Here is a 57,097-nt window from a genome sequence, read left to right as displayed (position 1 = left end):
GCGCGGCGACGCATTCGTCGACAACGGCGCCGAGACTGTCGCGATGCTGCAGCGCACCACGCCGATGAAGTTCTTCTGGGCCGAGGGCTACTCGGACTACCATCCGGAGCGTCCCGGTGGTGCTGCGGTCGGCCGCACCTGCGAGTGCAAGCCCTTCGATCTCTCCCAGCTGGGTGCGGAACGGGGCCGTTTGCGTCCCGGCCTGATGGAGGCGGGCCTGCCGATGCCCACTACGGGCGCCGATTACAAGTGGATGAACCTGATGACGAGGATGCCCGTCAAGGGCTTCTCGCGGATCTTCCGGCGCCTCGCGCAGGGTGTTGCCGGACTCGCCCTCAAACGTGAATACGTGGCCGGCGGGCAGGCCATCGCGGCGGGGCTGTTCGCGGGTGTGCTGAACGCGAACATTCCGGTGTGGACCGAGACGTCGCTGGTGCGGCTCGTCAAGGACGGCGAACGCGTCACCGGTGCGGTTCTCGAGCAGAACGGCCGTGAGGTGACGGTGACCGCACGCCGCGGTGTCGTCCTCGCGGCAGGCGGCTTCGATCACGACATGGAGTGGCGTCACAAGTTCCAGTCGGAGTCGCTCGTCGCGGGCGAGAGCCTCGGCGCCGAAGGCAACACCGGCGACGCCATCAAGGTCGCGCAGGGGATCGGCGCCGATGTCGACCTCATGGACCAGGCGTGGTGGTTCCCGGCTGTCGCCCCGGCCAAGCCGGGCAGGCCGCCGCTGGTGATGCTCGCGGAGCGTTCGCTTCCGGGGTCGTTCATCGTCGATCAGACCGGTCGCCGCTTCACCAACGAGTCGTCGGACTACATGTCCTTCGGCCAGTTGGTTCTCGAGCGGGAGCGCGCGGGAGATCCGATCGAGTCGATGTGGATCGTGTTCGACCAGAAGTACCGCAACAGCTACGTATTCGCGGCGGGACTGATGCCGCGCCAGCCGATTCCGGGTTCGTGGTTCAAGGCCGGTATCGCGCACAGTGGTGCGTCGGCGGCCGAGCTTGCAGAATCGATGGGCGTACCCGTCGACGCGTTCACCGAGCAGTTCCGCCGGTTCAACGATGACGCGGCAGCAGGCACGGACGCAGAGTTCTCCCGCGGCGGGAGCGCTTACGATCGCTACTACGGTGATCCGACGATCGAGCCCAACCCGAACCTGCGACCGCTCGACCAGGGCCCGTACTTCGCTGTGAAGATGACACTCAGCGACCTCGGCACCTGCGGTGGTCTGCGCGCCGACGAGCGCGGCCGTGTGCTGCGCGAGGACGGCGACGCGATCGACGGCCTGTATGCGATCGGCAACACCGCCGCCAACGCGTTCGGAAACCGTTACCCGGGTGCAGGTGCCACCATCGGCCAAGGACTCGTGTACGGCTACATCGCGGCACACGACGCCGCCGACTCGAAGGTCGCTCGCTGACAGTGCTGGGCATGGACCGGGTCGCCATCGCGGACAGTCTGTTCGCGTTGGCGACCTGTCTCGATGAGAAGGACTGGGTGACGTTCGCTGCGTCGCTCACAGACGACACGAAGTCGTACGGTGTTGTCGGTGTTGCGGAAACTGTTGCACGCGTCCGGTATTGCCTCGACGCGTGCGGTCTCACCCAGCACTTGATCGGCAACGTCCGGATCGAGCAGGACGGAAGCGACGTCGCGGTACGCAGTAGTTTCCGGGCGTTCCACACCGGGATCGGCGACCTCACCGGTGCCACCTACGAATGCATGGGTGACTACGACGACCGGTGGCGTCGCACTGCTGACGGGTGGCGGCTCGCTGCGCGCACCGTCCGAATCCGCGGCGAACTCGGCGATCGTAGCGTGATCGGCCTGTAGCCGATCACGCCGCGACCGAAAGATCAGTACGGGTCGAAGCGGATGTTCTCGATGGGAGTACCCGACTCGGTGAGCCGCTGCACCGTCGTCTGCACCATGGCGCCGGGTCCGCAGACGAGCACCTGGTGATCGCCGAATGCCCCGTATGACGTGACAATCTCGTCGAGGCTGCCCTCGAGCAGCTCGTCGGGATCGGCGCCGATATCGCCGATGCGGGAGAGGATCCGCTGGTGCCACGGGTCGGGTACCGACGGGTCTTCGACGGACTCGACGACGGGGACCACGGTCAGCCACGGCAGCGCCTCACTGATGAGTGAGAGCATGTCGGCGGCGTACAGATCGCGGGGCGATCGCGCGCCGACGAACAGGAACGTGCGAGGAGGATTCTCGCGGCGGGCTGCGTCGAGGATCAATGCACGCATCGGCGCCAGGCCGGTTCCTGCGGCGATCATGATGGCGATGCGTCCGGTGTCGTCGAGGTGGAGATCCCCGCCGCGAGGTGAGGTGATGCTCCATACGTCGCCCGGTTGGGTGTCGGAGACGATGGCGCCGCTGACCCAGCCGCCGGGGACGGTACGGACGTGGAATTCGAGCTTGCCGTCCATCGATGGTGGCAGCGCGGGGGACAGGCGTCGCGGCAGATTCGGGCGTTGGGGAACCGTCACGTCGACGTACTGGCCCGCACGGAACGGCACCATGCTGTCGGTGCATTCGAGTCGGATGACGGCGAGGTCGTGTCGGAGGCGGTGGTGCTCGACGACGGTCGCCGACACGGCGATCTCGGTTTCGGGCGCTGGCGACGTGGCCGACTGCATGTGGGAATCCTCTTGGGTGGTGGGCGCGCGGTGGTGCGGAGGGCTCGGTGCTGCCATGAACTCTAGGCGAGAATTCGGACCGGTGACAGAATGGAACATGTTTCAGTTTTTGGCCTCGAGCGGTTATCGTGACGGGCAGCATGTGATGGTCGCCATAACGACCTCTCGGCCATCGCACCGACGCCGCCACCATGATCGGAAGGATGCCGATGGCTGAGAAGTCCGTAGAGTCCGGGGAATACGCCGACCTGCATCGACCCGTCTACAACCCGGATCTGCTCATCACCGCGCTCGACCGCAGCGCCGACCGCCCCGCATTGCACCTGGGCGACGTAGTCCTGACGGGCGCGGAGATGCGCGCGGCCATCAGTCGCTACCAGCAGGCCCTCGCGTCGGTCGGAGTCGGGAAGGGCTCGTCGGTCGCAGTGTTGTCGAAGAACCGTCCCGAAGTTCTCATCAACATGGGCGCGACCATGATCGCCGGGTGCCGTAACAGCGCCCTCAATCCCATGGGATCACTCGACGACCACCTCTACATCACCGCCGATGCCGAGATCGAGACCCTCGTCTTCGATCCCGTGCACTTCGAGGAGCGCGCTGCGGAACTGAAAGCGCAGGTGCCGACGCTGAAAAATCTGTTCTCGCTCGGCCCCTCGAAGATCGCCACCGACATCCTCGCCCTCGCCGACACCTTCACCGAGCAGCGACTCGTCGCGGCGCATGTCGACGCCGAGGACACCTCGTCGATGGTCTACACCGGTGGTACCACCGGAAAGCCCAAGGGTGTGATGGGCTCGTTCCGATCCGGTGTCGCGCTTCCGCAGATCCAGATGTCGGAGTGGCAGTGGCCGGACCAACCTCGCTTCCTGATCTGCACGCCTCTCTCCCACGCGGGAGCCGCGTTCTTCATCCCCACGCTGCTGCGTGGCGGTTGCCTCTACGTATTGCCGTACTTCGAACCGGGCCTCGTCCTCGAGACGATCGAGAAGCACCGCATCGACGCCACCATGCTCGTCCCGACGATGATCTACATGCTGCTCGACCACCCGGACTTCGACACACGCGATCTGTCCAGCTTGCAGACCCTCTTCTACGGGGCCTCCGCGATGTCGCCTGCACGGCTGCGTGAAGGCATCGAGCGTCTCGGGCAGGTGTTCTTCCAGTTCTACGGTCAGTCGGAATGCGGCATGACCATCGCGGTGCTACGGAAAGAAGAGCACCTCGCCGACGATCCCGGCCGGCTCGCGTCGTGTGGCCGGCCGGTCCCGTGGCTCGATGTCCGCCTGCTCGACGACGACCTCCGGGAGGTGCCGCAGGGCGAACTCGGAGAGATCTGTGTGCGCGGCCCTCTCGTGATGAAGGGCTACTGGAACAAGCCCGACGAGACGGCCGAGGCGCTGCGCGGAGGATGGCTGCACACCGGCGACGTCGCGCGCGCCGACAAGCACGGATTCCTCACCATCGTCGACCGCAAGAAAGACATGATCGTCACGGGCGGCTTCAATGTGTTTCCCCGCGAGATCGAGGACGTCATCTCGGCACACCCTGCTGTCGCGTCGGTCGCGGTTGTCGGTGTCCCCGATCAGAAGTGGGGCGAAGCCGTGAAGGCGTGTGTCGTGCTGCGCGACGGGCAGGATGTTCCGGCCGACGAACTGATCGAGAAGGTGCGCGCAGCGAAGGGATCGGTGCATGCTCCGAAGTCGGTGGATTTTCTCGACGCCCTGCCTCTGACACCGCTCGGCAAGCTCGACAAGAAGACGCTGCGCGCGTCGTATCGGTAGTTTGCGCACGAAAGGTTGTGCGAGGAAATGACTTTCCCGGTGCGACGAGGTGAGATCGGTCACGTGGCAAGCGGAGTTCGTCGACTCGAGTGACCATTGTTTCCGGTGGCCGGGGATCTCGAATCGCCGAATCACCGTTGTGCATCGACCAGCGATGCACGGCATCAACCATCGGAGGGGGAATTGAAATGGGTTCGATCGCATCGCTGCTCACCGACGTGCTCGTGGGCGTCATCCTGGAACTGATCTCGTCGGGATCCGCCCAGTAGGTTCTGCACGGGAGTGTTCGATCCGGCCTTGTGATGGAAGTTTCCCCATCTCGCACGGGTTTCCTCGGGTCGTGAACCAACGGAAAGTCGCACGACGGGGGGAAGGTTGCGGACGGCCCGGGGTTTCGCCCGATATGCCCGATCTATCGAGGGCGGCTGTCGCCTGACATACTGCCTCGCATGGCGAACGGGGACCCCCAGCGGGTGGAAGTGCGAGTGCCGGTGGAGAGCGCGGACGAGGCTCTCTTCGGATCGGCGTTCAGTGGAGAAGGCGCACTGCGGCCGGTGGAGCCGGTGCCGCCGATCTGCTCGCGACACGGAGACCCGGAATCCGACCGCGTGCGGGTGACGATCAAGTCGGATCGGTCGCAGCCGGACAGTAGTGACAGCCGCCTGGGATCCGCACTTGCCGCGGCCTACACGGTGCAGGTGGCGGCAGTGGATTGGCCTGTCTGTGCACGATGTGTCACCGCACGTCTGCGCTGGCAGATCGCTGCCGCCGCACTCTTCACCGCGCTTGCGGTGCTGTTCTTGGGATTGGTCTTCGCGCTGCTGCAGGGCGCGCCTCGTCCCTACGGGTTCGCGCTACTCGGGGTGTTCGGGGTGTCTTTCATCCCCCTCTACGTCGCGCTGCGGATGATCGAGCACCGGCGAGCCGGCGTAGGAGTGACTCTTGCAGAAGATGGTTCGGCGCTCGTGGTGCGCGACGCGCACCCGGACTTCGCGCGCGCTGTCAGCCCGCGGGCGTGACCTAGAGCGGGTCGAAGCTGATGTTCTGCCGGGGCGTGCCCCCGGCAGACAAGGCGTACAGCGTCGTGCGGATCATCGACGGCGACCCTGCGATCTGGATCTGGTGATCGGACCACGATCCGAAACTTGCGACGACCTTGCCCAGCTTCCCCTGAATCGGCTCCTGCAGACCCCGCGGTGTCTCGCGTACGGGGACCGGATGCCAGTACGGGTTCTCCAGTTCCTCGGTGACGGGGGTGATCGTGAGCCACGGGTTGGTCATGGCGATGTGCCACAACGTTTCCAGATCGTAGAGATCACACGGGTAGTTCCCGCCGTAGAACAAGTGGGTGCGCGGATTCGTGCCGCGCATCGCCATCTCCATGATCTGGGCGCGGAGCGGCGCGAGGCCGGTGCCCGACGCGATCATGAGCACGTCCTGGCCGCTGTCACGGTCGACCTGCAGGCCTCCGAGCGGTGGGCCGATCGTCCAACGATCACCCACCGAGACCTCGCTGACGAGACCCCCGCTGACCCATCCCGTCGAGACGCGTCGGACGTGGAATTCGATCTGCCCCTGGGGATTCGGAGGGATCGCTGCGGACAGGTACCGCCACATCTGGGGGCGTTGCGGAATCTGGACACTCATGTACTGGCCCGCGTGGTACGGGATGGGGGTGTCGGTTTCGAGCCGGATGATCGCGAGGTCGGCGAGAACTCGTTCGTGGCCGACGACAGTGGCGCCCCATGCTGCGGGCAGATCGTCCTCGGCAGCGGCGACAGCCATCGTCTCGGTGAAGTGCGCGATGACTTCGGCCCACGTGCGTTCGAGAGCTGCGGTCCACAGGATCAGCGGCGTGCATTCGCGCACCGCGGTGAGCAGTGCGTGGCCGGCGGCGCGGAAGTGTTCGGGTCGGACTCCGTACTTGCGGTGATCACGGGCCAGTTGGCCGAGGAAAGCGTCCAGGCCGTACACATCGGTGAGTTTGTTGACCGCCCATCCGACTGCGGTCGTGAACCGCTGCCGCATGTTCTCCATGCCGGCGGGGAACAGTTCGCGCGTCCCTGACGTCTCGCTCCAGAGTGCGGTGTAGAATGCCGTGGCGAACCGCTCGGGCCCCGTCGGGGTTGCGGTGATCGATGCGAAGCTGAGTTGCACTCGGGCGATGGCGAACGCCTCCACGCCATCCTCCCACGTACTGCGCCAATTCGGACGCCGCCACTGTAGTCGTTTCCTCGTGGGTCGGCCACATGCGCATTCCGGGCATGTGGCCGGACGCCATAATTGTGATGTGAATCACTCTCTTGGTGAAAGTTGAGTGGAACAAACTCAACTTTGGGGTCGTTGAATCGATCGAGTGCCCGCGGACCCGAGTCTGCGGGTACAGAATTGATACAGACTCACTCGAGAACGGAAGGAGCCCGTAGTGGACTCGTTCAACCCCACGACGAAAACCCAGGCGGCGTTGACGGCGGCACTGCAGTCGGCATCCGCTGCGGGCAACCCGGACATCCGGCCCGCTCACCTGCTCGTCGCGCTGCTCGACCAGACCGACGGAATCGCAGGCCCGCTACTCAAAGCGGTCGGCGTCGACCCAGCCCAGATCAGGGGCGAGGCCCACGACCTCGTCGACAAACTGCCCACCGCGACCGGCGCGACCACCACACCGCAACTCGGCCGCGAAGCGATCGCTGCGCTGTCCGTCGCGCAGAAACTCGCCACCGAACTCACCGACGAATTCGTCTCCACCGAGCACGTTCTCGTCGGCCTCGCGAGCGGCGACTCCGACATCGCCCGGCTCCTCACAGGCAAGGGCGCGACCCCGGAGGCATTGCGCGACGCGTTCACGACGGTGCGCGGCACCGGACGCGTCACCAGCGCCGACCCGGAAGGAACCTTCCAGGCTCTCGAGAAGTACTCGACCGACCTGACCGCGCGTGCCCGCGAAGGCAAGCTCGATCCGGTCATCGGTCGCGACAACGAGATCCGTCGTGTCGTTCAGGTCCTGTCGCGTCGTACCAAGAACAACCCCGTGCTCATCGGTGAACCAGGCGTAGGCAAGACCGCCATCGTCGAAGGCCTCGCCCAGCGTGTCGTCGCGGGCGATGTTCCCGAGTCGCTCCGCGGCAAGACCGTCATCTCGCTCGATCTCGGTTCGATGGTCGCGGGCGCAAAGTACCGCGGGGAGTTCGAGGAACGACTCAAGGCAGTACTCGACGAAATCAAGGAATCCGCCGGGCAGATCATCACGTTCATCGACGAACTGCACACCATCGTCGGCGCAGGCGCGACCGGCGAGTCCGCAATGGACGCAGGCAACATGATCAAGCCCATGCTCGCGCGCGGTGAACTCCGACTGGTCGGAGCCACCACTCTCGACGAGTACCGCAAGTACATCGAGAAGGATGCCGCCCTCGAACGCCGCTTCCAGCAGGTCCTCGTCGGTGAGCCGAGCGTCGAGGACACTGTCGGTATCCTGCGCGGACTCAAGGAGCGCTACGAGGTGCACCACGGTGTGCGCATCACCGACTCCGCGCTGGTGTCCGCCGCGACCCTGTCCGACCGCTACATCACGTCGCGGTTCCTCCCCGACAAGGCCATCGACCTCGTCGACGAGGCGGCGTCGCGGCTGCGGATGGAGATCGACTCGCGTCCCGAGGAAATCGACACCGTCGAACGTATCGTCCGTCGCCTCGAGATCGAGGAGATGGCGTTGCAGAAGGAAACCGACGCTGCGTCGAAGGAACGACTCGACAAGCTGCGCGGTGAACTCGCCGACGAACGCGAGAAGCTCAATCAGCTCACCGCGCGCTGGCAGAACGAGAAGACCGCCATCGACTCCGTCCGTGAGGTCAAGGAACAACTCGAAGCGCTACGCGGTGAAGAGGAACGCGCCGAACGCGACGGCGACCTCGGCAAGGCCGCCGAGCTGCGCTACGGCCGCATCCCCGAACTGGAGAAGAAGCTCGAGTCCGCAGCGCAGGCATCGGGGGCGGCGTCCGACGGCGATGTGATGCTCAAGGAGGAAGTCGGCCCGGACGACGTCGCAGAGGTCGTCGCTGCATGGACCGGCATCCCCGCCGGCCGCATGCTCGAAGGCGAGACCGAGAAGCTTCTGCGGATGGAAGACGAGATCGGCCACCGCGTGGTCGGTCAGGCCGAGGCCGTGCAGGCCGTCTCGGATGCGGTCCGCCGCGCAAGGGCCGGTGTCGCCGACCCGAACCGTCCCACCGGATCGTTCCTGTTCCTCGGACCCACCGGCGTCGGCAAGACCGAGCTGGCCAAGGCCCTCGCAGACTTCTTGTTCGACGACGAACGCGCCATGGTGCGGATCGACATGTCGGAGTACAGCGAGAAGCACAGCGTTGCGCGTCTGGTAGGCGCACCTCCCGGCTATGTCGGCTACGACGCGGGCGGTCAGCTCACCGAAGCTGTGCGTCGTCGTCCGTACACGGTGGTGCTGTTCGACGAGGTCGAGAAGGCACACCCCGACGTATTCGACACGCTGTTGCAGGTGCTCGACGACGGGCGCCTGACCGACGGTCAGGGCCGCACGGTCGACTTCCGTAACACCATCCTGATCCTCACCTCGAACCTCGGTGCGGGTGGGGACAAGGACCAGGTGATGGCGGCGGTGCGGATGGCGTTCAAGCCGGAGTTCATCAACCGGCTCGACGACGTCGTGATCTTCGATCCGCTGTCGGAAGAGCAGCTCGAGAAGATCGTCGACATCCAGATCGACCAGTTGGCGAAGCGCCTCGAGGCACGCCGGCTCACGCTCGACGTCGACGGAGCGGCACGGATGTGGCTCGCGGTCCGCGGCTACGATCCGCAGTACGGTGCGCGTCCGCTGCGCCGGCTCATCCAGCAGGCGATCGGCGACCAGCTCGCCAAGAAGCTGCTGGCGGGGGAGGTCCGCGACGGCGACACCGTGAAGGTCGGCGTCACCGACAACGCCGACGGTCTGGTTCTCGGCGTCTGACACCAGTGCGGGGACGGTCCCGGTGGCAACAGCCACCGGGACCGTCCCCGTATCGGTACCTTGGGAAATGCCATGACGAATCCGAACGATCCGCGCACACCGCAGGAACGTGCCTATCCGCACGACGAGCCGGGTGACGACGAGACGCGCGTACTGCACACCGACGACCCGACCGAGGCGTATGGGCAACCGGTGACACACCCGACCCTGGTGTATCCGCAGTACGACCCGCGCTTCGATTCGGCGGCGCCCCCACCGAACCCCACTCAGCAGCTCGGTGCACCGCTGGGGCAGTACGCGCAGGGCGGGCCACCGACCGCGCAGTATCCGACGGCCCAGTACCCGACAGCCGACTTCTCACAGACGCAGTATGTGCAGGGGCAACACCCACAGGCCGGTCACCCCGGCGGTGGATATCAACCGCCCGGCGCACCCCCGCCCGGATACGGGCCGCAGGCCGAGCCCGAGAAGTCCCCTCGCGGTCCGCGCTGGGGGCTGGTGGCTCTCGCCGCAGTTGTCCTCATCGTGCTCGGGGGGATCGTCGGCTTCCTCCTGAGCGGAGGCGACGACGAGCCCGACACCGTCGCCACCGGCCCGACCACGACCCGAACGATGCCACCCGCACCGACGACGACACCGCCACCGGCCACCGAGCCGGACGGAGCGCCGGCGCTACCGCTGGATCAGCTTCCCGGCGGACTCGGTGAAGCCCTCGGGACCACCGGCGCCGTCGTGGGCTCGATCACGGCCAACGACGGCACGAGCATCACTCTCAGCGGTATCGGCGGGTCGCTCACCACGGTGTTGTTCACGCCGGAAACCCAGATCATCACGTTGAGGGGGTCATCTCCGGAGGCGCTCGAGATCGGCGCGACGGTGGTCGCGACAGGCAGTCCCGTAGAGAACGGACAGATGACGGCCGAGACCGTCATCAGCGCGTCGCTCCCGTCGTTCGGCAGCCCGGGCAACTGAAGACGCTAGGCTGATCGCGATGACATTCATGTGGTTCGGTCTGGCGGCGATCGCGCTTCTCGGCGCGCTCGCGCTCCTGTACGTCGACCGCACGCGGAGGGAACAGTCCGGGCGTGTGCGGGAGATCTGGGCGCGTGCCCAGGGGTACAAGTACACCGACTCCGACGAGCGGCTGCCTTCCAACTGGCATCGCGCGGCGTTGGCCAAGCAGGAGTACCTGGGCGCGATAGACGTCGTGCGCGGGGTGCGCCGGGGTGAAGATTTCATCCTGTTCGACATCGAGGAAACCGCCACCATCGTCGCGGTACGCCGCAAGGTCGGTTCCGACGTCGACATCGATCTGCGGCTCAAGTCGACGCCACCGCCCAAGGATTCCGACATGAATCTGCTCGGGTCGATCGGCCCGCGTATCGTGTTCTCCACCGACCTCGAGATCGCCCGTCGCGTGTGCGACCAGCGAATGGTTTCGTTCACCCAGGCGATCCCGGAGCACGTCCAGATGTTGTGGAGTGAGGGTCCGTGGACCCTCGGCTCGATCCCGGTCGGAAGCAACGGGCGCGAATGGGATGCGGCGATCGAGACCGTGGCGCGCCTGTCGGGCATCTTGCATGTTCTCCCGCCCGTGGTCGACCCCGATGATGTCGATCGCACCTTCCATGACCCGGGGCGCCCCTCCGCGCAACGCTAGTCCCCGCTCGTCAGGTCACGGTACGGACACGCCCCGGATGACACGCCGGATCCTTCGTCGTGCGAACTGATCGGGGTCTGTACATTTCACGCCGTGACACCTGTGGCTCTGGTGATAGTTGTGGCAGTGGTGGCCGTTGTGCTGCTCTGGATACGGCTGGGGATGCGCCGGTTGCGGACGCTTCGCACCCGACGCCGAGACGGCCTGAATCTGCTCCTGAACGAACTCGACGATCGCTACGACCTGATTCCCGCGCTTATCGCGGCATCAGCGGGCGCCGGCGTCGAACGCAGCCGCATCAGCCCGGTGGTGGGAGCACGCTCCCTCGCCATCGCGATGCGCGATCAACGCCTCGATCTTCCCGAACGTGCGGCCACCGAGAACGCGCTCTCGGCCGCGTTGCACGAACTCATCGGAGTCCTCGACGGTGTCAACCACTGGCCGTTCATCCGGGTCGCCCGCGAACTGCACACTCGCGAGCAGCGCATTGCAGGGGCAGTCCGTGTCCACAACGATCTCGCGAACAAGCTCAACTCCCAGGTGTCGAGCTTCCCGACATCGCTTTACGCGACGCTGGCCGGCGTGCGACCGGTCGCAGTCTTCGAGGTACCGGCCGGTCTGGTAACCGATACTTCGACCGAGGTTCCGGTGCCCGAGGAGCGGCCCGACATGCGGCAGTCCACCACTGTCGAAAGCGACGACAAGGACTCGGGGACCGTCGCCGCCTGAGGACGCACCGACAGCGACTAGGCTCGTTCGCGCCGGTTCCGCCACCGGCGGTGGACGAGACGACGGTGAGGAAGTGCAAATGAGCGACCGCGACGAACTGAGTGCACTGGTACGTGAGCTGGCAGTGGTGCACGGCAAGGTGACGTTGTCGTCGGGCAAGGAAGCCGACTACTACGTCGATCTGCGTCGGGCGACCCTGCATCATCGTGCAGCTCCGCTCATCGGCTCACTTCTGCGCGACCTCGTCTCCGACTGGGATTTCGACGCGGTCGGAGGGCTCACCATGGGCGCCGACCCGGTCGCGATGGCCGTCATGCACGCGCCCGGACGTCCCATCGACGCGTTCGTCGTCCGTAAAGCAGCCAAGGCGCACGGCATGCAGCGTCAGATCGAAGGTCCCGACGTCGTGGGCAAGCGAGTGCTCGTCGTCGAGGACACGACCACCACCGGGAACTCGCCGCTCACCGCAGTCAAGGCACTGCGCGACGCGGGCGCGATCGTCGTGGGTGTGGCAACGGTCGTCGACCGCGCCACCGGAGCCGACGAGGTCATCGCGGCGGAAGGCGTCGAATACCGGTCGTTGCTCGGCCTCTCCGACCTGGGCCTCGACAACTCCTGACACCGTGAACCAACGGATGCGGCAGACCGTCACGCACCTTGCGGACGGTCGCGAACTGATCTTCTTCGACGACACCGAACCGTATGTCGGGGGATCGGTCACCCGTGCCGCGCACGACCGTCGCGAACTCCCGACGGTCGTGGCGGCGTCGGAGGTCCGCATCGACCCACTCACCGGAGACCCGGTGACCTTCGCCGCGCACCGCATGGAACGCACATTCCTGCCCTCCGTCGCGGATTGCCCACTCTGCCCGACCCGCCCGGGCGCCTCCACCGAAATTCCTGCGGACAACTACGACGTCGCAGTCTTCGAGAACCGTTTCCCCGCGTTCTCCTCGGGCGATGGCCCGGCGGGCGGCCGCTGCGAAGTGGTCGCCTTCACCGCAGACCACGATGCCCGCTTCGCGGACCTGACCGCGACACGGGCCCGCACCGTCATCGACGTCCTCGCGTCGCGCACGGCGACGTTGTCGTCGCTGCCGGGGGTGGCCCAGGTGTTCTGCTTCGAGAACCGCGGCGTCGAAATCGGTGTGACACTGGAACATCCGCACGGTCAGATCTACGCCTACCCGTTTCTCCCGCCGCGCACGCGGACGCTGCTCGCCCGCGCCCGCGACCACCACGAACGAACCGGCAGGTTGCTCCAGCGCGACATCCTCGACACCGAACGACGCGCCGCGACCCGCATCGTGTGGTCGGGCGAATGGTGGACCGCGTACGTTCCCGAGGCGGCGCGATGGCCGATCGAGGTACACCTCGCGCCGCATCGCGACGTCCCCGATCTCACCGCACTCGTCGACGCCGAACGCGACGAACTCGCACTGGCCTACCGCGATCTGCTCGGGCGCATCGACCGGTTCTTCGACGGTCTCGACCGCGTTCCGTACATCGCGGCATGGCATCAGGCGCCTGCCGGGGACGGACGCGAGTACGGGCGGTTGTTCTGCCAGATCTTCTCGCTGCGTCGTGCACGCGACAAGCTCAAGTACCTGGCAGCTTCGGAATCGGCCATGGGCGCGTGGATCAGCGACACGACCCCCGAACTCATCGCCGAACGACTGCGTGCGCTCGCACCGTGATGTCGCCCCATGGAGCGGTGTGCGACGAGGCGGCGCGTACGTTCGCGACGGAGTTCGTCGGCGACCCGGACGGCATCTGGTGTGCGCCCGGTCGCGTGAACCTGATCGGTGAGCACGTCGACTACGCCGGCGGATTGTGCCTCCCGATGGCTATTCCCCAGGTCACGGCCGCTGCGGTGCGCCGTCGCGCCGATGGACGGCTGCGCCTGTACAGTCCCGGGTTCGCCGTCGTGGACGTGGAGCACGGCGACCGCGTCGACGGATGGGGTGCGTACGTCGCCGGTGTGATCCGGTCACTCGATCCACCCGGTTTCCACGGGGCGGACATCGCGATCGCGTCGGAAGTCCCAGTGGGGGCGGGCCTGTCGTCGTCCGCTGCGCTCGAGGGGGCTGTGGCGCTGGCGCTTGCCGACCTGTGCGGACTTCCCGTAGACGACGACGGACGCGATGCCCTCGCGCGTGCGTGTGTACGTGCGGAGAACGACTATGTGGGGGCGCCGACCGGCGGCATGGATCAGCAGATCGCGCTGAGAGGCAGGGCGGGCCACGCGTTGCTCCTCGACTGCACCGACGGGCACGTCGAACACATCCCCGTCGACACCGCTGCTGCAGGCCTCACGGTGCTGGTCGTCGATACCGGGACGGGGCACCGCCTGGTCGACGGTCAGTACGGTTCACGGCGAGCCGCCGTCGAGGAAGCGGCCGGATTGCTGGGTAGGCCACTGCGCGAAGTGGAATCCGTATCTGCACTCGATGACGCGATGTTGCAGCGCCGCGCGCGACACGTGGTCACCGAGATCGCACGTGTCCGTACCGCCGCGGATGCACTGCGCTCCGGTCGCGTACGCGATCTCGGCCCTCTGTTCGACGCGTCGCATCGGTCTCTGCGCGACGATTTCGAGGTCAGCTGCGCCGAACTCGACAGCGCCGTCGACGCTGCGACTGCGGCAGGTGCGCTCGGCGCGCGTATGGTAGGGGGAGGCTTCGGGGGATCGGCAATTGCGTTGTGCGAGAACGACGACGTGCAGAGGATCCAAATGTCGGTGACCGCGGCGGCCGCGGCCCGGGGTTTTCCGTCGCCGGTGTTCCTGCGCGCCACACCGTCCGATGGTGCGCGCCGCTGTTGATGCGCAACCCGGGTACTGTGCGCGCATGGGCTGGTTCACTCGGAACAGATGGGGCATCGAGCACGCCGTGTTCGTGGCCGCGAGCGCGGCGACGGTGGTCGGCGGAGTGCTGGGCAATGAAGCGGTGCAGAAAGCTGCAAAGCCGCTGATTGCGCCGTCGCTGGCCGTCCGGGTGCTGCGGCGCTCTCGCGATCTTGACCGCGCCGACACCGCGTTGCTCCTCGCAGGTCTCACTGCCGCGACCGTGGGCGACGTGTTCATGATCGACCCCGACGACGACAGCCGGATCCTGCGCGGTGCAGGCTCTTTCGCGGTGATGCAGACGTCGTACTCGACGGTGCTCGCCCGGCACGGTGCTCGCCCGACCCGCACCGCGGTGCTACAGCGTGTGCCCGCGGTGCTGGGAGCCGCCGGCCTGCTCGGATGGCGGAGTCGCTCGGTGGCAGTGCCGCTCACCGCGTACGGCACCGTGCTTGCGACCACCGCGACACTTGCTGCCGACCCATCCCTCGCGCCCGGTGCGAAGACCTCCGGCGGGCTCGTGTTTCCGAGCGCCGACCGGCGCAGTTGGCTCGGGCTCGGCGGGCTGGTCTTCACCTTGTCCGACGGCACCATCGTCGAGCGGCGGACCCTGCTGAGAGGGAAGTCCGCGCGGGCGGCGGCGGAAGGTTTCGTACTCGCCACCTACGCGGGTGCGCAGTTGCTCCTGATCGAGGGGATGCTCGCGCTCGCCCGACGCAGGTGACCAGTCAGGGGAAGATCAGGATCCTGGTGCGGTCGTCGGGGTCGACGAGCACCGAGACCACCCGGCCGGCCGTCAGCCGCGGCAGGTCGCGGTGTTCGGCCTCGAACACCACCTTGCCGCTGTACGGCTCGGATCCGGGCACCATCAGATCCAAATCCAGCTCGGTTCGCTGCACATGGCCGATCACAGAGCCGAGTGGGGTGGCTGAGCGGATCGTCGCCCAGCCTTCGAGGCCGTCGCGTTCGATCTTCCGGTCTTCGCGGGTGGTGCGATCGGCGATCAACATGCCCGCGCCGAGCACCGCGCCGTACAAGCAGACCAGGAACATCACCTGGAATCCTTCGGTGCCCTCGGCGGAGTTCGGGTAGAAGAGGTTCAGCCAGAGCGAGAGCAGAATCAGGTATCCGGTCGTGATGAATGCGACCGTGCGCAGGATGCGCGTGTGCTTCATGGCTCCTCCGTCTCCCAGACTAGCGCGTGTCTGCGCTCCGACCGCCGATCGATAGAGTGGCACTTTCTGTGTTCGTCGGAGGGAACGGTGTGAAGGTGCGTGTGTCGTCCGCTGCGGTTGTGTTGGGTGCTGTACTTGTGCTGAGCGGGTGCGGGGGATCCGGAGACGAACCGGATGCCGCAGCTCGGGAAACCGCCACCACACCCGCAACCTCGAGCGTGACTGCTGCACCGACCACGACCGAAGCGACCACGACGGAGGCCGTCACGGAAGCGCCGGCCACCGAGCTCCCGCCTGCGGAGACAACGACCGAGCCGGCTCCCGAAGTGCCGCCGACGCTGGAGGCCGTTGCGTTCGAGCAGGGCGAGTCCTACTACTTCACGACCCCCGACGGCGCATTCGCATGCGGCATCGTGCAGCTCCCCGGACGTACCGAAGCCGGTTGTGAAGGCGTCACGGACCCGGTGCCGCCGCAGCCCGAGAGCTGCGTCGTCAACTGGGGCCACGGGATGCGCGTCGTCGACAGCGGTCCCGGTGAATTCCTGTGCTCGGGCGGGCCTGTCTACCTGCCCGTCGAAGGATCTGCGGAGGTCCTGCCCGTGGGATCGCCGCTCTCGCAGCTCGGTTACACGTGCGAGACCACCGAGGCCGACGTGACCTGCACCAACGACAGCACCGGGCACGGATTCACCATGGCATCCGGTTCGAACGAGACGTTCTGACGGTGGCAGTTCACGAAAGACCGGATCAGGAGCAGGACCCGCTCACTGTTGCCGGACCCACCGAGTGGGGGGAACACCCGCACGGTATGGGGCCGTGGACCGACGAGTTCGACACGCTCCCACCCACCGACCCGAAGTACGACCCGGAACTGCTCGAACACGGAGACCGGCGCAACGTCGTCGACGCCTACCGGTACTGGACGCGCGACGCAATCGTCGCTGACATCGACACCCGTAGGCATCCGTTGCATGTGGCGATCGAGAACTTCGCGCACGACGCCAACATCGGCACCGTGGTGCGGACCGCCAACGCGTTCGCGGCCGCCGCTGTCCATATCGTGGGGCGCAGGCGGTGGAACCGCCGCGGGGCGATGGTCACCGATCGCTATCAGCATCTGCACCATCACCCCGACGTCGATGCGCTCATCGACTGGGCCGCCGAGCACGATCTGACCATCGTCGCAGTCGACAACACCCCCGGTTCCGTGCCGCTGGAGACGGCTGTGTTGCCCCGCAACTGCCTGCTGTTGTTCGGGCAGGAAGGCCCGGGCGTGACCGAGCGCGCGCGCGAGGTGGCGACCATGACGGTGTCGATCGCACAGTTCGGTTCGACCCGCTCCATCAATGCCGGTGTCGCGGCAGGAATCGCCATGCACGCCTGGATCGCCCAACACGCCGACCTCGACCGCGCCTGGTAGTCATCCGGCCCGGTAGTAACACCAACTCGGACTGCACGGATGTATGAGCGCGGGCCGTGTGGCCACGCCGCTGTCGTGGGACGAGGATGATTACTGCATGCCAGAAATGTGGACGGGCCGGGCGGACGCAGCCGAAGCTGCCGTGGTGGCCAGGCACGTGCGTCGATTGTGGGGTCTACCCGGCACCGAACTCGGTGTCGTCGGCTGGCCGGCGACGCGGCGCGAGCGCATCTTCGGATCGTGGCATTACTGGTGGCAGGCACACCTGATCGACCTCGCCGTCGATGCAGCAGAGCGGCACGCGAAGGCCGGCGACGGTACCCAGCGCGGCCGGCGCCGAGTCGTGCAGCTGAGCCGCAGCCACCGCATTCGCAACATCACAGGCTGGACCAACAACTATTTCGACGACATGGCCTGGCTCGGTCTGGCTCTCGACCGCGCCGGGCGGCACCTGCGCGTCGACCACGGCGCTGCGATCACTGCCCTCGTCGGTGAACTGTACGACGCGTGGCAACCCGAGCGCGGGGGTGGTATCCCGTGGCGCCGCGGAGACGACTTCTTCAACGCCCCCGCGAACGGTCCGGCAGCGCTGTTACTCGCGCGCTCGGGCAAGCTGGAACGCGCGCAAGAGATGGCCGATTGGATCCACGAGCGTCTCGTCGATCCGGACAGCGGACTCGTCCTCGACGGAATCCGCCACGGTGTGCTCGAACGCGCCGTCTACTCGTACTGCCAAGGCGTGGTGCTCGGAGTCGAAACCGAACTCGCGACCCGATGCGACGATCCGCGTCATCGCGCACGGGTCCATGCCCTCGTTGGTGCTGTCGACGACGAACTCACCGAACGCAGCATCGTCACAGGTGGTGGGGGCGGCGACGGAGGTCTGTTCAACGGCATCCTCGTGCGTTATCTCGCAATGGTCGCGACCACCTTGCCGGTGCAGGACTCCGACGACGTGCGCGCGCGAGCTACAGCGCGTCGCATCGTGCTGGCCTCGGCAGATGCTGCGTGGGAGAACCGCCTGCAGATCGAAGGCCTGCCGCTGTTCGGAAGTGACTGGTCCCGGCCCGCGAAACTGCCGGGTGCGTCGGGCACAGTCGCGCAGTTCGCTGGAGGCACCGTGCGCTCATCATCGATCGCAGAACGCGACCTGTCGGTGCAACTCGGTGGCTGGATGTTGATGGAAGCCGCGAACGCGGTTGTCGCGTCTCCCTGAGCTACGGCTCTCCCTGAACTACGGCGTCATCGCCGAGTGTCGGGGTCCGAACCGAGCGACGGGATCGGCGTGGTCGGTGCCGAGGTCTGTGCCGCAGACCGGGTCGGGATCGGGGTGGTCGGCGTGTGATCGGTGCTGGACAGCGCAGCGGCAGAGTTGTCCTGCCCCGACGCGGTTTCTTCCGCAGAGGCGGTTTCTTCTGCAGTGGTGCCCTCGCCGGCGTTCTTGCGCGACGCGAGGAAACGCTTGCCGACCTCGTTGATGATCGGGAGCACCGACACGAACACGATGAGCAGGAAGATGATGTCGACGTTGTCGGCGATGAACGAGATCTGTCCGAGAAGGTAGCCCAGCAGTGTCACGCCCGCACCCCACACGATGCCGCCGATGACGTTGTAGGTGATGAACACGCGATACGGCATCTTCGCCGCACCCGCGACGAGCGGCGCGTAGGTGCGGACGATAGGAACGAACCGGGCGAGGAAGATCATTGCGGGACCGTGGCGCAGGAAGAACCGGTGGGATTCGTCGAGGTACTTCTTCTTGAACAGCTTCGCGTCGTCGTCCTTGAACAGCTTTGCGCCGCCCTTGGTACCGATGAAGTAGCCCACCTGATCACCGAGGATCGCCGCGATCGGGATCGTCACCATCAGCACCCACAATGGTGCGAAAGGCTCGACCTCCGTCGATTTCGATGCGGCGATCAGGCCCGCGGTGAACAGCAGAGAATCGCCGGGAAGCAGCGGAAACAGCAGACCGGACTCGATGAACACCACCAGCAGGAGCCCGAGGAGCATCCAGGTGCCGAACGAGTTCAGCAGATTCACCGGGTCGAGGAAGCCCGGCAGCAGGGCCAAATTGGTCGCGGATTCCGAGGCTTCAAGCAAATTCACGATGCCCAGAGTACCGGCGCATCAGAGGGTGCTCGAATCGCCGCGGCCTCGGGAGAGCGGCCCGAGTATCTAAACGCCGTGGCTATTGACATACTGCAGGGACGTTAAGAGCACCTGCTTCACCCGAGCGGGTAGCCGAGCCACTCTCACCTGGAGGACAGCCGCTGTGCCTATCGCGACTCCCGAGGTCTACGCCGAGATGATTGCCCGCGCCAAGGAACACTCCTTCGCGTTCCCGGCCATCAACTGCACCTCGTCCGAAACCATCAATGCCGCTATCAAGGGCTTCGCGGACGCCGGTAGCGATGGCATCATCCAGTTCTCGACCGGTGGCGCAGAGTTCGGCTCGGGCCTCGGTGTCAAGGACATGGTGACCGGCGCGGTCGCGCTTGCCGAGTTCGCGCATGTCGTCGCTGAGAAGTACGACGTCACGATCGCTCTGCACACCGACCACTGCCCCAAGGACAAGCTCGACGGCTTCGTCCGCCCGCTCATCGCGATCTCCAAGGAACGCGTCGACGCAGGCAAGAACCCCCTGTTCCAGTCGCACATGTGGGACGGCTCCGCCATCCCGATCGACGAGAACCTCGAGATCGCTCAGCAGCTGCTTGCTGACGCTGTGGCCGCCAAGATCATCCTCGAGATCGAGATCGGCGTGGTCGGCGGCGAAGAGGACGGCGTCGAGAACGCCATCAACGACAAGCTCTACACCACCGTCGAGGACTTCGAGAAGACCGTCGACGCGCTGGGCGCAGGGGAGAAGGGTCAGTACCTCCTCGCCGCGACCTTCGGCAACGTGCACGGCGTATACAAGCCGGGCAACGTCAAGCTCAAGCCGGGCGTTCTCGCCGAAGGACAGCAGGCCGCATCGAAGAAGCTGGGACTCAAGGACGGCTCGAAGCCGTTCGACCTCGTCTTCCACGGCGGTTCGGGCTCGCTGAAGTCGGAGATCGACGAGGCCCTGAGCTACGGCGTCGTGAAGATGAACGTCGACACCGACACCCAGTACGCGTTCACCCGCCCGATCGCGGCACACATGTTCAGCAACTACGACGGTGTGCTCAAGGTCGATGGCGAGGTCGGAAACAAGAAGGTCTACGACCCGCGCAGCTACCTGAAGAAGGCCGAGGCGTCGATGACCGCTCGCGTGGTCGAGGCGTGCAACGACCTCAAGTCCGCGGGACGCTCGGTGTCCGCCAAGTAGGTATCAGGATCGACGAAGGGCGCCGGCTCGAGCCGGCGCCCTTCGTCCTTGCGAGAGTCTGCGCAGCTATTCGCTGCACACCTTCCATTCTTCCCCCTGGAGCGCGAGGTCGAAGGTGCGTGCCGTGACGTCGGACGGATCGCCCATCGGGTGAGCTGTGACCTCCACGATCGCGGTGTCGTCGGTGATCTGCACCTTGTCGATACTCGACACGACCGGCACAGAGCCCTGTTCCACAGCCAGCGTGTGAATGCTGTCGAACTCCTCGGGAGCGACCGTCGCGTAGAACTCAGCGAGCCCGCCGCACGTCGATGACTGCAATGTTGCAAGGTCGCCTGCACTCAGTGCCTGCACGAACTCGTCGACGCTGGCGCGAATGTGCGACTCGGGGGAATTGCTCTCCCGGTACTGCAGGAACGCGATGACGGCGACGACGGCGATCACCACGGCAGCGGCTACACCGGCGAGGACCAGCCAACCCGCGCGTTTCTTTCGAGGTGACGGGGGGATCCGGGTAGGGGCAGGCGTGGGCTGGAACGGCGCAGGCTCCGCACGCGGTGCCTCGGGCACACGCGGCACGATGCGCTGCGGCTCCGCTTTCGGGGCGTGGCTCCTGACCGGGATCTGAGTCGTCGGTGCTTCGGACGGATCTGCTGCGGGTGGCTCGGGCTGCTTACCGTCGTCGGGCTGTTCGCCGTCGCCGGGCTGCTCGGCTTTCTCGACGATCGGCATGGCGACGGTCTTTGCGTCGGCAGGGTCGGGGGTCTTCTCGACGATCGGCATGGCGACCGTCTCGGACTCGGCCGGATCCGGGTCGGAGGGTTCGTCGGCTCTTGCGCCGGGGTCCTGCTCGTTGTCGTCGGGCCGGGAATCTTCCGGAGCTGCGGCTGCGTCGTCATCCGGTGAGGATTCGGTCTCCTCCGACGGGGTGCCTGAGGGAGCGGTGTCCGCGTCGTCCTCGATCTGGTCGTCGGGCGCTGCAGCGCCGTCCGTCTCGTCATCGGAGGCCTTCTCGTCTTCCGCCTCGGTGTCCTTCCCTTGCGGGTCGACGGCTTTCTCCGAGGCGACGACGTCGTCGGGCGTGTCGGCCGGCCCGTTGTCCGCGACCTCGCCTGCTGACGATTCCGTCGAGTCTTCGGTCGGGTCTTCGTTCTTCGGGTCCGGCACTCGCTGCACCTCGTTCGGATGATGGGTGATTATGTGGGGAGCTTATCCAGGCTCGACGGTGGAGGGGCAGAATGGGCGCCATGACCTCATTCGGTGATCTGCTCGGACCCCAGCCCACTCTCCTCCCCGGTGACGACGAAGCGGAATCTGATCTGCTCGATCACAAGGAGCCGGCGAAGGTCGCGGCCGAGCATCCGACCGCCTCGATCGCGTGGGCGTACCTCGCGGAGGCAGCACTCGACTCCGGCGAGACGATCACCGCCTACGCCTATGCCCGCACCGGCTACCACCGGGGTCTCGACCAGCTGCGGCGCAACGGGTGGAAGGGCTTCGGCCCCGTGCCTTACAGCCATGAACCCAACCGCGGGTTCCTGCGCTGCGTCGCCGTGCTCGCCAAGGCAGCGAAGGCGATCGGCGAAACGGACGAGCATGCTCGGTGCCTCGATCTGCTCGAGGACTGTGACCCCCGCGCGGCGGAGGAACTTGGCGTCGAATAGGTCGTTACCCACCCGCGACGACTTCCGCACGAAATTGCGGAAGTCGTCGCTGCGACTGCGCTCATCCGCGCTGCCGATCGTGCAGTGCGCGCTCGCTGCCGGCATCGCCTGGTGGGTTGCGACCACACTGATCGGTCACCCGCAGCCGTTCTTCGCGCCGATCGCCGCTGTGGTATCCCTGGGGTTGTCCTTGGGTGCTCGGCTGCGCCGCTCCGTCGAGCTCGTGTGCGGTGTGACCGTCGGAATCGGTGTCGGGGACCTCCTCGTCTCGTTGATCGGCAGTGGTCCCTGGCAGATCGCTCTGGTCGTGGCGATCGCCATGGCCTCTGCGGTGGCGCTCAACAGCGGGCCGATCTTCTCGATGCAGGCAGGCAATTCGGCTGTCCTGGTGGCGACGCTGATACCCCCCGGCGGCACGGGCGGCATCGACCGGATGACCGACGCTCTCGTCGGCGGCCTGGTCGGCATCGCAGTGGTAGCGCTGATCCCCACTCATCCGGTGCGGCGAGCAAGGAAGAACGCCGCAGACATTCTCGAGACCGCCGCCGAGGTTCTGCGGAAGGTCGAGACCGGCCTCGTCGAGAACAATCCGAAGCCCATCGAAGCTGCCCTGCGGCAAGCCCGCGACACGCAATCCGCGATCGACTCCATGCGCAGCAACCTCCAGGGCGGTCACGAGATCAGTCGGATTTCCCCGCTCTATTGGAACAGTCGGCCGCGGCTTGCACGGTTGACCGCTGCCGCCGACCCGATCGACAATGCGATGCGCAATATCCGTGTCCTCGCGCGTCGGTCGCTGACCCTGGTCCGTGACGACGAGATTCTCGATTCCCGGCTCGTCGTCATCGTCGAAGAACTCGCCGACGCGGTCGAAGTGCTGCGCGAGATGGTGCTTGCCGAACCCGGCGATCAACCTGACGCCGCCGAGGCAGCGCGTGTGCTGCGCAGTGTGGCACGGAAGATGAGGCCGGAACTGATCGAGGGGGCCGGTGTGTCGGCGACGGTGGTGTTCGCGCAGATCCGCTCTCTGCTCGTCGACCTGTTGCGGGCATCAGGGCTCAAGCGCATCTCGGCACTCGCAACGTTGCCGCCCACGGTCGAGAAGCCCGCTTACCCGCCGGAGGACTGAGATCGGCCCCGGTGCGGCCGGTTCTTCCCGCGACCATCGCTGTTTCGGACACCCGTTGCAACCGGTGTGCGAAGCAGGAACGGTCGCGGGAACTGTGGGTGATCCTGACGTAGGGACGTAGCGGTTGTACACATGCGCATTTATGCATACGATGGCCCGGACCTGAAAGGGAGGGCCATGAGTTCGGGGCATGGACATTCACACGGCATCGGCCAGGGCCATGGGCAGGGCGCAGGACCGTCGGGTCGCACCATCCGCAGGATGGGTATCTCTCTCGCCGTTCTCGGTGTGTTCCTGCTGCTCGAAGCGGGCGTCGGACTGTGGATCGGATCGCTTGCGCTCCTCGCGGATGCCGGGCACATGCTCACCGACGTCGTCGGCGTATCGATGGGCATGGTGGCCCTGGTACTCGCCCGTCGCGGCAGCGCGGCGGCGGCCCGCACGTTCGGCTGGCACCGGGCCGAAGTCCTCACCGCGATGGCCAACGCGATCCTGTTGCTCGGCGTCGCGGCATGGGTGATGTACGAGGCGATCAACCGCATCGGCGACACCCCCGAAATCCCCGGCGCCCCGCTCATTCTCACCGCGCTGGCCGGGCTCGCCGCGAACATCGTCGTGATGCTGCTGTTGCGCGCCGACGCCAAGGGCAGTCTCGCTGTACGCGGGGCGTACATGGAGGTGCTCGCCGACGCACTCGGTTCCGTCGGGGTCCTGGTCGCGGGTGTGCTCGTCCTGGCGTTCGGGTGGAGTTTCGCCGACGTCGTCGTCGGTGTGCTGATCTCCCTGTGGGTAGTGCCGCGTGCGGTGCGACTGGCGGCAGAATCGCTTCGCATCCTGACGCAGGCGTCGCCGAGTCATCTCGACGTCGACGCGGTGCGCGCCGATCTCGCTGCGCTGCCCGGAGTGTCCGGCGTTCACGATCTGCACGTGTGGACACTGACCACGGGTATGGACGTGGCGACCGTGCACCTGGTGAGCGACCACGACGCGAACTGGGTGCTCGACTCGGCGCGCACCACGTTGTCGTCGCACGGACTCGATCACGCGACCGTGCAGGTGGAGCGGACGATCGACGGACGCAAGTGCGAGGAGGACGTGACGTGGTGAGGTTCAGCCCATCCGCACGGTCCAGCGCTCGCCACGGCCGTTGAGCCGCGTCACACTCAGCGGACGGATATCGACCCTCCAGAACGCCGAGGCCGGCGCTCCGAGTGCGTGCACCACCGCTGCCTTGATGGTCGCTGGATGCGTGACGGCCCCGATTCGCTCGGGTGACTCGTCGAAGGTGTCCAGCCACGCACCGACGCGCGCGATCAGGTCGACGACCGACTCGCCGCCGTGCGGAGCGGACATGGGATCGGTCAGCCACGCTGCCAGTTCGCCTTCCGCGACGCTGCCCATCTGCACGGCCGACCACTTCGCGTAGTCGAGGTCGCGCAGTGCGGGTTCGACGGTCGCCGACCAGCCCAGAGCTGCTGCGGTGTCCACGGCGCGGACCTCCGGGGCCGTGATCGTGCGATCGACGACCGGCGGCGTGGCACGGTCGAGTTCACGTCGTCCGCGCTCGGAGAGCGGATCGTCGGCCGGGAATCGCACATGCTGTTGCGCAGGGGTGGAGGCGTGGGAGATCAGGAACAGGCGGGGCACGGGCCCAGTGTCCCTCGAGGTGCAGTGTCCCTCGCAGTGCAGTGTTTTCCGCTTGACACCGACTGACCTGCGGTGCCAAAGTTCGTCGGTACGCATGTGCCGAGGTGCAGGGAATCCGGTGAGAATCCGGGACGGTCGCGCCACTGTAGACCTGGGATCACAGATCTCGGGAAGTCAGAAAACTCCCACGGCACGTGACCTTTCGGATGGGACGCGCAATCCCAGGAGGTTGTCATGGCGGTAGTTCATACACCCGACGACTCACTCGGCTCGGCTGATTCACTCGGCTCGGCCGGGCTCGCTGTAATAGTGGCCGCAACGGTGATCCTCGCTTTCGTCGTGCTGTATCTGGTCGGATTCGATCAGGGAGCGATATCCCGTACCGGCATGTTCATGCACGAACTCATGCACGACGGCCGGCATCTACTGGGCCTCCCGTGTCACTGAGCGACACTCGGCCGACGTCGCCGGGCGGGCAGGCGACCCTGTCCGGAAGTTTCGTCCAGTTGTTGCTGCGTGGCCTCCTCGCCGGCCTGCTCGCGGGTCTGCTCGCCGGTGCGGTGGCATTCGTCGTCGGCGAACCCCACATCGATTCCGCCATTGCGATCGAAGAAGCCGCAGGTGAAGCGGCCGACCATGACCACGGTGGCACCGCAGTCGTCGAGGAGGGAGCGCACAGCCACGGCGACGACGCGGAAGTGAGCCGCGCAGGCCAGAAGGCCGGACTGTTCCTTGCGACCAGCCTTGCCGGCCTCGCGCTCGGTGCGCTGTACGCGTCGGTGCTGCACTTCGCTCGCCGCCACACCGATTTGCCTGGCTGGAAGCTGGCGCTGACCGGTGCGGGTGCCGCGTGGCTGGCGATCGAAGCCGTTCCGTTCTTCAAGTACCCGGCGAACCCACCGGCGGTGGGCGATCCCGACACCATCGACGAGCGCACGCTGTGGTGGCTCGCCGCAGTCGTGCTCGGCCTGGTCGCCATCGCGGTGGCGGTTGCGGTCGCGAAGGCCCTCTCGAACCAGGATCTGCACACCGTCCGCATCGTCGGACCGCTGATCGCGTTCCTCGTAGTGGTGGGCCTGGGTTACCTCGTCATGCCGACCATCGACGAAGTGAGTGACGACTTCCCGGCGAGCCTGCTGTGGCAGTTCCGTGTCGCCTCGTTCACCGTGCAGGTCACCCTGTGGGCGGCGCTCGGGCTCATCTTCGCGTTTCTCAGCGAACGTGCGGCACGCGTTCGGGCTGTGGCCTGACGACGTGGGCGAAGGCATTCTCGTTGCCGGAACGACCTCGGACGCAGGAAAGTCCGTGGTCGTCACCGGAATCTGCCGGGCGCTGTCGCGGCGGGGCCTGACGGTCGCTCCGTTCAAGGCGCAGAACATGTCGAACAACTCGATGGTCGCGGTCGATGCCGCGACCGGCGACGGGGTGGAGATCGGGCGCGCCCAGTGGATTCAATCCGTCGCCGCGCGCGCCGTTCCGGAATCCGCCATGAATCCGGTGCTCCTCAAGCCGGGCAGCGATCGGCGCAGCCACGTCGTCGTGCGCGGTCGTCCCGCCGGAACTCTCGAGGCCGGTGAGTTCGCGGGCGGGCGGAAGCACCTCGCGGAGGCGGCGTTCACCGCATTCGACGACCTGCGCGGACGTTTCGACGTCGTGGTGTGCGAAGGTGCGGGTAGCGCTGCCGAAATCAACCTGCGCGCACATGATTACGTCAACATGGGCCTCGCGCAACACGGGGGGTTGCCGACGATCGTCGTCGGGGACATCGACCGCGGCGGCGTCTTCGCGTCGATGTACGGCACGCTGGCCTTGCTCGATGCCGCTGATCAGCAGTTGATTCGTGGGTTCGTGATCAACAAGTTCCGCGGCGACGTGGGTCTGCTGAAACCGGGCCTCGATTCGCTACACGAGCTCACCGGGCGTCCCGTTCTCGGTGTCCTGCCGTGGCAACGCGACCTGTGGCTCGATTCCGAGGACTCGCTCGCCCTCACCTCGCGACCCTCACATGGCGACGAGGGTGCCCTCACGATCGCGGTGGTGATGGTGCCCCGCGTCAGCAACTTCACCGACGTCGACGCGCTCTGCCTCGAACCCGATGTGCGGGTCCGTTTCGTCGACGATCCGCGGGCTCTCGCGGATGCGGACATCGTGATCTTGCCGGGCACCCGGGCCACTCTCGCCGACCTCGAGTGGCTGCGGTCGCGGGGCCTCGACGTCGCCATCGTCGATCACGCCCGTGCGGGTGGTGCCGTGTTGGGGATCTGCGGCGGATTCCAGATGCTCGGACGCGAGATCACCGACCCGCACGGAGTCGAGGGACGCCCCGGCGCGGTGGCGCAAGGGCTCGGCCTGCTCGACGTCCGAACAGAGTTCGGGCCGGACAAAGTGCTGCGGCTGCCTTCGGGCACCGCGCTGGGTGCGTCTGCGTCCGGCTACGAGATCCACCACGGACGCGTGGAAGTCGACGGCGCCGACGAGTTCCTCGGTGGTGCGCGCAGTGGCAACGTCTTCGGAACGATGTGGCACGGCAGTCTCGAAGGCGACGAACTGCGCAGTGCGTGGCTGCGCGAGGTAGCCGTGGGCTCGGGGCGTGAGGTCAGCACGGGCACGGTGAGTTTCGCCTCGGCACGTGAGGCGAGAATCGAGCTTCTCGCCGACATGATCGACGAGCATCTGGACGTCGATGCACTGCTCTCGATGTTGACGGACGCACCGGTGCTGCCCACCCTGTCGGGAACGCTGCGATGACCGTGCTCGTTCTCGGCGGCACCGGGGAAGCGCGAGCGCTCGCGGTTGCGTTGCAGGACAGGGGAGTCGATGTCGTCTCATCACTCGCTGGGCGCGTCCGGAATCCGCGGCTGCCGGTGGGGCCGGTCCGTAGCGGTGGTTTCGGAGGCGTCGACGGACTCGCGAACTATCTGCGCGACAACAGTATCGACGCGGTCGTGGACGCGACGCACCCGTTTGCCGCGGGGATCAGCGCCAACGCGGCAGCAGCCTGCGCACACGCAAACGTCCCACTCCTGCGCCTTCAACGCCCCGGGTGGGCGGACGACGGCACGTGGATCTGGGTCGACGGCCACGACGCCGCTGCTACGGTAGCCGCGACCGGCGAGGGCATCTTTCTCAGTACGGGACGTCAGACGCTGGACCGTTTCGTCGGCCCGCTCGGTGGGCATCGGGTGACGGTGCGCGTGGTCGATCCTCTGGACCGCGAGGTCCCGCCGTCCTGGACGGTGGTGCAGGCCCGCGGGCCCTACACCGTCGAAGGTGAGCGAACGCTGATGCAGGACAACGGGATAGATACCCTCGTCACGAAGGATTCGGGCGGTGAACTCACCCGCGCGAAGCTCGCTGCCGCCGGTGAACTCGGGGTGCGGGTCATCGTGGTGCGCCGCCCCGCGGCTCCGGCCGGCGTCGCGACGGTGGCATCGGTCGACGATGCCGTCGAGTGGGTTCTCAGATCTGTGGACCCTCCGATCTGAGGTCGTCGACCTTCTTCATCGCCTCTCGTAGTTCGGTGAGCCACTCGTCGGTGTGCTGGCCGGCGAGTCGCACCGTCCATTTGAGCGCGTCGGAGCGTGATCGGGCTACCCCGGCGTCGACGAGAGTGTCGAGGACCTTGCGTTCGGGTTGACGCAGTCGCGTCATGACCGGCACCGCGAGATGGGTGAACAAAACGTCGTGGCCGCCGAGCGTGACCCCCCACGCGACCTTGCGACCGTAGCGGGCCTCGGCCTCGTCGGCTATGCGCATCCGTTCGGGGCGGGTGCTTTCCCGGAACCGGGAGATGCGTCCTTCGACGACTGCGTCGGACGCGTCGTCGGGTGCCGGGAGTTCGCCGGTCACGATGATTTCTTCGCGGTCGACCTCCACGGTGGCGGGCCCGGTGAACCAGTTGTCGGGTAGGCGGCCGGAGAACCATTCCTCGGCATCGCCGGCGTCGGGCACACCTGCCTGCTGCCAGCCTCCGGGGCGGCCGAAGCCGCGTGAGTGCATGTGTGGATTTCGCATGATCGTCCTCCTCGGACGGATCGACGTGCAGTTTTGCACTGATTACAGTGTTGCACTTATACGTGATCGGCGCCACATTGTGGTTGAGTGTGCAGTTCTCAACCGCAGGACCTGGAGCTTTCTCGGAGATCGGGTGCAGAACTGCACTCTCGGGTTTTCGCGCGGACGTTCACAGCAAACTGACAGGTTCATCGCACGTTTCCTCGAGCGCCGCTTGTTGTACTCGACTCGTTCATCGAGACGAGACGGCGAAGGGTGTTCCATGAGTGTGTTCGACCGGTTCCGGAGAGGTTCGCCCGGTGGTGCGGCGCATGCCGAAGACGTTCCCACTCGCCCCACCGGCTATCAGCAGACCGCGAGCAGATTGCACTCCTTCAATCGATACGAGATCAAATACCTCGTCGACGAGATGCGTGTTCCACAACTGCGTGCGGAACTGGCCGCGCGTATGGAGAACGACCCGTTCTCCCCGCGCGGGGGCTATCCGGTGACGTCGGTCTACTACGACACCCCGAGCCTGCGCTTCTACTGGGAGAAGATCGAGGGGCTGAAGTTCCGCCGCAAGGTGCGGATGCGACTCTACGGCGCGCCGCACGAATGCACCGAGGACTCGTCCGTGCAGATCGAGATCAAGCAGCGCGTCAACCGAGTGACCCAGAAGCGACGCATTGCCTTGCCCTACGGCACAGCGCGAAGCTGGCTCGACGACCGTCAGGCCATCCGGTGCGAACCGTCGCAGCGACCCTTCGTCAAAGAAGTGACCACCCTGATCGGCAACCTCGATCTGCGGCCGATCGTGACGACCGGATATCTGCGGGAGGCTTTCGTCGGCGTCGACGCCGATCTGGGTTTGCGCGTGACCATCGACCACAAGGTCCACGGCCGCGACCGAGATTTCCATTTCGCTGCGCCCGCAGAGAATCGCTTCACGATTCCTCCCAAGCTTGCGATCGTCGAGATCAAGGCGAACGAACGTGTCCCGTATTGGGTGACGGATATGACCGCGCGTCTCGACATGTCGGTGAATCGGATTTCCAAGTATTGCCAGTCCGTCGAAGCATTCGGACTCGCACCGCGGTCCCGAGTGGGCGCACCCGAACTCGTTGTGCCCGATGACGTAGACACCTCTCTGCCCACCGACGTCTTCCGCGCCGTTCCGGCCCACTGATCCACAGATACAGGACAACTTCATGAACTTCGATTTCCAGGACCTCAGTGGAACTTTCACGACACTCGACATCATCATGTCGCTGTCGTTGTCGTTCGTTCTCTCGGCCATCATCGGCTGGGTCTATCGCTACACCCACAAGAATGTCTCCTACAGCCAGTCGTATGTGCAGACCCTCGTCATGGTGGGCATGGTCGTGGCACTGATCATGCTTGTCGTCGGATCGAACATCGCCCGTGCATTCGCGCTCGTCGGTGCATTGTCGGTGGTCCGATTCCGCAACGCCATCAAGGAAACCCGTGACGTGGGGTTCATCTTCCTGGTGATGGCGATCGGCATGACCACCGGCACTCGCTTCTATGTGCTCGCGATCGCCGCGACCATCGCGATCTGCCTGGTGCTGGTGCTGATGAACAAGTTCAACTGGTTCAAGCTCGACGTTCAGCGACAGGTCGTGAAGGTCCAGGTGCCACCGGAGACCGGATACACCGACCTCGTCTCCGATGTGCTGATCCAGTACTGCACCGAGTTCGAACTGGTATCCACCGAATCCGTCCGCGGTGGTGCCCTCACCGAGCTGTACTACACGGCACAGCTGAAGAAGGGCAAGCAGTCCAGCGATCTGATTGCCGCGTTGAACGAGGTCAACGCCGGCCAACGCGTCACTGTTCTCACCGGATACGACCAGACGGACATCTGATGGACGAGCCCACGACCGGGCCGCGAAAACGGTTGCGGCACAAGATTCCGACGTCGCTGCGTCAGCATTGGACGATCGCCGTAGCGCTGGTCGCCTTCGTCGCGCTCGTGGGGACGGTGTTCGGCGCCGCCCGCATCCGCCCTTACATCACCGGCGACGCCACCGTGATCACGTCCGATATCACCGAGAACATCGAGGGCACCGTCGACCTGTTCGACACGTCGGTCGAGCACGAGGTGTCGCTCGAGATCAGCGATGTCGAATACAACGACATGGTCGACTCGTACGTCGACGACGGCGAGAAGGAGTGGGTCACCGCCGACATCACCATCGACGGCACATTGATCACCGACGTCGGCGTCCGACTCAAGGGCAACTCGACACTCTCGGCGTTGCGAGGCGGCATGGGAGGCGGCCCAGGTGGCGAGGACGGCGGGTTCCGGACGCCGGAAGGAATGGAACTACCGGAGGGATTCGAAATCTCCGAGGACTTCGACCCTGCAGCGATGTTCGGCGGAGGTGGCGGTATGCCTGGGATGGGCGGCACCAGTATTTCGGTGGACGATCCGACGTCGCTGCCGCTGCTCATCGACTTCTCGAAGAATGTCGACGGCCGGGCATATCAAGGGATGACCCAGCTGTCGGTGCGACCGGGCTCACCGGTACTCAACGAAGCAATGGCGTTGTCGCTCACGGCCGCAACCGACCAGGCGACGCAGCGTTACGCCTACTCGGTGTATTCGGTCAACGACAGTGCGACCGCGACGCGTCTACTGCTGGAGCACCCGGACGAGTCGTACGCGAACTCCCTGTTCGACTCCGACGGGTATCTCTACAAAGCCGATGCGTCGTCGAAGTTCGCGTACGTCGGCGACGATCAGGCCGACTACACCGATCAGTTCAAGCAGCTCAATGCTGAGGGCACGGGCGACGTACAGCCGATCATCAGCTTTCTGAAGTGGATGGACTCGGCGAGCGACGAGGAGTTCGACGCACATCTCGCAGACTGGGTCGACGTCGACTCGTTCGCGCAGTACGTCGCCACGCAGAACCTCCTCGTGAACAGCGACGACATGTCCGGGCCCGGTCAGAACTACTACCTCTGGTACGACCTCGACACGGAGAAGATCTCGGTCGTGTCGTGGGATCTCAACATGGCAATGCAGGGCGGAACGACGGCCGGACCGAACGACACCGTCTCCATGGGCGGCGGCATGGCACCACCTGAGGGGATGGCCCTGCCTGAGGGGATGGCCCGGCCGAACCGCGGAGACGGAGGTGGGCCGTCGATGGGCGGGAACACTCTGAAGACCCGGTTCCTGGCCTCCGAAGCCTTCACCGAAGTCTACGAGGCGGCCTACTGGGATCTGTACGAACAGATGTACGGCAGCGGGCAGGCACTCGAGATCCTCGACGGTCTCGCGTCCAGCGTCCCGGTCAGCGACGGTCTGACCGCGGAAAGCCTGCAGTCGAGCGTCGACTCGATGCGGACCTGGATTCAGCAGCGCACTGACGCGCTCGCAGCGATATAGAAGCAACGCGCGTAGACAGCCACAACAGTTCTGAACGGTTGTGGCTGTCTACCACCGCCGCAAACTCGAATCACCGAGTGGCGCAGGCGACGAGCGCGGCCACTGCCAGTGCACCCAGCCCCACGCGGGAAGCGAGCCGCGCAGTGGGACCGATGTCGTCAGGTGTGGGTGCCGGCCCGTCGCCCAGCGTGCCGCGGTCTTCGGTGTCGCCGTGGTAGACGTTGATGCCGCCGAGCTGCACCCCTAGCGCACCTGCGAACGCCGATTCGACGGGCCCTGCATTAGGGCTTGGATGCCGATGCGCATCCCGCCGCCACGCGCGTATCGCAGCGCCCGGACGCGGACCCAGGCCGGCGGCAAGCAGCGCGGACAATCGTGCGGGAGCGAGGTTGAGCAGGTCGTCGAACCGTGCCGAGGCCCACCCGAACTTCTCCAGCCGGGGGGTGCGGTGACCGACTCGGGCGTCGAGCGTATTCGCTGCGCGATATCCCAGTAGTCCGGCCGGGCCGAGCAGTGCACCCCAGAAAAGCGGTGCGACAACGGCATCCGAGGTGTTCTCCGCGACCGACTCGATGGTGGCCCGCGCGATGCCGTTCTCGTCGAGCTGTGACGGGTCGCGTCCCACCAGGTGCGTCACCTGAACCCGCGCGGATGCGAGGTCATTGTCACGCAGCTGCGCGTCGATGGTGCGGGCCTCGCGCCCGAGTGAGCGACCACCGAGAACCACCCATGTGGCGAGAGCGGTGACACCGATACCGAGCCAGGGCCGGGACCGGGTGGCGCGATCGGTCGCACCGCCGAGCGCCGTCGCAGACCCGACGAGCAGCGACGTGAACACCACACCTGCGGCGCGGTTGTCGGCGTAGAGGATCTTCTCCGTGGCGCGCGCGAGCCTGCCGAATCCGCTCACCGGATGCCAGCGACCGGGGTCGCCGAACACCTGATCGGCCGCGTATCCGAGCGCCAGACCAGCGGCTCTCGACGTGCCGCTCACAGGATCGACCGCCATGCATCGGTCAAGGCATCGGTCACTGCCCGGTCGCGGACGGCGATCCGCACCCACTCGTCGTCGAGACCCGGGAACGTGTCGCCGCGGCGGAGCGCGAACCCCTTCGAACGCAACGCCTCCCGTGTTCCCTGCACTACCCGGACGAGAACGAACGGAGCGGCCGGATCTCCCGCGACCTCGAGCCCGAGACCGGTCAGTGCCTCCACGAGCGCGGCCCGATCGGTGGTGATCTCGTCGGCGATCACGCTCGCCTCATCCGTCGCTCTCGGTGCGGCGCATGCGATCATCGCCGCGGCGGCGGGTGTCGACACCGACCACGGCGGTTGTTGCGCCGCGAGATCGGTCACTATCTCGGGATCGCCGACGACGTACCCCGCGCGCACGCCGGGGATCGCCCAGGTCTTCGTCAACGACCGCACCGTGATCAATCCGGAGATACCCTCGTTCGAGAGCGATTCGGTTTCCCCCGGTATCGCATCCATGAACGCCTCGTCGATCACCACGACCCGGCCCGGACGCACCAGCGACCGCAGCGTCGACGCCGGGTGCAGCACCGACGTGGGATTGGTGGGATTGCCGACGATCACCAGATCCGCGTCGTCGGGCACCGTGGCAGGATCCAGCCGGAACCCGTCGCCGACACGCAGCAGGACGCGCCGGACCTCGTGGCCGGCGGCGAGGAGCGCAGCTTCGGGTTCGGTGAACTGTGGGTGCACCACCACCGGCATCCGCCAGGGACGTGCACGCGCGATCAAGGTGAATGCCTCGGCGCCGCCGGCGGTGGGCAGCACGTCGTCGATGCTGCGACGGTGCCGTCCGGCCAGTGCGGCGCGTGCCGCACCGGGGTCGGGATAGCGGTCGAGTGCATCGAGCGACGACCGCAGCGCCTCGTCGAGCCATCCCGGCCGCGGCCGCCGCGACACGTTCACCGCGAGATCGAACAGGCCGTCGGCGACGTCGCGATCCCCGTGATGGTGAAGGTCCGGTACCGCGACACGAGGGATCCGTGGGGGCGAGGCCACCGGCGTGGCCGCGCGTGCGGCGGCGACGAAGCGCTCCGCGAGCCGAGGGTGGCCGGCCCAGTGCGTGTGCAGATACGACGCGTGCAGCGTCGCGGTGGCGAACCCGTCGGGCCGTCCGTTCAGTAACCACGCGGGGGAGGGACCGGGTTCGACGGTGGTGCGGTGGAACTCGTGACCCGTCACTCGGGTTCCTGCGGGGCCGAGGAGGCTGTCGGCGGGGGCGATCGCGGTGCGGTAGCCGAGCGTCAGGCGCGGTGTCATGCGGGCGGAGACATCCAGGGCACCGACCATGTCGGCGCCGTCGACGTCTCGACACAGATACAGCAGTCCGGCGCATTCGGCGACGGTGGGCACACCTCCTGCGATGGCGGACCGAAGGTGTTCGCGTAAAGGAGCATTGGACGAGATGTCCGCGGCGTGCACCTCGGGGAAGCCGCCGCCGAGATAGATGCCTGCGGTGTCGTCGGGCAAGGCTTCGTCGCGCAACGGGTCGAAGGTGACCGTCCGGCATCCTGCCGCGCGCAAGATCTCCTCGGTCTCGGTGTAGCGGAACGTGAATGCGCGTCCCCCCGCGACGGCGATCACGGGGCCGTCAGCGCCCGAGACGGGCGGTGTCCACGGCGCAGCGGCCAGGTCGGGTGCGGAACGCGCGATGCGCTCGACCTCGTCGAGGTCGATGTGTTCGGCGATCTGCGACGCGAGACGATCCAATTGCCCCGCTGCCTCGGCACGCTCCTGGGCCGGGACGAGTCCCAGATGCCGCGACGGCGCGGAAATCCCGTCGTCGCGTTGCAGTACGCCGAGCACGGGGATGCCGGTGGATTCGAGTGCGGAAACGACCTCGTCCGAATGTCGCGGCGATCCGGCCTTGTTCAAGATCACGCCGGAGATGCGGACACCCCGGTCGTACGAGGCCATGCCGTGGACGACGGCGGCGATGGAGCGCGAGGCGTGCGAGATATCGACGACGAGTATCACCGGTGCACTCAGCAACCCTGCCACGTGGGCAGTCGATGCGTACCCGTCGGTACCGAGCATCCCGTCGTAAAGACCCATGACGCCCTCGACGACCGCCATGTCGGCGCCGCTCGCGCCGTGCAGGAACAACGGCGCAACAAGATCGTCGCCGACGAGGTGCGGATCGAGGTTGCGTCCGGGTCGGCCGGTCGCGAGCGCGTGGTAGCCGGGGTCGATGTAGTCGGGGCCGATCTTGTGCCCCGACACCGTGTGGCCGGCGCGGCGTAACGCGGCCATGAGACCTGTTGCCACGGTCGTCTTCCCGTGCCCGGATGCCGGTGCGGCAATGACGAAGCGTGGAATGGCTACCATGCTGCACCCTCTACCACGCTGTACCCTCTACCATTCGATGCCCTTCTGGCCTTTCTGCCCTGCATCCATCGGATGCTTGATCTTCGTCATCTCGGTGACCAGGTCGGCGACCTCGATCAGCTTGGGGTCGGCGCGACGCCCGGTGATCATCACGTGTTGATGTCCGGTCCGCGACGTCAGCGTCTCGACGACCTCCTCGACGTCGATCCAGCCCCAATTGATCGGATAGGTGAACTCGTCGAGCACGTACAGTCCGTGTTGCTCCGCGGCGAGACGTCGCTGAATCTCGCGCCACCCTGCGAGAGCATCGGCGGCGTGGTCCTCGTCGCTGCCTTCCTTGCGCGACCACGACCAGCCCGAGCCCATCTTGTGCCATTCGATCGCGCCGCCGGTGCCGCGCTCGTCGTGCAGCTCACCGAGGGTTTCGAACGCGGTCTGCTCGCCGAGCCGCCACTTCGCCGACTTCACGAACTGGAACACCGCGACCGACCAGCCCTGATTCCAGCCGCGCAGGGCCAACCCGAACGCGGCGGTGGACTTGCCCTTGCCGTCGCCCGTGTTGACCATCAGCAGGGGCCGGTTGCGGCGCTGGCGGGTGGTGAGCCCGTCGTTCGGTACGACCTCGGGTTGACCCTTCGGCATCAGGCTGCCCTCCCACGCACGATCGAAGTGAGGGCATCGGCATGAACCTCACCCACTTGTACATATTCGGCGCCGAGCCGGTCGGCGAGTTGCGCCGCGAGCCCCATCCGGAAGCGGCCGGTCTCGGAGTCGACGATGACCGCCGCGACCCCCTGGGCCCGAAGGACATCGGCGGCCTCGAGTGAACGGGCGACCGCGTCGGTGCCCGAGGTCGCGCGTCCGTCGGTGACGACGACGAGCAGCGCCCGCCTGTCCGGGTCGCGCAGCCGATGACGCCGGAGCGTCTCGGCGGCCTCGGCGAGTCCTTCGGCGAGGGGCGTGCGTCCTCCGGCCGGGAGCTCCCGCAGCCGCGCTGCGGCGACATCGACGGAGTTGGTCGGTGGCAATGCGACGGTGGCGCTGTTGCCACGGAACGTCACCAGGCCGACGGTGTCGCGGCGGCGGTACGCGTCGAGCAGCAGCGACAGGATCGCTGTCTTGACCTGTGTCATCCGTTGTCTGGCGGCCATCGACCCAGATGCGTCGACGCACAGCAACACAAGGTTCGCTTCCCGGCCCTCGACGATCTTGCGTCGCACCTCCCAGCCGCGTGGGGACAGCGCGCTCGCGCGGATCGTCGCGGGTAGGTGGATCGAGCCGGTGTCGCCGGCGCGGTCGCCGACGGTGCGCCCGATGGTGGTGGCCGCCTTCGATCGCCGGCCCGCGACGCCACGTCCGGTGCGGTCGACGGAGAACAGTCGTGTCCGGTACGGATCGGCCGGTGCATCCACCGAGTTCGGAACGCTTGCGTTCGAGCCGGACGGTGAGTCTGCAGGGGAGTCCTCCGGGTCGGGTGCGCCGCCACCGTCGGGGTCGTCGTCGGGATCGAGGTCGGGATCAGGCTGCGAATCGGGCCGGTTCAGCAAGTCGTCGAGCAGGTCGTCATCGGTATCGGGATCGTCGAACGGGTTGCGGCGCCGCCGATGCGGCAACGCGAGTTTCGCCGCGACCGCCACGTCCTCGCGGGTCACCTCGTCACGACCGGACCATGCCGCATGCGCGACCGCGGTCTTGGCCGTGACGAGATCGGCGCGCATACCGTCGACGTCGAACGCCGCGCATATCTCGGCGATCGAGACCAGAGCGTCGTCGCCCAGTCGCACCGTCGCCACGCGTTCGCGGGCCGATGCGATCCGCCGGGACAAATCCTGCTCGGCCGCGGACCACTGCGCGACGAACGAGTCGGGGTCCGCGTCGAATGCGAGGCGACGGCGCACGATCTCGACGCGCAACTGCGGGTCGCGGGGCGCTGCGACATCGACGGCGAGCCCGAACCGGTCGAGGAGCTGCGGACGGAGCTCACCCTCCTCGGGGTTCATGGTTCCAACCAGCACGAACGTCGCAGCGTGACTCACGGACACGCCGTCTCGCTCCACCGTCGAGCGCCCCATCGCGGCGGCATCGAGCAGTAGATCGACGAGGTGGTCGTGCAGCAGGTTCACCTCGTCGACGTACAGCACGCCGCGGTGTGCGAGCGCGAGCAGACCCGGCTCGTACTCGGCCGTACGAGCCGACAGCGCCTTGCCGAGGTGCAACGAGCCGGTGACGCGGTCTTCGCTCGCGCCGACGGGGAACTCCACGAGCCGTGCGGGCCGGAGGTGCGACAGCGCGTCGGCCGAGTGGGGGCCGTCGGGGCAGTGCGGATCGGGGGAGGCCGGGTCGCAAGCGAACCGGCAGCCGTCGACTTCTGCGACCTGCGGCAACAACCCCGCTTGCGCACGCACCATGGTCGATTTGGCGGTGCCCTTCTCGCCGCGCACCAGCACACCGCCGATCGACGGCGACACCGCGCACAGGGTCAGGGCCAGCGCCAGGTCGTCGGAACCGACGACAGCGCTGAACGGATACACGAGCACTCCAACCTCCACAGGCTCCCGCTGGGATGTCCACTTCGGCAACCGATCGAAGGCCGGTCTTCGGACTTCCCGGTCGAGCGTCGTGCGATCACCTTCCCGGACCTGGCGGTCCAGTGGCTGCGCTCATGCGCATGATCGACGACTCCCGGGTCACCGCAGCGGGCCTGTGCCGGATTCTCACCGGCTTCCCGATTATCCCTGTGAAGGGCACCTTCGATGTGTGTTGCTGCGGCCGAGTCTATCCACACCCACCCGTCTCCCGGACCACGGGCTACTGTTCACGGCCATGGGTTCTCGAATCACCGTCGTCGGAATCGGCGCCGACGGCTGGAGCAGCGTGCCGGCGACCGGCCGCGAGCGCATACTCGCTGCCGACGTGCTGCTCGGCGGTGAGCGTCACCTCGCGATGCTCCCGCCCACCGACGCGGTCCGCGAGCGGTGGCCATCCCCGCTGCTCAGTGGCCTCGACGACCTGCTCGCTCGGCATTCCGGCACAGTCGTGGCGCTTGCCTCCGGCGACCCCTTGGTCTCGGGGATCGGCTCGACCCTCATTCGCCGTCTCGGCGGCGACGCGGTCGAGGTGATCCCCTCGGTGTCGGCCGTGGCCTTGGCCCGGGCCCGCATGGGATGGGCGGCGGAGGAATGCGACACCGTGACCCTCGTCGGCCGCGAGGTCGACGCGTTGCGCCGCTATCTGACACGGGGCCGCCGGTTGGTCGTCCTGACCTCGGACTCGTCGAGTCCTGCGGAGCTCTCGCGGTTGCTCGTGGGGGAGGGGTTCCCCGATGCGAGGGTGACGGTACTCGGCGACCTGGGTGGTGAGGAGAGCCGAATCGACGGTGCCGCCGCGGATCTCGTGGACGTCACGGCTCCGCAGCTCAGTCTCCTGTGTATCGACTGCGCCGGTGCGGAGGGGCTGTCCACGATCCCGGGACTCCCGGACGATTGCTTCGAGAACGACGGTCAGCTCAGCAAACGGCCCATCCGGGCCGCCGCGGTGTGTGCACTCGGGCCCCGGCCCGGGGAGCTGCTGTGGGACGTGGGTGCCGGTGCCGGATCGGTCGGTATCGAATGGGCCCGCACCGATCCACGTTGCCGCACTATCGCGGTCGAGAGGGATTCGGCACGGGCCGACACGATCGTAATCAACGCAGCCCGGCTCGGCGTCCCGTCGCTGACGGTGGTGAGAGGCGGGGCACCCGAAGCTCTTTCCGGGTTGCCTGCACCCGACGCGATCTTCGTCGGAGGCGGCGGAAGCCGGGACGGAGTGCTCGAGACCTGCTGGCAGTCGCTGCGGCCGGGGGGTCGGCTCGTCGTGCACGCGGTGACGCTGGAGACCGAGGCAGTGCTGGTGCAGTGGTGGAAGGAATGTGGAGGGGAGCTGTCGCGGTTGTCCGTCGAGCAGGCCTCCTCGATCGGACGATTCACCGGATGGCAGTCGTTGCGCCCGGTGGTTCAATGGAGTGTCACGAAAGGTGATCGATGACAGTACATTTCGTGGGATCCGGCCCTGGTGCCGCGGATCTGTTGACGCTGCGTGCCGTCGACCTGCTCCGCGCAGCACCGGTCGTGCTGTATGCGGGCACGTATCTCGACGCCGAGATTCTTGCGCATTGCAGCAGCGAGGCCGAACTGATCGACACCCAGCATCTCGACCTCGATCAGATCACTGCGCACCTCGTCGACGCCGACCGTCGCGGCCACGATGCGGTGCGACTGTGCTCGGGTGACCCGTCGCTGTATTCGGCGCTCACCGAGCAGACCCGGCGCCTCGACGCCGCGGGCGTGGCGTGGGACGTCACGCCGGGTGTGCCTGCCTACGCGGCTGCTGCGGCGACGCTCGGCACGGAACTGACCGTGCCGGAACTCGTACAGACCGTCGTGCTCACGCGCACACAAGCGCGGTCGACGTCGATGCCCGACACCGAAGCGCTTGCGCGGGTCGCGGGTCTTCAGGCGAGTGTGGTTCTGCACCTGGCCATCACTCGCATACGTGCGCTTGCAGCCGAGCTGTCCGAGACCTACGGACCCGACTGCCCCGCGGCAGTGGTGGCATTCGCGTCGCGACCGAATCAGATCGTGCTGCGCGGCACGCTCGCCGATATCGCCGACCAGACCGAGGCGGCCGGGCTGAAACACACCGCGGTGATACTCGTCGGGCGTGCCCTCGGGGTCCGGGGCACGCCCGACGTAGCGTGCTCGCATCTCTACGATCCGGCACGCGACCGGCTCACTTGAGCATCGCGCCCGCATCGACGGGCAGGGTGACGCCGGTGATGAAGCGGGACTCCTCGGATGCAAGGAACAGCACCGCGTTGCTGATGTCGATCGCGTCGACCCACGGGGTCGGCAGGACATGCATCATCTGCGACAGCGGGGCGAAATCGTCCTTGGTCGGGTGCTCGAGGTCGGGCCGGAACATCTTGAAAGTCGCCTCGTTGAGAAGCATCGGAGTGCTCACCTGCGTCGGGCAGATCGCGTTGACGCGGATGCTTTCTTCGCCGAGCTCCATCGCGAGGGTGCGCATGATGCCGATCATGCCGTGCTTCGCGGAGACGTAGTGACCCACCTGCGGCAGTGCCCGAATGCCGCCGACCGAGCTGGTGAGGATGATCGAGCCACCGTTGCCGGCTTCGCGCATGTGCGGCACCGAGACGCGGGTCGTCACCCACACACCGGTGAGATTGACGTCGATCATGTCGCGCCAACCCTTCTCGTCGAGAGCATCGAGACGGTCACCTGAGCTCGCGAGACCCGCATTGGCGCAAATGATGTCGAGGCGACCGAACTGCGCGACACCGTCGTCGACGATCGCCTGCATCGCTGCCATGTCGCGGACGTCGGCCTGGGCTGCGTAGATTTTGCCGCCCGCCTTCTCGACCAGCGACACGGTCTCGTCGAGATCTTCGGGAGTCGACATCGGGATCGGCACCCCGTCCAGCTGCTTACAGACGTCGACCGCGATGATGTTGGCACCCTCTTCCGCCAATCTCACCGCGTGGCTGCGTCCCTGACCGCGTGCTGCGCCCGTGATGAATGCGACCTTGCCTTCGACCCGTCCCGTCATGTCACTCCCCTGTGCTTGGTGTGGTGGCCGCGGCAGCCTTCACTGCCGCGATGATTCCCTGGTAGCCGGTGCATCGGCAGATGTTCCCGGACAGTGCTTCCCGGATCTCTCCATCGGTCGGCGACGGGTTCTCCTCCAGGAACGCCGTGGCCGAGACGATGAACCCCGGTGTGCAGAAACCGCATTGGAGTCCGTGATGATCTCGGAATGCGGCTTGGACCGGCGACAACGTACCGTCGTCCGATGCCATCGCTTCGATCGTGGTGACCTCGGCGCCGTCGGCCTGCACCGCGAAGACGAGGCACGCACGAACGGCCTGCCCGTCGAGTAGGACGGTGCACGCGCCGCACACTCCGTGCTCGCAGCCGAGATGTGTTCCGGTCAGTCCGCAGTCGACCCGAAGGTAGTCGGCCAGGGTCAGTCGCGGGGGCACCGAGTCGCGACGCGGGCTCCCGTTGACACGAACTTCGATATCGACATCGGTCATCAGAGTTCCTCCCGAGCTGTTGCCTCATCCACCGCGCGACGCCACGCCTGCGCTGTGATCGTCGCTCCCACCCGCCTGCGGTAGGTCGCGGGTCCGTGCAGGTCGTCCGACACCGTGTCGAGCGAACCGAGTGCGCTTCGTCCGACCTCCTCGGCATCGATCTCGCGGATGCTGCGCCCGAGCAGTTCCGACTCCACCGCGGTGGCTCGGACGGGGGTCGGAGCCACGCCGAACAGTGTGATCGCGCACCGATCCAGCGTCGAGGCAGCATCGAGGCGGATCGCGATCGCTGCTCCGGCGAGTGCGAAGTCGCCTGTCCGTCGCGCGAATTCTTCGATCGCGAAGCCGGAGCGTCCGCTCCACGTCGGAAAGCTCACGCCCGTGAGCAATTCGTCGGTCTCCAGCGCGGTCGTCCACATGCCGGTGAAGAAGTCCGAGGCCGCGATGGTGCGGTTGCCCCGAGGCGACAATGCCTCGATCTCTGCATCCAATGTCATTGCCACCGCCGGGTATTCGGCGGCCCCGTCGCCGTGGGCGATCGAGCCTCCGAGGGTGCCGCGGTTGCGGATCTGGAAGTGGCCGATCAACGGCGTCGCGCGGGACAACAGGGGGACCGCCGTTGTGAGTTCGGCGGAACGACCGACCGTCGAGTGCGTGGTGCCCGCCCCGATCCACATCGTGTCGCCGCGCCTTTCGATCCCGCGCAATTCGGTGAGTTTGCGCAGGTCCACGAGGTGGTCGAACACGGCGAGCCGCAGGTTGAGCATCGGCATGAGGCTCTGCCCGCCCGCGATGAACTTTGCTTCGTCGCCCAGTTCGGCGATGAGCGCGACCGCGTCGGTTGCGGTGCCGGGTGCGTGGTAGTCGAATGCCGAGGGCTTCATGCCTTCACCGCCTGGACTTCGTCGAGCATTCGGATGATCGTGGCCGGGGACAAGGGCAGGCTGTTCACTTCCACTCCGAAGGGTGCCAACGCATCGGCGACCGCGTTGACCACAGCGGGGGACGCCCCGATCGCACCACCCTCACCGACACCCTTGTAGCCGCCGGGCCCGGTGCTGGGCGATTCGACATGCCCGATCTCGATGTCCGGGACAGTGTCGGTAGTGGGAAGCAGATAGTCCATGAAGGTGGTGGTCACGGGGTTACCGTCGTCGTCGTACGCAAGGTGCTCGTAGAGCGCACCACCGATTCCCTGAACGGTGCCGCCGTAGATCTGGCCCTCGACGATATCCGGGTTGATCATCGGACCGCAGTCCTCGCCGACGATGAACCGGAGGATCTTCACGGCACCTGTGGTGATGTCGACCTCACATGTGCAGACGTGGGTCGCGTTGGCCCACAACATCATGGACGGCGAATGGTAACGGCCGCTCGATTCGAGTCCGGGAGGCACACCGGGCGGCAGTGTCTCGGCCTGGAAGTAGGAGATCTCGGCGATCTCCTTCAGCGTGATCCCGACGGACGGAACGCCACGGACCGTCGCGCGACTGTCCACGAATTCGATGTCCTCGACTGCGGCCTCGAGTTTGTGCGCGGCGATGGCGAGGATGCGGTCGCGCAGCACCGACGCGGTTTCCCGGACTGCTCCCGCGATCATCGACCCGGAACGGCTGCCACCGGTTCCGGCGCCGAACGGGGTGATCGCGGTGTCGCCCTGGATGGTGTGGACGTCGGCGATGTCGACTCCGAGCGCATCTGCGGTGAGCTGCACGGCGGCGGTTTCGAGGCTGTTGCCGGACGACCCACCTGCAACGTAGACGTTCACTTTGCCCGAGGGCTCGATCCGAATCGTCGCACCTTCGGTGGCATGGAACGGCGTTGCACCCGTGGTGGGTTCGATATAGGTACAGGTGCCGACCCCGAGGTAGCGTCCGTCGGCGCGTGCGCGCTCCTGTTCCTTCCGGAACGCGTCGTAGTCGAGGATCGACAGTGCATGCTCGAACGTCTCGAGTGGTGTCGAGTCGTTGTACGGCATACCCAGCGGGTTGGCGAACGGCAGATCGGCTGCGCTGAGCATGTTGCGTCGCCGGAGTTCGACGGGGTCGATGTCCATCTGACGTGCTGCGACATCGAGGAGCATCTCGCGGGCGAGGGACTCGAACTGCCAGGGCCCTCGGTACGCGACCCGCCCCACGGTGTTCGTGTACGTCAGTTTCATCGAGAAGGCTGCGGCGGGAACCCGGTAGGGTCCGGGGAACAGCATCCCGACGACCGCCCCGGACGTCACCGGTGACGGTATGGGGTAGGCGCCGACGTTCTGGACGTGGTCGATCGAGGCACCGAGCAGTGTGCCGTCGGCGTCGAAGGCGAAACGCGCGTCGCCGCATTCCTGGCGGGCCATGCCTGCCGACATCATGTGTTCCTGGCGGTCTTCGATCCATTTCACTGCGGCCGGAAGTTTTCTGGCGGCGAGTAACACGGCGATGTCCTCGCGCTGCGGAACGACTTTCTGCCCGAAGCCACCGCCGGTGTCGCGCATGATCACCCGGACGCTGTGCTCGTCGAGCCCGAGGAGTCGGGCGGTGAAGCCGCGGACCTCGTGCGGGGATTGCGTGGAGGCCCAGACGGTCATCTCGCCGGCCGACCACTCGGCGACGAGGCCGCGGGTCTCCATGGGAACCGCGATATAGGCCTGCTGATTGATGGTGCGGGAGACGACGTGGGCTGCCTCGTCGAACGTTTTCGCCAGCTCGTCGGGCATTGGGCCGCCCATCGCCGCGGCGATGTTCGCGGGATGCGCGGCGTGGACCTGCTCGTCGGCACGATCGGCTGTGGTGTAGTCGATGACCGGCGTGAGCTGTTCGTAGTCGACGGCGACGAGTTCGACTGCGTCCTCGGCGATGTACCGGTCGCGAGCTACGACCAGTGCGACAGGATCGCCGACGAACCGCACCTCGTCGTCGGCGAGCGGGGGCCAGTTCAGGGCGGGCATGTACGGCCCGTCGAGTGCGTAGGTCTGCTCGTGGATTCCCGGTGCGAGATCGGCGGCGACGTATACCGCGTGGACCCCCTCGAGTGCGAGGGCCTCGCTGACGTCGATGTCGACGATGCGGGCGCGCGCGAGTGGGCTGCGCACGAAGCATGCGTGGAGCATGCCCGGTCGTGTGACGTCGTCGACGAACATGCCGGCGCCGGTCAGGAGTCGGGGGTCTTCGACTCGCTTGATGCGAGTCCCGACGTAAGCGGAAATGCTGGGCCTCATCACAGAAATTCTCACCTCGGCCTTCGGTGGATGCTGAGCAAGTGTCTAGCACCCCTCGGAGTGAGGTGTCAATCACATTCTCTTCAAGAGAGCATGCTCTTCTCGCAGGTGCGGGGCCCGGGTGTGCCGTGTGACGTCGGAGAACGGCGATGTGCGGGGTGGTTGACAGTCGCCCGGTGAACGTCGTTCACTGCGTGGGGTGAACGACGTTCACCGAAGTGGCGATGGAGGACCGGGATGGATACAGCGACCCCGTCGCGAAGTGCGGCGTCCAGCGGGGTGATCACGGCACTGTTGAGCGTCGCGGGTCTCGTCGTGGCTCTCCAGACCACCCTCGTGGTACCCCTGTTACCGGATCTCCCGGAACTGCTCGACGTCACAGCGGGTGATGTCGGCTGGCTCATCACCATCACGTTGCTGACCGGAGCAGTGGCCACGCCCATCGTCTCCCGGATGGCCGACATGTACGGCAAGCGCCGGATGATGGTGTTGTCGTTGTCGATGATGGTCGCCGGTGCGCTGATCGCCGCGATCGGAGGCGACTATCTGTTCGTTCTCATCGGACGCGGCCTGCAGGGGTTCTCGTCGTCGCTCATTCCGGTGGCGATGGCGGTCCTGCGCGATGTGCTTCCTCGCGAGAAGGTCGCCGGGGCTGTGGCGCTCACCAGCTCCACGATGGGAATCGGTGGTGCGCTGGGCATGCCTGCGGCGGGCGCGCTGTACGACAATTTCGGCTGGACGTCCGTCTTCTGGGTGTCTGCGGCAGTCGGCGCATTGCTCATGCTGGGTATCCTGCTCGTCGTCCCCGCATCCGCGACGGGAACCCGCGCCCGCTTCGACATCCTCGGTGCGTTGTTGCTGTCGCTCGCCCTCACAGCTCTGCTCCTGGGGATCTCGAAGGGTCCGGCGTGGGGGTGGTCGAGTGCGCAGACCGTTGCGTGCTTCGCGGCGGCCATCGTGATCACGGCGATTCTCGTGCCGTATCAATTGCGAGTGAAGGCCCCGATGGTCGACCTGCGCGTGTCGGCGCGGCGTCCGGTGCTGCTCGCCAACCTCGCCGGGCTCTTCATCGGATTCTCCGCGTACGCCAGCCTGTTGGCGACCACACAACAATTGCAGCTACCCGAGATCACCGGATTCGGGTTCGGGCTCAGCGCTGCCACCGCCGGATTGTGCATGATCCCCGGCAGCCTGGCGATGTTCGTGACCTCACCGATAGCGGGGAAGCTCACCATGCGGCTCGGTGGGCGCTTCACCCTGATGCTCGGAACGATCGTCATGACCGTCGCGTACCTCTTCCGCATCGCGTGGGACGACACCGTCGCGCTGATCATCATCGGTGCCGCGATGGTGAGCATCGGCAACGCCTTGGCCTACGCGACCTTGCCTGCGCTGATCATGGCAGCTGTTCCGGTCACCGACACAGCTGCCGCGAACGGACTCAACAGTCTCCTGCGCACCATCGGGATGTCGAGCATGAGCGCGGTCGTTGCTGCGTTGCTCGCGAGTATCACCATCGACGCAGCCGGCGTGACCTTCCCTGCGCACGGCGCGATCATCGTGATCTTCGTGATCGCGGGTCTGTCCACGTTCGCGGCTACGCTGTGCGCCGTGCTGCTGCCGAAGCATCGGCCGGTGCGCACGCCTCCGGTCGCCGACACGGCCGAGGCGGCGTGAGTCGGCGATGAGCGAACGGACGACTCGCGACACCATTCTCGACGCCGCCCGGCCGCTGTTCACCGAGCGGGGTTTCAACGGCACCACCATCAGGGATATCGCCGAGGCGGCCGGTGTCTCACCCGCTCTGGTGATGAAGCTGACCGGCAGTAAGGCCGAGCTCTTCCAGGCTGCTGCGCCCGAATCTCCTGGACTCACCGACGCCGATCATCCCGACGAAGCCCCCGGCTACCGGCTGGTGCGGGCGATCGTGGACCGGCGAGACTCGGGTGACTACGAGTTCTGGGCAATGGCACCGTATCTCGTGCAGGAAGCTCCCGATCCCGAGGGTGCCCGCGCGGGGATGACGGAACGAATGGTACCCCGGATCGCGGCGGTGATCGGAGAGCACACGACCGAAATGGCACGTGCCCGAATGGTTGTGACGCTGCTCCTGGGCTTGGCGAGCGGTGTGCGCACCTTCGAGATCCTGACGCCCCAGACGATCGACAGCGCGAAGTTGATCGAAACGTACGGAGCGCTCGTGCAGCAGATCATCGACGACACCGAACTCTGACTCCTGCATCACCGAGTGCAGCGCGCCGGGTCTACTCGACCGAGCGTTTCGTCCACACCGAGCCGGACGGCAATGTGGAGGTCCCTGCCGCACCGATGATGAGCAGGCATTTCATGTCGATACTCGCGGGATCCAGCTTCTCGAGGGTGGTGACCTCGAGCGACTCACCCGGCCTGCCCACGTCCCGCCCGATCACGACGACGGTGTCGCCGGGCCGATGCTGCAGGAGAAGCGATCGGGCATCGGCGACCTGCGTCGTCCGCGACCGGGACGCGGGATTGTAGATCCCCAGCACGAGATCGGCTTCTGCAATTGTGGTGAGCCGCTTCTCGATCACGCTCCACGGCTTGAGCCGATCCGACAGGCTCATGACTGCGAAATCCCCGCCGATGGGTGCCCCTGCGCGGGCTGCGACGGCCTGCACCGCCGACACTCCCGGCAGCACACGGATCGGCACGGACGAGTACTTCTGATCCTGCGCGGCCTCGAACACCGCCGACGCCATCCCGAACACGCCGGCGTCACCACCGGACACGACAGCGACCTTCTCGCCGGCCAATGCCAGGTCGAGTGCGAATCTGGCGCGATCGACCTCGACGGTGTTCCCACTCGAATGTCGCTGCAGGCCGGGGCGAACCGGAACCCGATCGACGTAGGGACCGTATCCGACGACATGATCGACCGATGCGAGCGCCGCGGACGCCTCCGGTGTGAGCCATCTGTCGTCGGCGGGACCGAGTCCGATCACCAGCAATTCATGTGTCTCGACCGGAATTTCGGTCTCGGGCGTGACGGGGCGGGATCGGTCGATCACTCCCCGGTTCCGAGGAGCCTTGTCTCCGGCGGTGAGGATCACAGAAAAGTACGGAACCGTATCGGGATCCACATCTGCGGCTGCGACGATGCGTTGCCCGTCCATGGTTGCCCGCTCGACGTACACGGCATCGTCGAGTCGTCCGGACTGTTCCAGTGCGCTTCGCACCGATTCGAAGGTGCGGCCCAGTTTCATGATGACCGCGCCGTCGGTATCGGCCAGTCGCCTCGCCAATTCGGGCTCGGGAAGGGTACCCGGGAGGACGGTGAGTACATCCGTGCGCCGCACGAGCGGCTCGGCGGATGCGGCCGCCGCGGCCGAGAACGACGTGACACCGGGAATCACCTCGGCCGCATAATGCTTCGAAAGTCGGTCGTGGAGGTACATGTACGACCCGTAGAACAACGGGTCGCCTTCGCACAGCACGACGACGGTGCGATCGGCGTCGAGGTGGGTGGCAAGACGCGCAGCGCACTCGTCGTAGAAATCGGCGATCGCCCCGTCGTATCCGCCGGGGTGGTCGGTGGTGCCGACGGTGACGGGATACACCAGCTTTTCCTCGATCACGCCGTCCGGGATCAGTCCGGCCGCGATGCCGCGCGCGATCGACCGGCCATGCGTGCCCGAGTGGTAGGCGATGACGTCGGCCTCCGCGATCAGGCGAGCGGCCTTGCGGGTGATGAGTTCCGGGTCGCCGGGTCCGAGCCCGACCCCGTAGATCCTGCCGGTCATTCCGTCTCCTGAGCCAGTGCGTTGAGCGCCGACGACGCCATCGCCGATCCACCCCGACGGCCCCGCACCACGAGGTGCGGGATCCGCAGATCATGTTCGATCAGGGCCTCTTTGGATTCGGCGGCGCCGATGAACCCCACCGGCACGCCGATGATCGCCGCGGGTCGCGGTGCGCCGGCATCGAGCATCTCCAGAAGGTGGAACAGTGCGGTGGGCGCGTTACCGATCGCGACGACCGATCCCTCCAGCCGCTCCGTCCACAGCGACACGGCCGCAGCCGAGCGCGTGGTGTTCCACTGCTGGGCCAGGCCCGGTACGCGAGGATCGCCGAGCAGGCACAGCACCTCGTTGTCGGCGGGCAGTCGCTTGCGGGTGACGCCCGCCGCAACCATGTTCGCGTCGGCGAGAATCGGGGCGCCCGCGTTCAGGGCCGTGCGGGCCGCGGACACCAGATCGGGATGGATCACCAGATCGTTCGTCAGGTCGGTCTGGCCGCTCGCATGGATCATCCGCACCGCGACCTTCTCAGCGTCGCCCGGAATCGCGGCAAGATCGGATTCGGCTCGGATCGTCGCGAACGAACGGACGTAGATTTCAGCGCCGTCCGTTTCGTACTCGTAGCGGCGGGGTGGTGGCTGCAGGGTCACGTCGAGCTCCTGTGTGACGTCGAACGGCTGGCGAAAACAAGGTTGTGCGGGGAATGAGGTGCACCGCAGGCGCGTTCGCAACCGACGATATGGAGGCGATCTGCTGCAGTGCCGGAAGCGACGGTGCGACGGGCCAGAGCCCGGGTATCACCTCGGGCGAGGCTACACCCGGGCGATCCGGTGCACGCGGTGACCCTGGGCCACGCGGAGTCGTCCGATACGACGAAGCCCGCAGCGGACAACGCGGAGATATCGGCCCCCTGGGGCAGGACCACGCCGCGCCACGGGGTGATGATCACGCCGTCGTCGGGCAGGGCCGAGGCCATGCCCGGGGTAAGGATTCCGAGCGGGACCAGCGCGGATACCGCGTTTTCGAGCACTCCGTACGGCATCGCATACGGTGGAAGCTCGGGCGCGGGGTTCAGGCCGCCGAGTTCGGTGCCATGCCCGGGAAGTTGCCGCACGTGCCAGAGCGTTCCGCGCATCCGCACGAACCGGAGAGCCAGGCCGATCAGAGTATCGACGACCTGCGACGATGCCACCGTCGGACCGTTCATCTCACCGATCACAATTCTCATGGTCCCGGCGTCCACAGCGACGGCCGCAAGATCACAGCGGAGTCCGGCGACATCGCCACGGCCGTCGTCGAGGCCGAACAGGAACCGGCCGGGCAGCTCGGCGAGCGCCGGCTCCGCGCACAGTGCGGTATCGAGCGCACCGATCAGCGGCCTGATGTCGGCGACCCCACCGGCGAGCCCCGACAGCGGTGATGCGACCACGTTGCGTACCCGCTCGTGCGACGCCGACGGCAGTAGCCCGGCGGCGACGATCGCGTCGGTGAGACCGGCGGCGACGTTGCCGTGCTCGTCGACAGAGATGCCCCTGACCTGCAGGTTCCCCCGGGATGTCAGGTGCACATCACCGTCGGCGAACATCTGTGACGCGGCCGAGAGCCGCCCGAGCGCGCGGCCGGGCGGACGGCCGCCCGGCGCGCGCAGTCGCACCAGCGCGCCGTCGGCGGCGTGGTGCGGCCGCAGCAATCCGGGACAGCGATCGGGCGGAAGTTCGGGCGAGACATGCTCCACGGAGGCACATGCTTGCACATCCCTGGAAAATGGTGCGCTACGCTGGCGACGTCGTGGTTACGGGAAGCCGGTGCGAAACCGGCGCGGCCCTCGCCACTGTGAGCGGGTAGTTGTTCGCCCTCGTCCGTACCGGCCTGCCGGAACGGAGACCACTGGACGAAAGTCCGGGAAGGTCGGCGCAGCAGCGATGATCCGTCAGCCAGGAGACCGGCCACGGCATGAGTAGTCCACGAGGGTTTTGGAGACTGAACATGGCCGTGTGCCTTGGGTTTTGCGGTGCGTCGTGACGCGCCTCGCTCTGTTGTCGACGTCGGACACCGACCTGCTGTCGGCCCGCTCGAGCGGTGCCGACTGGGCTGTGGGGAACCCATCGCGTCTCGATGTGACCACCGATCTGAGCGGATTGCTCGAGGGCGCAGGCCTGGTGATAGTCCGGATCCTCGGCTCTGCGAGGTCTTGGCAGGACGGGCTCGACGCCGTCCGTGCCCGCGGCGTCCCCGTCGTCGTGCTGGGCGGTGAGCAGACGCCCGACGCCGAGCTCATGAGCTACTCGACGGTGCCGATCGGCACCGCGGCAGAAGCACACCGCTACCTCGCCCACGGCGGTCCCGCGAACCTCGCCCAACTCCATGCGTTCCTGTCGGACACGGTGCTGCTCGGAGGTGACGGTTTCGAGCCGCCCGCCGAACTGCCCGAATGGGGTGTACTGGACCGGCCTGCCCCGGCCGACAGGTCGCTGCCCCGGGTGGGCGTGCTGTTCTACCGAGCCCACCACACCAGCGGAAACGTGCAGTTCGCACACGATCTGGCCGACGCGATCGACGCGACCGGTAAGGCTCAGGGCGTGGTCGTGCACTGCGCCTCGCTGCGTGGGGCTTCCGACGACCTGCTCGCTGAACTCGGCAGCCTCGACGCACTCGTCGTCACGGTGCTCGCCGCCGGTGGCACCAAGCCCGCCACGGTGAGCGCAGGCGGCGAGGACGAGGCCTGGGATGTGGGAGCCCTTGCCGCGCTCGATATTCCGATTCTGCAGGCGCTGTGCCTGACGTGGAGCCGCGACAGCTGGGCAGACTCCGACGACGGCGTGTCCCCGCTCGACTCCGCGACCCAGATCGCGGTTCCCGAATTCGACGGCCGCATCATCACGGTGCCGTTCTCGTTCAAAGAACTCGACTCAGACGGCCTGCCCCGCTACGTCACCGATCCGGAACGCTGCCGTCGCGTGGCAGGCATTGCGGTCGCGCACGCCCGGTTGCGGCATGTCCCGCCCGCCGACCGGCGCATCGCGATCATGCTGTCGGCCTATCCCACCAAGCATTCACGCGTCGGCAACGCCGTCGGTCTCGACACCCCCGTGTCGGCGATCAAGATGCTGCGAGCACTGCGCGACCTCGGATACGACCTCGGCGCCGGTTTCCCCGGGATGGATGTCGACGACGACACAGAAGCCGGAAACACCCTGATCCACGCGCTGATCGATGCAGGTGGTCAGGACGAGGAATGGCTCACAGCCGACCAGCTGGCCGGTAACCCGGTGCGAGTGAACACATCCGAGTACCTGGAGTGGACGAAGGACCTGCCCGTCGAGCTCACCGACGCGATGACCGAGGCATGGGGGCCGGCGCCCGGCTCGTTGTTCGTCGACGGGGACGCGATCGTCCTGGCCACGTTGCAGGCGGGCAATGTCGTCCTCATGATCCAGCCGCCGCGTGGATTCGGTGAGAATCCCGTTGCGATCTACCACGATCCAGACATGGCTCCGTCGCACCATTACCTCGCCGCATACCGATGGGTCGAGCAGGGTTTCGGTGCCGACGCCGTCGTCCATCTCGGGAAGCACGGCTCGATGGAGTGGTTGCCCGGAAAGAATGCCGGGATGTCGGCGTCGTGCGCGACCGACGCTGCCATCGGGAACCTGCCGCTGATCTACCCGTTCCTGGTCAACGACCCCGGTGAGGGCGCGCAGGCCAAGCGCCGCGCACACGCGACGATCGTCGACCACCTGATTCCCCCGATGGCCCGCGCGGAGTCGTACGGCGACATCGCGCGGCTCGAACAGCTACTCGACGAGTACTCCAACATCGCGGCGATGGACCCCGCAAAGCTGCCCGCGATCCGCGCGCAGATCTGGACGCTGATCCAGGCCGCGAAACTGGACCACGACCTCGGACTCGACGACCGGCCGCACGACGCCGAGTTCGACGATTTCCTGCTGCATGTCGACGGCTGGTTGTGCGAGGTCAAGGATGCTCAGATCCGCGACGGCCTGCACGTGCTCGGTGCCGCCCCCGAAGGTGACGCACGCGTCAACCTGGTGCTGTCGATCCTGCGCGCCGCCCAGGTCTGGGGCGGCAAGAGTCACGCAGTGCCCGGGCTGCGGACAGCGCTCGGACTGAAGACCGATGCGCCGCTGACCGAGGTCGATGCGATCGAAACCCAGGCTCGCGCGCTCGTGCAGGCGATGGAAGACGGCGGCTGGAGTGTCGATACCGCCCCGACCACAGTCGAATCGGTACTCGGCCACGCCGACAGTGAGGTGTCGCGGGTGCTGGCCTTCGCAGCCGAACAGGTGGTGCCGCGTCTCGCGCAGACCACCGACGAACTCGATGCCGTCCTGCATGCCCTCGACGGCGGGTACGTTCCCGCTGGTCCGTCGGGTTCGCCGTTGCGCGGCCTCGTCAACGTGCTGCCCACCGGCCGCAACTTCTACACCGTCGACCCCAAAGCCGTGCCGAGCCGACTCGCCTACGACACGGGCGTCGCGCTCGCGAACGCACTGATCGAGCGGTATCTCGCCGACACCGGTGAGTACCCGCAGTCGGTGGGTTTGTCGGTGTGGGGCACCTCCGCGATGCGCACCGCCGGCGACGACATCGCCGAGGTGCTCGCCCTCATCGGTGTCCGCCCCGAATGGGACCCGGAATCCCGTCGCGTCCGTGAACTCACCATCGTGCCGCTCGAGGAACTCGGCCGACCGCGCATCGACGTCACCGTGCGTATCTCCGGATTCTTCCGCGATGCGTTCCCGCACGTGATCGGCATGCTCGACGACGCGATCCGCATGATCGCGGCTCTCGACGAACCCGACGAGATGAACTACGTGCGTGCCCACGCGCAGCGCGACGAGGCCGAACACGGCGACGCCGAGCGAGCCGTGCGCCGCATCTTCGGATCCAAGCCGGGTTCGTACGGTGCCGGAATCCTCCAGCTCATCGACTCCGGAAACTGGCGCACCGACGCCGACCTCGCCGAGGTGTACACCGCGTGGGGCGGATTCGCATACGGACGTGACCTGCACGGCATCGCCGCGGCCGACGACATGCGCGCCAATTACCGCCGGATCGCGGTGGCCGCGAAGAACACCGACACGCGCGAGCACGATATCGCAGACTCCGACGACTATTTCCAGTACCACGGCGGCATGGTCGCCACGGTGCGCGCACTCACGGGCACCGATCCCAAGGCGTACATCGGTGATTCGACGATCCCCGACACCGTGCGCACCCGCTCGCTCAGCGAGGAGACCGCACGCGTGTTCCGCGCGCGTGTCGTCAACCCGCGCTGGATTTCCGCGATGCGCAGGCACGGCTACAAGGGCGCATTCGAACTCGCCGCCACCGTCGATTACCTGTTCGGCTACGACGCCACCGCAGGGGTCGTCGAGGACTGGATGTACGAGTCGCTGGCGCAGAACTATGCGCTCGACTCGGAGAACCAGCAGTTTCTGCGTGAGGCCAACCCGTGGGCATTGCGCGGGATCGTCGAACGGCTCACCGAGGCGGCCGATCGCGGACTGTGGGCAGAGCCGGATCCGGAGACCCTGAAGGCGCTGCAACAGGCGTACCTCGACGTCGAAGGTGATCTCGAGGACCGCGGATGAGGTTGCGACTGATCGGGATCGGGCCGGGAGGTCCGGACGATCTCACAGTCGCGGCCGTCAAGGCACTCGAGAGTGTCGACGTGTTCCTCGTCGCCGACAAGCAGCGCGGTGTGGACGACCTCGTGTCGGTGCGTGAACAGATCCTGCGCCGACACACCACCGGTCGGTACCGCACGATCGTGGTGCCGGACCCGCCACGCGACCGGGCGCCGGAGCAGTACGGGACGGAGGTACGCGACTGGCATGCGGCCCGCGCCGAGGCGTACGAGGCGGTGCTGAACGCAGAGATCCGTGACGAGGAGACAGTCGGATTTCTGGTGTGGGGCGATCCGAGCCTGTACGACAGCACTATTCGCGTCGTCGAGCGGATCCGTGATCGCGGTGTGCTCGACATCGACTACGACGTCGTGCCCGGTGTGAGCAGCATTCAACTGCTCGCTGCCCGGCATCGTTTGGTGTTCAACAGAATCGGTGGCCCGATCACGATCACCACCGGTCGGCGCCTCGGTGAGGAGGTCGCATCGGGAGCGGACAATCTCATCGTCATGCTCGACGGGCAGCTCGCCTGCCGGGAACTCGACGGCGCTTGGGACATCTGGTGGGGCGCGAACCTCGGAACGGTAGACGAGGAACTCGTCGCGGGACGTCTGCATGACGTGCTCGACGCCATCGACGTAGCCCGGGTGCGATCCAGGTCCGCGCGAGGTTGGGTGATGGACACCTATCTGTTGCGCCGGGCGCGATGAGCCGCGCTCGTTGAGCCGCGCAGAGATGACGGAGGTCAGTGCGAGCGGATCAGCGTCGGCCGTGGGCGGGGGTCGGTGGGCGACTTGCTGAGCGCGATCGGTAACCACTGCGAAGTCAGCGCGACCATCGACACCCACGCGATCACCATCCCGACCCCAGGAGCGTGCGGGCCGTCGACGATCATTCCCGTTTGCGACCAGTAGCCGAAGAGTCCGAAGAAGGAGCCGAGACCGCAGCCGAGCGTCGCTGCAACCGCGAACCTCCAGCTGCGCCGGGCCAGTGCTATCGACGACACGAGCACCCCGAACACCGCCGCGAGCGTCACGAACATCCGCAGCGGCATGGAGACGGGGGCGCCGCCACCGAACCAGTCGGCGAGCGCCGTCCACGACCACTGCGTCGACGTCAACGGCAGCAGTAGCCCGATGGTCAACAGCGCCATGAACCCGGCAAGCACCCAGCGCCGCTTCCCCGCATCGAACTCCCCGGCGATCCGCTTCTCGATCCGCGCGAAGTCGCTCCGGTACGCCGACAGGTTCTCACTCACGGGCACGCCTCCTCCTTCGACCACACCAGAGGCCATTATGGCCGTCCGTGCACGATCCGGTACAAGGTGTCGCTTACCAGGGTAAACCCGGAACCAGTAGAGGCGTCAGTCCTCGTCGGTGTCGGTCGCGGGGCCCGAGGGAGTCGCGCCGCCTATCAGAAGTTCGGTGCCGACGCTCCCCTCGGCCGTCCGGGTCGACCGGCCGAGGGGAACGTCGCATCCGTTTGACGGACCCACTGCGTGCCGCCGCAGGGTCCGCTGAACTACGGACTGCTCTCCGCTTTCGCGGCCCGCGCGGAGTTCACAGGTTCATGCGCCGGATCCTGATGTGGACTGCCGAGAGCAGCGGGCTCGTCCGTATGCATCTCGCCGACCTCCGACTTGAGGATCCGCAGCGACCTGCCCAGACCGCGGGCGGCCTCGGGCAGCTTCTTGGACCCGAACAGAACCAGCAGGACCACCGCGACGATCGCCCAGTGCGCCGGGCTCATCGCACCCATCAGCCGATTGCCTCGTCCGTGGGATACACCGCATCGACCTCGACCTCGACGAGCCAGCCCGGCACGGGGAGACTGCCGACCTCGAGTGCGAACCGGCTCGGGCGGGCCTCGTTTCGCTCGAGCGGCGCTGCGGGTTCGGCGGTACCGAGCGGGACGAGTTCGGTGTCGCCGGTCTCGAGGTTCGTGTTGGCGAAGAACTGGCGGTAGGCGCGGTTCCAGCCGGCGTAGTCGGCCCGATCGGAACCGGGCGCGTTGTCGAGGAACACTCGCATGGTCGTGACGTCGGCAAGAGTCAGACCTTGCGATTCGAGGTTGGCTCGAATGTTCTCGAGCACATTGATGCCCTGCGCCTCGGTCAACGTGACGCCGTCCGGCAATGCTCCGCCGCTGAACTGCGAGGGGATATATGACTCCGGGCTACCCTGTGGCGCAGCCGAGTTCGACGCGGACGGGCCGAGACCGCTGGACTTGTAGATGGTCGCCCCGGCGCTGATCGTCACGCCCTCGGCAATCATCGGGTTCGCCTCGCCCGGTGGGATCACGGCCTGAGCGGCCACGGTGGGCTCGTCGGGCGCGGCATGGTCATCGCTCCCGGACGAGCAGGCGGTCAGTACGACCGCAGTAGTTGCCAGGCTCGCGGCCAGTGTTGCAGTGCGAAAAGTGTTTCGCTTCATGATGTCTCCTGAATGTGTGTGGTGGCTAGGTCGCTGCGACGCGCTGGTGCAGCGCGGTGACGACGTCGCGGGCGGAAGTGAACGCGCCGTGCTGCCATGCGATCGCGTTCGAGAGGTGGTCGCCTGCAAAATAAATCCGGTCGACAGGCTCGAGTAGCAGCTCGTACTCGGGG

General features: G+C 66.6%; 53 protein-coding genes, 1 pseudogene and 3 riboswitches (2 of these 57 running past the window's edge). Of the genes and pseudogenes, 32 read left to right on the top strand and 22 right to left on the bottom strand.

What is annotated here, in order from left to right:
• Window positions 1-1,423, top strand: partial view of a 3-ketosteroid-delta-1-dehydrogenase gene (locus tag HCA61_RS04960; protein ID WP_169687065.1) — the 3' portion only. The gene continues 287 nt to the left of window position 1, outside the view; the window shows 1,423 of its 1,710 coding nt (coding positions 288-1,710); its start codon lies off the left edge, out of view; the stop codon is at window positions 1,421-1,423.
• An 11-nt stretch (window positions 1,424-1,434) separates the two neighbouring features.
• Window positions 1,435-1,836, top strand: coding sequence for a nuclear transport factor 2 family protein (locus HCA61_RS04955; protein ID WP_169687064.1), 402 nt, complete (start codon window positions 1,435-1,437; stop codon window positions 1,834-1,836).
• 23 nt (window positions 1,837-1,859) lie between these two features.
• Here HCA61_RS04955 and HCA61_RS04950 read toward each other — a convergent pair whose 3' ends face one another.
• Entirely contained in the window at window positions 1,860-2,651 is a 792-nt protein-coding gene (locus tag HCA61_RS04950) for an FAD-binding oxidoreductase (protein WP_169687446.1), read from the bottom strand.
• Window positions 2,652-2,860: 209 nt separating this feature from the next.
• Here HCA61_RS04950 and HCA61_RS04945 point away from each other — a divergent pair, with 209 nt between their 5' ends.
• On the top strand, window positions 2,861-4,432 hold the full coding sequence (locus HCA61_RS04945) for an AMP-binding protein (RefSeq protein WP_169687063.1): 1,572 nt from the start codon (window positions 2,861-2,863) through the stop codon (window positions 4,430-4,432).
• Between the two features lie 449 nt (window positions 4,433-4,881).
• A complete protein-coding gene (locus HCA61_RS04940; protein WP_169687062.1) occupies window positions 4,882-5,451 on the top strand; it encodes a hypothetical protein in 570 nt (189 codons plus the stop codon).
• 1 nt (window position 5,452) lies between these two features.
• On the opposite strand, the gene HCA61_RS04935 is transcribed toward HCA61_RS04940, so the two are convergent.
• Window positions 5,453-6,613 carry an FAD-binding oxidoreductase gene (locus HCA61_RS04935; RefSeq protein ID WP_169687061.1) on the bottom strand — a complete coding sequence of 387 codons (1,161 nt, stop codon included), beginning with the start codon at window positions 6,611-6,613 and terminating at the stop codon, window positions 5,453-5,455.
• A gap of 244 nt (window positions 6,614-6,857) precedes the next feature.
• On the opposite strand from HCA61_RS04935, the gene clpB reads away from it, so the two are divergent.
• From clpB to HCA61_RS04895, 8 genes are all read left to right on the top strand, one after another.
• Complete coding sequence (gene clpB / locus HCA61_RS04930; RefSeq protein ID WP_169687060.1) at window positions 6,858-9,413, top strand: ATP-dependent chaperone ClpB; 2,556 nt, start codon at window positions 6,858-6,860, stop codon at window positions 9,411-9,413.
• Between the two features lie 72 nt (window positions 9,414-9,485).
• Window positions 9,486-10,385 (top strand): hypothetical protein, encoded by a 900-nt coding sequence (locus HCA61_RS04925; protein ID WP_169687059.1) that lies wholly within the window; start codon window positions 9,486-9,488, stop codon window positions 10,383-10,385.
• A gap of 28 nt (window positions 10,386-10,413) precedes the next feature.
• On the top strand, window positions 10,414-11,073 hold the full coding sequence (locus HCA61_RS04920; protein WP_169687445.1) for a hypothetical protein: 660 nt from the start codon (window positions 10,414-10,416) through the stop codon (window positions 11,071-11,073).
• Window positions 11,074-11,166: 93 nt separating this feature from the next.
• A complete protein-coding gene (locus HCA61_RS04915) occupies window positions 11,167-11,802 on the top strand; it encodes a LemA family protein (protein ID WP_247273193.1) in 636 nt (211 codons plus the stop codon).
• 79 nt (window positions 11,803-11,881) lie between these two features.
• Window positions 11,882-12,421 carry an orotate phosphoribosyltransferase gene (pyrE, locus tag HCA61_RS04910; RefSeq protein WP_169687058.1) on the top strand — a complete coding sequence of 180 codons (540 nt, stop codon included), beginning with the start codon at window positions 11,882-11,884 and terminating at the stop codon, window positions 12,419-12,421.
• Between the two features lie 16 nt (window positions 12,422-12,437).
• Window positions 12,438-13,499: a galactose-1-phosphate uridylyltransferase gene (gene galT, locus HCA61_RS04905; RefSeq protein ID WP_169687057.1), complete on the top strand. Its 1,062-nt coding sequence runs from the start codon at window positions 12,438-12,440 to the stop codon at window positions 13,497-13,499.
• On the top strand, window positions 13,499-14,626 hold the full coding sequence (gene galK, locus HCA61_RS04900; RefSeq protein WP_169687443.1) for a galactokinase: 1,128 nt from the start codon (window positions 13,499-13,501) through the stop codon (window positions 14,624-14,626). Before galT ends, galK begins: the two co-directional genes overlap by 1 nt.
• A gap of 25 nt (window positions 14,627-14,651) precedes the next feature.
• Complete coding sequence (locus HCA61_RS04895) at window positions 14,652-15,371, top strand: lysoplasmalogenase family protein (RefSeq protein WP_169687056.1); 720 nt, start codon at window positions 14,652-14,654, stop codon at window positions 15,369-15,371.
• A gap of 4 nt (window positions 15,372-15,375) precedes the next feature.
• Here the strand turns inward: HCA61_RS04895 and HCA61_RS04890 are convergent, their stop codons facing one another.
• Window positions 15,376-15,822, bottom strand: a complete 447-nt coding sequence (locus HCA61_RS04890; protein ID WP_169687055.1) for a hypothetical protein — start codon at window positions 15,820-15,822, stop codon at window positions 15,376-15,378.
• A 101-nt stretch (window positions 15,823-15,923) separates the two neighbouring features.
• On the opposite strand from HCA61_RS04890, the gene HCA61_RS04885 reads away from it, so the two are divergent.
• From HCA61_RS04885 to HCA61_RS04875, 3 genes are all read left to right on the top strand, one after another.
• The gene (locus HCA61_RS04885; RefSeq protein ID WP_169687442.1) at window positions 15,924-16,544 is read left to right on the top strand and encodes a hypothetical protein; all 621 of its coding nucleotides are present in this window, start codon (window positions 15,924-15,926) and stop codon (window positions 16,542-16,544) included.
• 86 nt (window positions 16,545-16,630) lie between these two features.
• A complete protein-coding gene (locus HCA61_RS04880; RefSeq protein WP_169687441.1) occupies window positions 16,631-17,242 on the top strand; it encodes a TrmH family RNA methyltransferase in 612 nt (203 codons plus the stop codon).
• 97 nt (window positions 17,243-17,339) lie between these two features.
• Window positions 17,340-18,458 carry a glycoside hydrolase family 76 protein gene (locus HCA61_RS04875; RefSeq protein ID WP_169687054.1) on the top strand — a complete coding sequence of 373 codons (1,119 nt, stop codon included), beginning with the start codon at window positions 17,340-17,342 and terminating at the stop codon, window positions 18,456-18,458.
• A 224-nt stretch (window positions 18,459-18,682) separates the two neighbouring features.
• Here HCA61_RS04875 and HCA61_RS04870 read toward each other — a convergent pair.
• Window positions 18,683-19,351 (bottom strand): annotated as a pseudogene (locus HCA61_RS04870) (VTT domain-containing protein); the annotation flags it as partial.
• A gap of 166 nt (window positions 19,352-19,517) precedes the next feature.
• Between HCA61_RS04870 and fbaA the strand changes: the two are divergent.
• Complete coding sequence (gene fbaA / locus HCA61_RS04865) at window positions 19,518-20,555, top strand: class II fructose-bisphosphate aldolase (RefSeq protein ID WP_169687053.1); 1,038 nt, start codon at window positions 19,518-19,520, stop codon at window positions 20,553-20,555.
• 66 nt (window positions 20,556-20,621) lie between these two features.
• Here fbaA and HCA61_RS04860 read toward each other — a convergent pair whose 3' ends face one another.
• Window positions 20,622-21,722, bottom strand: a complete 1,101-nt coding sequence (locus tag HCA61_RS04860; RefSeq protein WP_206039670.1) for a hypothetical protein — start codon at window positions 21,720-21,722, stop codon at window positions 20,622-20,624.
• 80 nt (window positions 21,723-21,802) lie between these two features.
• Between HCA61_RS04860 and HCA61_RS04855 the strand changes: the two genes are divergently transcribed.
• The 3 genes from HCA61_RS04855 to HCA61_RS04845 all read left to right on the top strand — a co-directional run bounded on the left by HCA61_RS04855 (window position 21,803) and on the right by HCA61_RS04845 (window position 24,455).
• Window positions 21,803-22,219, top strand: coding sequence for a DUF3151 domain-containing protein (locus tag HCA61_RS04855; RefSeq protein WP_169687052.1), 417 nt, complete (start codon window positions 21,803-21,805; stop codon window positions 22,217-22,219).
• Window positions 22,206-23,348 (top strand): FUSC family protein, encoded by a 1,143-nt coding sequence (locus HCA61_RS04850; protein WP_240958954.1) that lies wholly within the window; start codon window positions 22,206-22,208, stop codon window positions 23,346-23,348. The genes HCA61_RS04855 and HCA61_RS04850 overlap by 14 nt, the downstream gene beginning before the upstream one ends.
• Window positions 23,349-23,525: 177 nt before the next feature.
• Complete coding sequence (locus HCA61_RS04845; protein WP_169687050.1) at window positions 23,526-24,455, top strand: cation diffusion facilitator family transporter; 930 nt, start codon at window positions 23,526-23,528, stop codon at window positions 24,453-24,455.
• Window positions 24,456-24,458: 3 nt separating this feature from the next.
• Here the strand turns inward: HCA61_RS04845 and HCA61_RS04840 are convergent, their stop codons facing one another.
• Window positions 24,459-24,995, bottom strand: coding sequence for a histidine phosphatase family protein (locus HCA61_RS04840; RefSeq protein WP_169687049.1), 537 nt, complete (start codon window positions 24,993-24,995; stop codon window positions 24,459-24,461).
• A gap of 69 nt (window positions 24,996-25,064) precedes the next feature.
• Window positions 25,065-25,199, top strand: a riboswitch (cobalamin riboswitch).
• Window positions 25,200-25,229: 30 nt separating this feature from the next.
• On the opposite strand from HCA61_RS04840, the gene HCA61_RS04835 reads away from it, so the two are divergent.
• Genes HCA61_RS04835 through HCA61_RS04820 form a run of 4 tightly spaced genes read left to right on the top strand, consistent with a single transcriptional unit; the run spans window position 25,230 to window position 28,480 of the window.
• Window positions 25,230-25,442, top strand: coding sequence for a CbtB domain-containing protein (locus HCA61_RS04835; RefSeq protein WP_169687048.1), 213 nt, complete (start codon window positions 25,230-25,232; stop codon window positions 25,440-25,442).
• A 38-nt stretch (window positions 25,443-25,480) separates the two neighbouring features.
• Window positions 25,481-26,245: a CbtA family protein gene (locus HCA61_RS04830; protein ID WP_169687439.1), complete on the top strand. Its 765-nt coding sequence runs from the start codon at window positions 25,481-25,483 to the stop codon at window positions 26,243-26,245.
• A gap of 4 nt (window positions 26,246-26,249) precedes the next feature.
• Window positions 26,250-27,743 carry a cobyric acid synthase gene (locus HCA61_RS04825; RefSeq protein ID WP_169687047.1) on the top strand — a complete coding sequence of 498 codons (1,494 nt, stop codon included), beginning with the start codon at window positions 26,250-26,252 and terminating at the stop codon, window positions 27,741-27,743.
• Window positions 27,740-28,480 (top strand): cobalt-precorrin-6A reductase, encoded by a 741-nt coding sequence (locus tag HCA61_RS04820; protein ID WP_169687046.1) that lies wholly within the window; start codon window positions 27,740-27,742, stop codon window positions 28,478-28,480. The genes HCA61_RS04825 and HCA61_RS04820 overlap by 4 nt, the downstream gene beginning before the upstream one ends.
• Here HCA61_RS04820 and HCA61_RS04815 read toward each other — a convergent pair.
• Window positions 28,455-29,009 (bottom strand): hypothetical protein, encoded by a 555-nt coding sequence (locus HCA61_RS04815; RefSeq protein ID WP_169687045.1) that lies wholly within the window; start codon window positions 29,007-29,009, stop codon window positions 28,455-28,457. The genes HCA61_RS04820 and HCA61_RS04815 overlap by 26 nt on opposite strands.
• A 262-nt stretch (window positions 29,010-29,271) precedes the next feature.
• On the opposite strand from HCA61_RS04815, the gene HCA61_RS04810 reads away from it, so the two are divergent.
• Genes HCA61_RS04810 through HCA61_RS04800 form a run of 3 tightly spaced genes read left to right on the top strand, consistent with a single transcriptional unit; the run spans window position 29,272 to window position 32,409 of the window.
• Window positions 29,272-30,177: a polyphosphate polymerase domain-containing protein gene (locus HCA61_RS04810; protein WP_169687044.1), complete on the top strand. Its 906-nt coding sequence runs from the start codon at window positions 29,272-29,274 to the stop codon at window positions 30,175-30,177.
• 22 nt (window positions 30,178-30,199) lie between these two features.
• Complete coding sequence (locus HCA61_RS04805; protein ID WP_169687043.1) at window positions 30,200-30,877, top strand: DUF4956 domain-containing protein; 678 nt, start codon at window positions 30,200-30,202, stop codon at window positions 30,875-30,877.
• The gene (locus HCA61_RS04800; protein WP_169687042.1) at window positions 30,877-32,409 is read left to right on the top strand and encodes a CotH kinase family protein; all 1,533 of its coding nucleotides are present in this window, start codon (window positions 30,877-30,879) and stop codon (window positions 32,407-32,409) included. The genes HCA61_RS04805 and HCA61_RS04800 overlap by 1 nt, the downstream gene beginning before the upstream one ends.
• A 70-nt stretch (window positions 32,410-32,479) precedes the next feature.
• Here HCA61_RS04800 and HCA61_RS04795 read toward each other — a convergent pair whose 3' ends face one another.
• The 4 genes from HCA61_RS04795 to HCA61_RS04780 are packed head-to-tail and all read right to left on the bottom strand — an operon-like array spanning window position 32,480 to window position 38,306.
• On the bottom strand, window positions 32,480-33,418 hold the full coding sequence (locus HCA61_RS04795; protein ID WP_169687041.1) for a cobalamin biosynthesis protein: 939 nt from the start codon (window positions 33,416-33,418) through the stop codon (window positions 32,480-32,482).
• The gene (locus HCA61_RS04790) at window positions 33,400-35,769 is read right to left on the bottom strand and encodes a cobyrinate a,c-diamide synthase (protein ID WP_169687040.1); all 2,370 of its coding nucleotides are present in this window, start codon (window positions 35,767-35,769) and stop codon (window positions 33,400-33,402) included. Before HCA61_RS04790 ends, HCA61_RS04795 begins: the two co-directional genes overlap by 19 nt.
• Before the next feature lie 27 nt (window positions 35,770-35,796).
• Complete coding sequence (gene cobO, locus HCA61_RS04785) at window positions 35,797-36,411, bottom strand: cob(I)yrinic acid a,c-diamide adenosyltransferase (RefSeq protein WP_169687039.1); 615 nt, start codon at window positions 36,409-36,411, stop codon at window positions 35,797-35,799.
• A complete protein-coding gene (locus HCA61_RS04780; protein ID WP_346777487.1) occupies window positions 36,411-38,306 on the bottom strand; it encodes a VWA domain-containing protein in 1,896 nt (631 codons plus the stop codon). Before HCA61_RS04780 ends, cobO begins: the two co-directional genes overlap by 1 nt.
• A gap of 33 nt (window positions 38,307-38,339) precedes the next feature.
• Window positions 38,340-38,536: riboswitch (cobalamin riboswitch) on the bottom strand.
• A gap of 56 nt (window positions 38,537-38,592) precedes the next feature.
• Here HCA61_RS04780 and cbiE point away from each other — a divergent pair.
• Both cbiE and HCA61_RS04770 read left to right on the top strand, forming a co-directional pair.
• Window positions 38,593-39,792: a precorrin-6y C5,15-methyltransferase (decarboxylating) subunit CbiE gene (gene cbiE, locus HCA61_RS04775; protein ID WP_169687037.1), complete on the top strand. Its 1,200-nt coding sequence runs from the start codon at window positions 38,593-38,595 to the stop codon at window positions 39,790-39,792.
• A complete protein-coding gene (locus tag HCA61_RS04770) occupies window positions 39,789-40,544 on the top strand; it encodes an SAM-dependent methyltransferase (protein WP_169687036.1) in 756 nt (251 codons plus the stop codon). The genes cbiE and HCA61_RS04770 overlap by 4 nt, the downstream gene beginning before the upstream one ends.
• Here HCA61_RS04770 and HCA61_RS04765 read toward each other — a convergent pair.
• The 4 genes from HCA61_RS04765 to HCA61_RS04750 are packed head-to-tail and all read right to left on the bottom strand — an operon-like array spanning window position 40,537 to window position 45,065.
• Window positions 40,537-41,373, bottom strand: coding sequence for a mycofactocin-coupled SDR family oxidoreductase (locus HCA61_RS04765; protein WP_169687035.1), 837 nt, complete (start codon window positions 41,371-41,373; stop codon window positions 40,537-40,539). The genes HCA61_RS04770 and HCA61_RS04765 overlap by 8 nt on opposite strands.
• Before the next feature lies 1 nt (window position 41,374).
• Window positions 41,375-41,860, bottom strand: coding sequence for a (2Fe-2S)-binding protein (locus tag HCA61_RS04760; protein WP_169687034.1), 486 nt, complete (start codon window positions 41,858-41,860; stop codon window positions 41,375-41,377).
• Window positions 41,860-42,744: a xanthine dehydrogenase family protein subunit M gene (locus HCA61_RS04755; RefSeq protein WP_169687033.1), complete on the bottom strand. Its 885-nt coding sequence runs from the start codon at window positions 42,742-42,744 to the stop codon at window positions 41,860-41,862. Before HCA61_RS04755 ends, HCA61_RS04760 begins: the two co-directional genes overlap by 1 nt.
• Window positions 42,741-45,065 carry a xanthine dehydrogenase family protein molybdopterin-binding subunit gene (locus HCA61_RS04750; protein WP_169687032.1) on the bottom strand — a complete coding sequence of 775 codons (2,325 nt, stop codon included), beginning with the start codon at window positions 45,063-45,065 and terminating at the stop codon, window positions 42,741-42,743. Before HCA61_RS04750 ends, HCA61_RS04755 begins: the two co-directional genes overlap by 4 nt.
• A 237-nt stretch (window positions 45,066-45,302) precedes the next feature.
• On the opposite strand from HCA61_RS04750, the gene HCA61_RS04745 reads away from it, so the two are divergent.
• Both HCA61_RS04745 and HCA61_RS04740 read left to right on the top strand, forming a co-directional pair.
• Window positions 45,303-46,742 (top strand): MFS transporter, encoded by a 1,440-nt coding sequence (locus tag HCA61_RS04745; protein WP_169687031.1) that lies wholly within the window; start codon window positions 45,303-45,305, stop codon window positions 46,740-46,742.
• A gap of 7 nt (window positions 46,743-46,749) precedes the next feature.
• On the top strand, window positions 46,750-47,298 hold the full coding sequence (locus tag HCA61_RS04740; protein WP_169687030.1) for a TetR/AcrR family transcriptional regulator: 549 nt from the start codon (window positions 46,750-46,752) through the stop codon (window positions 47,296-47,298).
• 31 nt (window positions 47,299-47,329) lie between these two features.
• On the opposite strand, the gene HCA61_RS04735 is transcribed toward HCA61_RS04740, so the two are convergent.
• From HCA61_RS04735 to HCA61_RS04725, 3 genes are read right to left on the bottom strand one after another with little or no spacing between them, the layout of a single operon-like run.
• Window positions 47,330-48,844 (bottom strand): precorrin-2 C(20)-methyltransferase, encoded by a 1,515-nt coding sequence (locus HCA61_RS04735; RefSeq protein ID WP_169687029.1) that lies wholly within the window; start codon window positions 48,842-48,844, stop codon window positions 47,330-47,332.
• Window positions 48,841-49,491 (bottom strand): precorrin-8X methylmutase, encoded by a 651-nt coding sequence (locus tag HCA61_RS04730; protein ID WP_169687028.1) that lies wholly within the window; start codon window positions 49,489-49,491, stop codon window positions 48,841-48,843. Before HCA61_RS04730 ends, HCA61_RS04735 begins: the two co-directional genes overlap by 4 nt.
• A complete protein-coding gene (locus HCA61_RS04725; protein WP_247273176.1) occupies window positions 49,488-50,576 on the bottom strand; it encodes a cobalamin biosynthesis protein CobG in 1,089 nt (362 codons plus the stop codon). Before HCA61_RS04725 ends, HCA61_RS04730 begins: the two co-directional genes overlap by 4 nt.
• Before the next feature lie 13 nt (window positions 50,577-50,589).
• Window positions 50,590-50,807: riboswitch (cobalamin riboswitch) on the top strand.
• Window positions 50,808-50,859: 52 nt separating this feature from the next.
• Here HCA61_RS04725 and cobN point away from each other — a divergent pair.
• Together cobN and cobF are read left to right on the top strand one after the other, a co-directional pair.
• Window positions 50,860-54,456, top strand: coding sequence for a cobaltochelatase subunit CobN (gene cobN, locus HCA61_RS04720; protein WP_169687027.1), 3,597 nt, complete (start codon window positions 50,860-50,862; stop codon window positions 54,454-54,456).
• Window positions 54,453-55,202, top strand: a complete 750-nt coding sequence (gene cobF, locus HCA61_RS04715; protein ID WP_169687026.1) for a precorrin-6A synthase (deacetylating) — start codon at window positions 54,453-54,455, stop codon at window positions 55,200-55,202. Before cobN ends, cobF begins: the two co-directional genes overlap by 4 nt.
• A gap of 35 nt (window positions 55,203-55,237) precedes the next feature.
• On the opposite strand, the gene HCA61_RS04710 is transcribed toward cobF, so the two are convergent.
• The 4 genes from HCA61_RS04710 to HCA61_RS04695 all read right to left on the bottom strand — a co-directional run.
• The gene (locus HCA61_RS04710; RefSeq protein WP_169687025.1) at window positions 55,238-55,750 is read right to left on the bottom strand and encodes a hypothetical protein; all 513 of its coding nucleotides are present in this window, start codon (window positions 55,748-55,750) and stop codon (window positions 55,238-55,240) included.
• A 263-nt stretch (window positions 55,751-56,013) separates the two neighbouring features.
• Window positions 56,014-56,250: a Sec-independent protein translocase subunit TatA gene (gene tatA / locus HCA61_RS04705; RefSeq protein WP_240958953.1), complete on the bottom strand. Its 237-nt coding sequence runs from the start codon at window positions 56,248-56,250 to the stop codon at window positions 56,014-56,016.
• On the bottom strand, window positions 56,250-56,924 hold the full coding sequence (locus tag HCA61_RS04700; RefSeq protein WP_169687024.1) for a Rid family hydrolase: 675 nt from the start codon (window positions 56,922-56,924) through the stop codon (window positions 56,250-56,252). The genes tatA and HCA61_RS04700 overlap by 1 nt, the downstream gene beginning before the upstream one ends.
• A gap of 25 nt (window positions 56,925-56,949) precedes the next feature.
• On the bottom strand, window positions 56,950-57,097 hold the 3' portion of the coding sequence (locus HCA61_RS04695; protein ID WP_169687437.1) for an FAD-dependent oxidoreductase. 1,427 nt of this gene lie beyond the right edge of the window; 148 of the gene's 1,575 nt are visible here — the last part of the coding sequence; its start codon lies beyond the right edge, outside the window; its stop codon occupies window positions 56,950-56,952.

This window comes from Rhodococcus sp. HNM0563 (assembly GCF_012726195.1).
GTDB lineage: Bacteria > Actinomycetota > Actinomycetes > Mycobacteriales > Mycobacteriaceae > Rhodococcus.
This window is presented reverse-complemented; position numbering and strand designations above follow the sequence as displayed.

Excerpts from the sequence above, each read along its gene's own strand:
- HCA61_RS04815 (WP_169687045.1), bottom strand. The coding sequence starts at position 29,009 with ATGCGAAATCCACACATGCACTCACGCGGCTTCGGCCGCCCCGGAGGC.
- HCA61_RS04945 (WP_169687063.1), top strand. The coding sequence starts at position 2,861 with ATGGCTGAGAAGTCCGTAGAGTCCGGGGAATACGCCGACCTGCATCGA.
- HCA61_RS04920 (WP_169687445.1), top strand. The coding sequence starts at position 10,414 with ATGTGGTTCGGTCTGGCGGCGATCGCGCTTCTCGGCGCGCTCGCGCTC.
- HCA61_RS04770 (WP_169687036.1), top strand. The coding sequence starts at position 39,789 with ATGACAGTACATTTCGTGGGATCCGGCCCTGGTGCCGCGGATCTGTTG.
- tatA (WP_240958953.1), bottom strand. The coding sequence starts at position 56,250 with ATGGGTGCGATGAGCCCGGCGCACTGGGCGATCGTCGCGGTGGTCCTG.
- HCA61_RS04810 (WP_169687044.1), top strand. The coding sequence starts at position 29,272 with ATGAGTGTGTTCGACCGGTTCCGGAGAGGTTCGCCCGGTGGTGCGGCG.
- HCA61_RS04745 (WP_169687031.1), top strand. The coding sequence starts at position 45,303 with ATGGATACAGCGACCCCGTCGCGAAGTGCGGCGTCCAGCGGGGTGATC.
- HCA61_RS04845 (WP_169687050.1), top strand. The coding sequence starts at position 23,526 with ATGAGTTCGGGGCATGGACATTCACACGGCATCGGCCAGGGCCATGGG.
- HCA61_RS04875 (WP_169687054.1), top strand. The coding sequence starts at position 17,340 with ATGCCAGAAATGTGGACGGGCCGGGCGGACGCAGCCGAAGCTGCCGTG.
- HCA61_RS04755 (WP_169687033.1), bottom strand. The coding sequence starts at position 42,744 with ATGAAGCCCTCGGCATTCGACTACCACGCACCCGGCACCGCAACCGAC.
- HCA61_RS04735 (WP_169687029.1), bottom strand. The coding sequence starts at position 48,844 with ATGACCGGCAGGATCTACGGGGTCGGGCTCGGACCCGGCGACCCGGAA.
- galT (WP_169687057.1), top strand. The coding sequence starts at position 12,438 with ATGCGGCAGACCGTCACGCACCTTGCGGACGGTCGCGAACTGATCTTC.
- HCA61_RS04700 (WP_169687024.1), bottom strand. The coding sequence starts at position 56,924 with ATGAAGCGAAACACTTTTCGCACTGCAACACTGGCCGCGAGCCTGGCA.
- HCA61_RS04890 (WP_169687055.1), bottom strand. The coding sequence starts at position 15,822 with ATGAAGCACACGCGCATCCTGCGCACGGTCGCATTCATCACGACCGGA.
- HCA61_RS04835 (WP_169687048.1), top strand. The coding sequence starts at position 25,230 with ATGGCGGTAGTTCATACACCCGACGACTCACTCGGCTCGGCTGATTCA.
- HCA61_RS04760 (WP_169687034.1), bottom strand. The coding sequence starts at position 41,860 with ATGACCGATGTCGATATCGAAGTTCGTGTCAACGGGAGCCCGCGTCGC.
- HCA61_RS04880 (WP_169687441.1), top strand. The coding sequence starts at position 16,631 with ATGGGGCCGTGGACCGACGAGTTCGACACGCTCCCACCCACCGACCCG.
- HCA61_RS04950 (WP_169687446.1), bottom strand. The coding sequence starts at position 2,651 with ATGCAGTCGGCCACGTCGCCAGCGCCCGAAACCGAGATCGCCGTGTCG.
- cobO (WP_169687039.1), bottom strand. The coding sequence starts at position 36,411 with ATGCCGAAGGGTCAACCCGAGGTCGTACCGAACGACGGGCTCACCACC.
- HCA61_RS04765 (WP_169687035.1), bottom strand. The coding sequence starts at position 41,373 with ATGACGGGACGGGTCGAAGGCAAGGTCGCATTCATCACGGGCGCAGCA.
- HCA61_RS04955 (WP_169687064.1), top strand. The coding sequence starts at position 1,435 with ATGGACCGGGTCGCCATCGCGGACAGTCTGTTCGCGTTGGCGACCTGT.
- HCA61_RS04800 (WP_169687042.1), top strand. The coding sequence starts at position 30,877 with ATGGACGAGCCCACGACCGGGCCGCGAAAACGGTTGCGGCACAAGATT.
- HCA61_RS04855 (WP_169687052.1), top strand. The coding sequence starts at position 21,803 with ATGACCTCATTCGGTGATCTGCTCGGACCCCAGCCCACTCTCCTCCCC.
- HCA61_RS04895 (WP_169687056.1), top strand. The coding sequence starts at position 14,652 with ATGGGCTGGTTCACTCGGAACAGATGGGGCATCGAGCACGCCGTGTTC.
- HCA61_RS04805 (WP_169687043.1), top strand. The coding sequence starts at position 30,200 with ATGAACTTCGATTTCCAGGACCTCAGTGGAACTTTCACGACACTCGAC.
- cbiE (WP_169687037.1), top strand. The coding sequence starts at position 38,593 with ATGGGTTCTCGAATCACCGTCGTCGGAATCGGCGCCGACGGCTGGAGC.
- pyrE (WP_169687058.1), top strand. The coding sequence starts at position 11,882 with ATGAGCGACCGCGACGAACTGAGTGCACTGGTACGTGAGCTGGCAGTG.
- HCA61_RS04750 (WP_169687032.1), bottom strand. The coding sequence starts at position 45,065 with ATGAGGCCCAGCATTTCCGCTTACGTCGGGACTCGCATCAAGCGAGTC.
- HCA61_RS04795 (WP_169687041.1), bottom strand. The coding sequence starts at position 33,418 with ATGGCGGTCGATCCTGTGAGCGGCACGTCGAGAGCCGCTGGTCTGGCG.
- HCA61_RS04925 (WP_169687059.1), top strand. The coding sequence starts at position 9,486 with ATGACGAATCCGAACGATCCGCGCACACCGCAGGAACGTGCCTATCCG.
- HCA61_RS04940 (WP_169687062.1), top strand. The coding sequence starts at position 4,882 with ATGGCGAACGGGGACCCCCAGCGGGTGGAAGTGCGAGTGCCGGTGGAG.
- HCA61_RS04740 (WP_169687030.1), top strand. The coding sequence starts at position 46,750 with ATGAGCGAACGGACGACTCGCGACACCATTCTCGACGCCGCCCGGCCG.
- galK (WP_169687443.1), top strand. The coding sequence starts at position 13,499 with ATGTCGCCCCATGGAGCGGTGTGCGACGAGGCGGCGCGTACGTTCGCG.
- HCA61_RS04820 (WP_169687046.1), top strand. The coding sequence starts at position 27,740 with ATGACCGTGCTCGTTCTCGGCGGCACCGGGGAAGCGCGAGCGCTCGCG.
- HCA61_RS04790 (WP_169687040.1), bottom strand. The coding sequence starts at position 35,769 with ATGGTAGCCATTCCACGCTTCGTCATTGCCGCACCGGCATCCGGGCAC.
- cobF (WP_169687026.1), top strand. The coding sequence starts at position 54,453 with ATGAGGTTGCGACTGATCGGGATCGGGCCGGGAGGTCCGGACGATCTC.